The sequence below is a fragment of the Nitrosomonas oligotropha genome (assembly GCF_009833085.1).
In the GTDB taxonomy this organism is placed as follows: domain Bacteria; phylum Pseudomonadota; class Gammaproteobacteria; order Burkholderiales; family Nitrosomonadaceae; genus Nitrosomonas; species Nitrosomonas oligotropha.
This window is the reverse complement of the sequence record NZ_QRBZ01000011.1, coordinates 57,672-99,198: the sequence shown is the minus strand read 5'-3', so window position 1 is coordinate 99,198 and position 41,527 is coordinate 57,672. Positions and strand designations below refer to the sequence as shown.

Genomic DNA, 41,527 nt, shown 5'->3' with positions numbered 1-41,527 from the left:
GAAGCCACATAAGAGTTTGAGTAATGCCACTCCTTATGAAATACTCAACGCTTATTTCTATCAACCTCTCTGTAAACAACCCTGAGATTTCTTACACATAATGATATTTCTTCAATTAACAAAGAGAGGAAAACTATGTTTATTCAAAAAGATAATACTAGTGTAACCGAACCAGTTAATTTTAATCGCAGTAACGTAGAAGCAATATTTCCCGAAGACATTCCACTAATTGATGCTTTCGACGAAGAAAGCTTCACATTCTCAGACGGTATGCTTCATATTGAAGATTGAAGCGAATTCTTGCTTCCGCTTCACATTTTCTTCGGTGAAATCCAGCCGTAATTAATAGCCGCGTTGCAGGTATCCGGAACAATATTCAAACGTTGTGCACTGTGACCGTAGCAGATGAAGTTTGATTTGCTGGAAACGCAAGCCGCGACTTGTGACCAATCAACGGATTCCGATAGCATGGATAGCGATTGTTTGACCGGTGTACCATCGGAGCAGGAGCTGCGCTACCCTTATGATAACGGTTAAGGTGTATTACAAACCTTAGCAGGAAAAAATTTTACAATTCAAGTATTTGACTATAAACAGTTAGATTACCATGATAATTCTATGACACCATGGCCTATTTATCACGTCAATGTTGACGGCCGGGCTGTCTTGTAAGTGTCATGCGGAATAAAATTGCGGCCATTTAATGATCTTTTTTTAGGAAGAGAAGCTGTCGAGAATTGAAGATAATTATTTGAATACTCCACTCTAATTGCGTAATTAATTATAATCAGAGCGGATTTTTAATCAGTTTTCTGCAACAAGAAGTTATCGAACAGTTTGATGGCATCATCCAATAATTCCCTCGCTTTTTTGGTGCCGGCTGAATCTTTTCTGCGAGCGGACCACTCAACTGCTTTGCAAGCTTTGGCTAATTGTTTAGCGCCGACCATCCGGCTGGAACCAACCATACGATGCGCAATTTCACCCACAATAACCAATTCATCTTTTTCTAGTATTTCAAGCAACTCATTGTAGTCATTGCGGATATGAACCTGGAAATCCCTCAAAACTTGAATATGATCAGCTGCATCAGGAACAACTTTGCTTAATTCTGAAAAATCTATTACACGGGTTTTATCACAAAGCTCCGATTCTACTAACGCTCGGGTTTCATTCTTTCCGGTTAAAGCAATTGACAGAGATTTTACCAGTACGGCTTTAAGCTGCGCCAAATTTGCAGGTTTTACCAGCAATTCATTCATACCTGCAGCACGGCAATTTCGAACCTCTTCATCAAGCGCATTTGCCGTCCAAGCGATAATCGGAATAGGTTTTAATTTCTGATCAGACTCAATCTTGCGAATCGACTTTGCCAAACCATAACCATCCATTTCCGGCATGTGGCAATCCGTAATCACTAACGCAAACTGGCCGTTACGCCACATATGCAGCGCTTCTCGGCCATTCTCGGCGGTTCTGACGCGCAAGCCGAGCAACTTGATTTGACGCGCCAGCAAATCGCGATTGATCGGATGGTCGTCCACTGCCAGCACCAGCGGCGAATCCGCGCTTTGCTCGAACAGTGGTAGAACCCTGCGTTGTTCGGTCTCGTGATCGAGATACCGCACAACTTCTCCGGGTGCATCACCTAGCGGCAGCGCCAGAATGATGCTGAATGTTGATCCTTGCTCAGGTTTACTATCGAGTTCAATGGATCCATCCATCAATTCCGCAAGGCGGCGGCAAATCGCCAACCCTAATCCCGTTCCACCGTACATTCGAGCCGTATCAGCATTGCCTTGACGGTAACGTTGGAACAATTTCCGTTGCGTCTTCTCATCGATTCCTATACCGGTGTCACTAACTGAAAAACGTATCCGCTCCCCGTTTTCCGTTCGATCTATCAATTCGGCACGCACTACAACTTCACCACCTTGGGTAAACTTGATAGCATTGCTAACAAAATTGTTCAGAACTTGCGAAAGACGCAGTGGATCAACGATATGGGAAGAACCAATACGGTCATCGGCTTGTTGCCACAATACTAGATTTTTAGTACTGGCAGCGCGCGAATAGGTATTCACCACTTCCTGCAATAGCCGTCTGATCGATGTTGGGCGCATCGACAGTTCCAGTTTGCCTTCTTCGATTTTAGACCAATCCAAAATATCGCTGACAATTCGCAGCAATCCCCTGCCAGAATTCCAGGCGGCATCCAATGTCGACTGTTGCTCATTATCCAAATGCGTCATAGAAAGAAGCTCCAGCATTCCAAGCATTCCAGCCAGAGGCGTGCGGATTTCGTGACTCATTGTCGCCAGAAAAGAATCCTTTGCCTGATTTGCCGTCTCAGCGGATTTTTTCAGTTCTTTGAGTTTCCTTTCTTTGATCTTCATTTCGTTGATATCGTGAATAACCCAGATTTCCCCGCCCGGATAACTACCGAGATGCAACGATTTGGCAATAAGGTGCGCCCAGAAATTTTCTCCATCCTGGCGCAGCAAATTCGATTCGATGTTGAATACTTGATTTTTATCCAGATATGGTCTGGCAATATCAATCAATGAATCATCCTTATTGGGTTTACAGAATAAGCTTCTAAGTGGTATATCCAGTAGAGCGCCTGCAGTAATGAAACGGAATATCTCAGCCACTTTAGGGTTCGTCCTCACTACCCGGCCATCGACGGCAAATATAACTCCAACTTGCACGTTATCAAGGATCGATTGCAATTCCAAAGTCCGCTGTTCTACCCGTTGCTCAAGTTCTTCGTAAACTCGAACATTTTCCAGGGCAACTGCAGTGGTATCGGCAAGCGCTTGCAATACTTTTATCTGTTCGAGCGTTGGATGATACTGCTCGGCCCAGTAGTTCCCTATGGCGCCGATTGGATCGAGCGTGCGTATTGGCACCATGGCAAGGCTACGTACAAAAGTAGGACGATAAGCATCCGCGGGAATACGAGAGTCAGCATAAATATCCTCGATCACGGCCGACTGACGGTTTATCATGGTCCAACCGCTGATGCATGCACTCATCGGGAAACGCTGCCCTTTCCATAGCGGGCTTATGGCGTCTTCCTCGGCATAAAAACACATACCGTTTTCGCGCAATACGAATGTGGCGCCGTCCGCTCCTGTTAATTTGCGCGCCGCATGGCGGACAATTTCCATTACCGTCGGTAAGTCTCTCGCCATGGATAACATTTGCACCACTTCCACCAATTGTTCCATAGCACTGCTATACCACAAACTGGGTGAATGTCCGCTAGGACCATCAATGTTAGTCTGATTACTCATCTAAGGAAAAATTTAAAACAATAGCTGGGAATTTTTATATCTAGGAGAGTTTTCGGCAGAATACTTGATAAATGAAGCTAAACTCATGGGCTTTGAAACAAAGTAGCCTTGCACTACATCACACCCCATATTCTTAAGCATATCCCAATCCTGCTGCGTCTCAACCCCTTCGGCAACGCTCTTCACACTCAATTCACGAGCCATGTCGATACTCGATTTCACCACGATCCGCGCCATTTCATTAGCAATAGAATCCTGGATGAATGACTGATCGATTTTGAGCTCGCTAAATGCAATTCGGGTGAGTTGTTGTAAACTGGAATAACCGGTTCCATAATCATCGATCGACAATTCAAACCCATTCATGCACAAACGTGTCAGGTTCTCCAATGAATACGCAACTCCTGACATTGCGGCAGTTTCAGTTATTTCCAGGGTAATATAGCGAGGATCTATACCTGCTTCTTTCACAACCCCAGTAATTTTATCCGCCAGTGTAATATCATCTAGCGATGCCAATGAAAGATTCACCGACAGGTTGATTTTGTGACCGGCGTCGTGAAGTAAGCGACATGCTGAAGCGGCTTTCTCCAGTATCAGAAAAGTTAACTCATCGATCTGGTTATTCTGCTCAAGCGCCGGAATAAAGGCATACGGCGAGATTAAACCAAGTTCCGGATGATTCCACCGCGCCAATGCTTCAGCACCGATCAGACGATTTGTCTGCATGTCTATTTTCGGTTGGAAGACAGGTTCAAACTGCTTCGCACGTATCCCCTGCATGATTTCATTCAGCGAGAAACTGATTGCGTTTCCCCCGTGTGAGTACCATTTGTTCTCAGAGCGCTCATACTGGATGAACAGTTCCTTGAGTTTAACCGCATAAATCGGTTTCTCAATTGCACCCAGTAACTTGACGCCGTACATCCGCGCCATCTTGCCAGCCGATTGCACAAGTTTACTGCTTAGGGCGCTAATTATAATAATAGAAATGTTATGCTGCTCTTCACCAATATGACGAAAAAATTCTAAGCCATCCATTTGCGGCATATTTAAGTCGCATATCACAATATCGATAGGTTTCTCTTTATGTTCTCGGATTATCTCCAATGCGCATTTTCCATTGCTTGCCTCCTTGATCGACTGCACATTCAAAATGGAATGCAGCATTTTCACTATCATCTGTCGCTGAAAGTTATCATCTTCAACAACCAGAACACTTAAGTAGTTTCCTTCCATTGTTCATTTCTTCCACTGAGTCAATTGATGAAAAATCTATTGTTCTAAAGTTTAAATCATCAAGTATATTTGTATATTAAAAAATAAGAGCAAAAAAGATATTCATTTGATCAATCAATGAATTATTGTAGGAAACACTGATAACTTTCGTCGGAAAAAACATTATCTTTTCGTAAGAATGAACGACAAATTGATCAAATTCCAGCTCTGGAAAAGAAAAAACCCTGCGGAACGAAGAACGCTCCACAGGGCTGTTTCTGATAAGAAATATGCTGTAACTGCACTCAGTTAATATAATTTATTTAGCAAAAGGTATCATTCACCAAACTCACCCAAGCGGGTTTTTTATTGCCCAACAGTAATGAAATAACGTAGATCCGGAAAAATGGATATCGTATCTGGCTAAGCTGACTTCGAAGGCTGCAAGAATGTTTATCTCGACTACTCTGTAGTACTAGGACTCCAGAATGCTTGGCTAATGAAATCTGTTGCTAAAAGCTGTTGCGCCACCCGCTCAAGATCATTTCTTTCTATCGATGCCGCCGCCAATGTTGCTTTAATTTCGATTTCGTTTGTACTAAAAGGCTGAATTACTAAATCGTGTATCGGATAATTTGCTTCTTCAAGAAATTGCTCCAAGGTGAGTAAAGCATCTTTCCGATGCTTTATCGGTGCTATGACATAAATTGTATTGGTCACTTCCACGGCCGGAATATTAAGCGGTTGCCTATTGATTCGGTCAACGACAGGGCGCAGTAACGTATTGGTCGCAAGTACGAATGCTGCGGAAAGTATAGATTCGAGAACTAGATCCGCACCCGCGCAAGCACCGACTGCAGCAGAACACCAAAGCGTTGCGGCAGTGTTGAGTCCACGCACATTACCTTCTTCGCGCATGATAACCCCGGCACCGAGGAAACCAATTCCGGAGACTACATACGCCATAACATGCACTGCCCCATCGTGACCATACAATCGATATGCCGTATCCACAAAGATGGCCGCGCCCACTGCCACCAACACATTAGTACGCAAACCGGCTGTACGCTGGCGGTACTGACGTTCCAGGCCGATTACTCCGCCAAGAACAAAAGCAGTGAAAAGACTGATTATGGTATCACCCAGGGAAATCAGGTCGATATTCTGAATGGCTTCCATTAGCCCTGCCCCTCAATAATAAAAGTAATTCTTCGCATACCTTTTCATAAGAAGCAAGAGGTAATTGTAAGGCAAGGCTATGCCGATGATCACTTACTGACTTTCTCAGTCTTCGCCACCTCTAATAATCTTCAGAGTTTTGGGGTTCCAGTGCAAATCCAATTCGACACCGGCATCAATCAAATCCTGAATGCTGATATAGCCAAGTTCGCCACCCTGCCCGAGATTTGCAAGCCCAAAAGCCTGCAATTGCTCATCCTCCATATCCTTCTCGGTGATATACCAATCACCAGATCCTTTGAAATAGTGCAAATAAGCGATTGCGTCATCGCCCATGCCATCTTGGCCGTAAGTTTTCAGCATGGCCTGTATTGTGTTGGCAATCTCGATTAATTTATCCTTGAAAGACTGCCCATCCTCTCCGTTCATGGCGGAACTTATTACCAATAATTGCGCTTCCCCAATGAACTGCTTTAGCAGCGGCATGACCCTGTTAACATCTTCCGTGGTGGCTGGTTGTGGCTGCACTTCCGGTTCGTTTGGCTTTGGTTTTTCGTCATCGCCCCCGCCAAGGCCCAAGATGCCGCGAATTTCACTTACGCGTTTAACCATTTTCAGTTTCTCCACGCTGGATTGAACAGTTTGCAGATTTAAACGGATGGCCGCAGCTTCCTTGATAAGCTTTATTTTCTCCACTCCAGACACTTGATCTAAAACGATAAGCGAATCGGGATTTGCGGAGTCAAACTCTTCGCGCGGCTGGTTATCGATATCTGGATATTTGGCTTTCATTTCCGGGGTTCTAAGCAGGTTGCGCGATCCGGTGTGACGTATGCGCCTGGTAGCTATGCAGATAAGCATTCCTGGCACTTTCTTCATCAGGGAAAGCCAGCATAATCTTGTGTTCGTCGAAGCGGCCATCAATGTACTGACTGATGGCGTAAGCGGTCTCAGATTGCGGGTATGGGCCGACAAAACAATCAACACCATCACCGTCCGCGCCCTTGGTGCGGCTGATGTAGCCGTAATGTGCGGCCATGCGAGAAGACCATCGCTTGCCAGTCTTTTGATCGATACCGGTGCGATACGTGCCGCGCGGCTGTTCAATGGCTATGGAAAGGCCGTGCAAAGAGACTCTGCCCACTTTGTAGTTTCCGGCCAAGCACTACGCTTGTGTTGGTTCTGGAATGGAATTTTTACCGAAAGCGCCGCCGTGAGCGTCGTTTTCGATATTCAGAAAATTGGTGTCTGTTGAATTCGTCATAAACGGCATGGTAAGACGCTTACGGAACTGTATTTGATGAGTTTTTCGGTTAGATAATCATTTGACAATGCATCTATTTTGATATATCTTTATACCATGAACGGCAAACAAATCATCAAAAAACTGGAAAATGAAGGATGGCAACTCAGCCGCATTCGCGGAAGCCATCACATTATGAGTAAGAACGACCACAGTGTTCCGGTGCCCGTGCATGGCTCTACAGAGATAGGGAAAGGTTTGCTGTCAGCAATCGAAAAACAAACTGGGGTTAAACTAAAATGAATACACTTTATCCAGCAAAATTTGAACCGCAAGAACCTTCCGGGTACTTTGTACAATTTATTGATATTCCAGAAGCAATAACGCAAGGTGAAACCATCGAAGAATGCTTGTTTAATGGCGCTGAAGTGTTGTCTGCAATGCTGGAAGAGTATATTGAATCAGGCAAGGACACCCCGTTTCCATCGGAGAGCATCCAAGATGCTTATTACATCGCGCCAGATGTAAAAATACAGTCAGCGCTTTTGATTAAATGGGCGCGCGGCGACAAATCTCTTGCAGAAATAGCGAGAGCGCTTGAGACATCCTGGCCAGCTGCGCAGCGCTTGGAAGATCCCCATCACTGGGCAACGCTTAGGCAGCTTGACAAGGCCGCCGCCGCATTGGGTAAGAAATTAGTGCTGTCTTTGGAGTAAATAAATAGATTTGCGCTTGGTTGGACTACGCAGAATTATGATCGCAGCGAAGTAAAGACAGGCTGAAAATAGATTTTATTACAACCTAGTAGCGGTCACCAGAATTCCTGATCCTGATTGCTGCTGACCACACCACCCGCCACGCTTGCCGCCGTCATACGCCCTTGCGATGCCTTTGTTTATCATTTCCTGGCCGATATTCACGCCACCGACCCAAACATCGGCATTTATCCTGAAATATTTGTCACGGCCAACATTTCTCAGCTCGATGGTTCCAGGCTTAGCAGATGAAAGTATTCTGGCCAAAAAATCCCTTGCCACCACAGCGCCGGACTTTTCTTGCGGGCATTTGCCCCTGATCTCTGGCGCATCAATCCCATTCATGCGAACCGGGACATGCAGGCACAGAACATCCGGACACCCGGCAATATTAATCAGGAATGTATCACCATCATGCACTTTAACCACAGCATCCGGCTTGATTGTCGAACCCGCGAAAACAGGATCGCCGCATCCATACAACAACAGAACAAGACTGAAATCACTGAATTCAATAATTTCATGCCGCAATACTCCCGGTTTTGTATTTCTCGATTTGCGCGCGAACTTCTGCAATGGCGGACTTTAAGGCATCCCTTTTCTCCGTCAAAACCGCTTTCATTTTGGGCGCTGCCGTGCGAATCCCATCTGGCAGCTTGACCTTGGCTGCGGCAAGCAATTTCTGGTACTTCGATCTTCCGGCATCCATCGCTTTTACGATCTCTGCAATTGCGTCAGCATGGCTATCCTGGTTCTTTATCGGCAGCAATTTGCCGTTCAAAAGCACCTGGTAGATATCGCCGGTCTGTTTTATTCTCATGGTAACTTTCTGAGAATCAGCAAAGGTGAGCGTCATTTCACGATAGCTTACCCCGGATGATCTCTTAACCTGGCTTGATACATCTTGTTGAACAACATGAGAACCGGCCTGCGCAAAGTATCTACTCACTTGTTTCGCGGCCTTTCCATTGGGTGATAAGTCATTAAAATCGAATAATAGATTTTTCACTTTAAAATTCCCTTAAGTACAAAAAACATTCCCGCTACCATTGACCGGGTGCCCGCAGGTGGCTTTATCACCAGCTTTGCATACGCCAATACCGTGAGCGAATACGGTACCGCTTGATTCAGCCATTACAGCGGAAGTGTGCGGCCCGGTATTATGAATTCTCACTTGAGCGCCCAAAACAGCGACGCTTTTGCCATTCACAAACACGCTACCGGCCAGAACTCCAATTATTAAAGCACCGGCAGAATCCTGATCAACTCTCGCAATTCCGGGCATATTAGTTCAGGTCGATTCTTGGTGCATTGATAGTAACCCCATCTTCCGTAATAACGATTTCGGAACCCCCAACAGCAAGCCTGACCACGGTGGCGTATCCTATGGAACCTATCAACTATCTTCGAATATGGGGACGCTCCAAGAATTCCTGAAATCGACCAAATATGGCGAACAGTTCAAAGGATTGAAACCAGGAACACCGGAATTCAATTCGATGTGGAAGGAAGTTGCCCGCTCTGATCCCGAATTCGGAGCCGCGCAGCACGCTTTTATCAAAGAAACCCATTTTGATCCGCAGGTCGAAAAGCTCAGGAAGTCGGGCATCGATATATCTGGCCGCGGCGCTGCCGTTCAAGATGCAGTTTGGAGTTTGGCGGTCAATCCGGGTTGATTGGGAACGCTCTAAAAGGGAAAGATCCCGCCAGCATGAGCGATGCCGATTTCGTATCGGCAATCCAAGATTACAAGATTGCCAATAATGAAACACTATTCAAAAGGTCAAGCCCGGATGATTGAGTAGGGACGGCGAACCGTGCCGTGGAAGAAAAGAAAAAATTAGTGGCGCTGGCCACTCAGCAAACCATATCGCTACCGGCCAAGGCGAAAGAAGTTCAAACCGCTTCCGTGACCGTGCCAAGCGCTCCGCAAGTTCTTCCGCCGATAAAGATACCGGACGCGCCCAATATTGAAAGCATGATCAACAATATTGGCAGCGGCAGAAACACGGTTGTGACATCAGCCGCACAGCAGCAAGATGTCGGTCAGGATGTTAGAGACCGGGGAATTGCGCATATTGTTACGGGAGGATTGAGTAATTGAGGGTTTGTCTAAAAAGACCAAGTTAGCTTAGGAAGTTTTTGCTCTTAATGGCTCACTACAACGGATAAATCTGATATCAGGTTATTAAGATTTATTGACCTCCCACTGATTAATGGTAATAAACATTCGTCTAAGTCGTTCTAAAAGCGGTGCGACGAAAGCTTATCTCTTTTCATTGTTCTCGTTTAAAACGTTGTTAGCGCCTTGCAACTTACCTCCGCCTACGATATTTAATAGAAAATCTAGAAAACTCAAGGCCTGATCCATTATCCCAGCAAATACTGTAACTAGATTTTGGTCATCTACGCCGAAGACGACAGCAATTTTTCGATATGTATCTCCTTTACGATGTGCGGCACCACTAGAACGTAAACTTTGTAGATTACGAAGAAACATAATTTGAGAATCATACTCTTCGACACCTCTTGCTTTCAGTACGTACTCTAGGCGGTTAATGCTTCCTTTAATATTTGGGAGATCCTCTTTAGGGATTATTTTTTTGAGATCCTTTTCATTTATGGAGTCGATAAGCAACTTTGTTAAACCTAAGACCAACTCATCAAAGTCGCGCTGTTCTTCTGTCGCGGGAATTCGCAAACCTTTGATGTAATAATCGTCTCCTTCATCCAAGTGAAGTAGAATTTCCCAACCTAATCGATTGACACTTTCTTCTTGCAAGCGGTGATATTTATTTGCAAATTTGTGTTCGGGGCGTTTTGAGTCAGTAAACTGCGCAAGCATTTCTCGTTTGAAATATGTCTCACTTACGGTGCCCTGGGGGGGAATGTTATATGTACGCCAGTACAGTTGTTCCTGGTAAGAGATATTCCCCAAATCACCTAACCAAACACAAATTTTATCCGAATGATGATTGTCTATCTTTAGACTCCAAAGGTTTCCACAACTTAGCATCGAATCTTCGATTAAATATTTGGAGGGTTGCTGATAATATTTATCGAGAACTTGCTTTCGAAAATGTATTAAAGTTAGAAAATTTGGAGATCCTGGGTTAGCACCGAAATTGTTAGCCAATTTATCAGGATTTGAGGTATGAGTCAGTACATCACCGTTTTCATTCTCATTAATTATGAACTCCACATATTCTTTTTCGGTCTCTTGGGCAAAGCTCCCAAAATCACTCTTAGATTTCGGCAAAGGTTCTACCATCCGCTTTCCAAACAGTCGACTGAAAGAGCGATGCTCGCTGATGCAAATGCCATCACCATAATTGAGGCTCCAACAGCTAAGATCTTTACGCTGATACTCGCCACAAGCTTTCAAACTAAGTTCTTCCAATGAAAATAATGAATGCTCACGACAATCAAATTGAATCGAAAGATGCATGTTTTTAATAGCCAAGAACTGCCGAATCTCCTTTACACGGATTTTTATACAATCTTCCTTAATAATTGCCACTACTGTTTCGTTCCCGTCATTATCGAATTTTATGAACTGATTCGTCTTCCTGTCATGGTATAGATTATGAAATAAACGAAACTCTTCGGATATTTCATTATAGCTATCTCGCAGGTCATGAAAAAAGCGGTCTATAACGAGAGGCTCAATGCCGCTCTCTTTCCCGTAACGGAGATAGCGATATTGTTCCTTATCATGGATATTGTAAATAGCGTCATCTGGCAATCCCTGGCCATGTAAAAGATCCCAATTTGAACTCGATAATGCTTGATCAATTTGATCGTTTGGCACAAGTGCGCAGTAGATACCGCAGTAGTTTGGGGAACCATCTGTATTCGAGGTATGCACCGTCAGTATATCTGTTAATTTCAACTCTCTGGTTAATAACTGCAGATTCTCTGCTTGTGCTAGACGTTTGTGATCCTGATCCTGATCATGACTCATATTCATTTCATCTTCTCCGAAGTTCATACTCTTTGATAATAAAGAAATATTTATATTAGAGAAAAAATGCATAATTTTCTGTAATAAAAGACACTGCATTTAATAGATAGGCTTTGAAATAAGATCAGATTGGACTATTTCTTTATCTAACTTGTACCGCTTAATTACCGACTGTAATAGTTGCAAAATCCACGGCTCCGCAGTTGGTGAAACAAAGATCCGATTAATTAATTCTTCTAAAACAATTGAAACTTCAATTCCAAAGATATCCTTATATTCAATAGAATCTCTGCTAGAGGTTGCCATAACCAGCGCTCTTAATTCTTTTTCGTGCTCAAAACTTTTTCTTTTATGTAAAAACACAGAAAGCGGATAATGTACTGGAATATAATTCCTACGATAATCCATATATTTCACTGTTCCGATATTTACTTGATATTCATTACAGGATTTTAAAGAATTTTTTAACCTATTATATGAAGATTCAATTGCTATTCCGCTTGCGTTACCAGCGTATAATTTCCACATTGCAGCAGATTCATGTTCTTGAATATGCCAGGAATCAATGAACACTTTATCGTGGAATTTTTTCATATCATTTGGAATCCACTTGTTGCTCAAGTAGATATTAGATCTCTGTTTATCAAAATTATCTAATTCTTTTTCTCCCCATTTCTCAGCCTCTTCAGAGCTTTTACTTTCTTCCTGCATCATTTTTATTTTAGTACTTTCAACTTTCTCAATTAGTTCTGCCCTTAAGTTATCTAATTGTTTGTGTATTTCTGAATCTTCATTTCCAAACTGCACGTTGAAGTCAGAAAAAAAACCTTCATAAGCGTCATCTTTCATTAGCCGATCAATACGAACAAAAAATAGCTTCGATTTGTCGATCAAAGACAAAAATTTTGTTATATCCATGTAGCGCCATATTGTGCAATCTGGATCTTCTGGCGCAATTAAGTTTGGATCATCAGTGAAAGGCATGTATCAAGGTTCTGTTATTTATTTTTTTGATAAAAATTTAGTTTAGAAATTTTACGGTCAATGTTTTTATGGAAGAATGATAAATCTTATGAATTAAATAATCTATTACGCACTCCAGAATAATAAATAAAACCTCACTTTTATTAATAACCCTATTTATCCTAGACTCTAAAAAGATAATCAAACCCCAGCAAACAAATCATCAGCCTTGTTTTGCGCCGCAGCAGCCACGGAATCGACGCCCCCCACCATCGCATCAGCAGAAACCATGTAGCTTGTCGCATCCTCAAGAAACGGAAAGCTCATCGCATCAATAATGTCCGGGGATTTTATCCCTTGCTTCCGCATTTCTTCTTTTTTCTCCATGACATACTTAAGCCCACCGGCCTCAGCAAAGTGATACGGCAGCCGGGCACCTTGCAGCAATATCTTTTCCCGCATTTTTCTATCGATATTTTGCGGCATTACCGCGCGCCCTGATCTGACCGCATCACGAAATCTAACCATCGCGCAAGCGCGGCGATTGTAAAAACGATCCTGATATTCCTTCTTGAAACATGGCTTGCCCCAATTGACTCTCACAACCGTAACACCAGACGCCTCAATCAATTTATTAACCGTGGAACCCACCCCACCGTTATCAACCAGCAAAGTGGCGTTTGATATCTATGTTTCCCTGCCACACCGATTGCCTGCCCTTTCTGCATGGCAACCTGCGAAATAAACCACTGCTCTTCAAATCTTTTTACATAAACTCTGGTTTTGGTTATTTCGTAGTAATCGTTAATCCAGCTGTGCGGGCCATAAGCAATACCAAGGTAGGCATCGTTCATTTCCTTCCAAATACCATCGGCAACCTGGCTTATGCGCGGCGCGCCAATGTACGTGTTGGAACCTATTTCGATCTTGCCTTCGTAGGATGCTATCGGGTGACACGACAAGTGCCACAACGCTATCCTGGCAAAAGCTGCGGTTTTCCCGGTCGAAGTTCCCGATACAACGCTAACTTTTGCATTTGCCGGGGCTATTTCATTAAACAGCTCCTCTTGATCTTCCGATGGAACCAGGCCGCAGACCTCAACTGCAAACCGCAGCGGATCAGCGTGATATCTTTCTACAAAATCCGGGTACCTTGGATCATTAAATATGAGACCTGGAGTCGACATGCATCAATCTTGCCCATGCTCTATGGTAATACCACGCTCCAACAACACGGCTTCCTGGCGCGCTCTCGACTGAGCCATTTTTTCCATGAATACTTGCTCAATTTGCGTCAGCTGATCCCTGTCGAGTTTCACGTTAACGCCAACCTCAACCTTGTCGCGCCATTTTTCTGGGTGGCGATTTTTCAATAGAAATATTGCGGCCACGGTGTCGGGCGGGTAATGCTTGGTTAATTTAGTTTTCGTGATTTTGCCTTGATAGTTACTCACATGAGTCTCTGGATGAGAGTAACCCATAGCTCGCTTATCCGGCGATACAGTCACTGCTGATGACGCTGCCGGTGTATTTGTGGATAAGCTCCGTGATCCTGAAAACGAGTTTGATCCTGCAAAAGACGATCTCACCATACGTGACGCCGAAGGCATCGGTATATCAACTCGGATATGTCGATCAGCTACGACGGACGCCCATATGGTCTTGCATCCGCATCAGCAAAATGGCGCGCGAACATGATGATTGCTGAGGCGATCAACCATGTGGCCGGGATCAAGTTTTTAATGGCTGATGAATTCGATCTGCTTGATTTGCCAAGCCGCAGCGCGTGCTTAAAGTGGCTATTGGGCTTATCTCGCGCCGGTGAGATTGAATCTGTGCTGTTGTTCGGTACGCTGAAAGAAAAACCGGCAAATCTTCCATCTGCGGTTGAGGCGCACTGGATTGAGAACGGAGTGATTGCGGGTGATCAAGTTAAGGCGGAGGCTGCTTAGAAATGTTCGGGAGCGCACGGAACTTCATTCAGTTTACGGTGATAATGCTTAGCAAGTCTATCCCTGCATCCCGATTCAGGAATAGCCCGCACCAGCCCGGATGCTCCCCGGCATTTAGTCGGAAGGCTGGAACTGTCCTAAAACCCGGTGCGTATACCTCCTATCTTTTCACTTCACGCACTGGTTTTCTCGAAAACGAGTGGGGCTGTTTGTTTATTAATGGAGGCCGGAAACCTTTAGCCATTCGTGACATTCAGTTCCACCCGTCCTATTTCGCGTTCATTGGGTGGAACACAGCTTTAAGACGTAAGATCTTCGGCCGCATGACTGGAAGCCTTGATGTCACTGTGTTCTGCCCACCCCCCACTACGAATTAATCCCACAGCAGGTGGAATCATGATTACCTGCGCTACAAATGAACGTCCAAAACTTATTTCAGCTTCGATGGTTAGAGATACTCGGATAGTTGGATTAATTCAGTATTTTAATATGACGTATTTTTGCCCATCTTATCTACGGAATTGCTCCTTAAAACTTGAGGTAATATTTGATCATCATTTCTCCTTGGACATGATATTACCGCAGCAACCAGCGCATGTTAGCTCGCGTAGTCGGATGGTAGCACCACTAGATTTTGTGTCAGTTAAACCCAGTACACCCTCCCCCTCCTATGGTGTGCTGGGTTTTTTGTGGACAGCTATCCCATGAATCTGATAGCCGTTATCAATTGGGATAGCTTTCTCAGACATGACCTGAAGCATTTCGATTGCTGCTATTTTCCTCGAAGCTTATCCACAACTACCCGCGTCTCAAGTTCAGATATAAGTTCCTCGGCAAACTGTTTCTTCAGCGCAGCGATGACACAAAGTAAAACTGCTTGCGTTTGTGTGGGTATCTCATCCCAATTTTCTTCCAATTCTGCTAGCAATATTTCGCTTAGTACGATTGGATTGCCGGGTGGAAGGTTGTGGCTTTCTATGAGTCGGATAACAATACTGTTAAGTTCTTGTTTCGTCATATTTCACCTGTTCAATGTATGGATTGCACACATTAAAAAGAACCAAACAGCAGACTACAGTAATTCCAAATCATTGACAAATTCAGCCACTCGGGTTTATTCTTCCAGAGTCACGGCAAAGTCCGTGGCCGGGTTTGACAGCCTGAATGAGGCGGCAGATAGCCGTCAGCGTTGCGTTGAGCGGCTTTTTTATTGCTTCAGTGTGCTCGCTTATGGGCGGACTGGGCGGGGAGCCGCAAGGCTCGCTGGTGCCTCACCGGTCTGTCAACCCGTTCAGTTCCGCCCACCTCATTTGACAGTGAGTGGCGGTTCGTTCAACGAACTTGAGGCACATATCATGGCAACCAAATCTACCCGTGCACCCGCACGTCGCAAGTCAGTATCAACACCCCAAGCAACACTCCTTACACCAGCAATGATTGAAGCTCACGCTCGCAAGCAAGCGCTTCAGGAAATCTTTGACTTCATGGATAACTGGACAGAGGCGGAGAGAGAAATTACCCGACATTTACGTCCCTTTGGCGATCCTGTAAAAGGAATCAAAGAAATCCGCAGATTACGCGGTGTATCCATCGCAAAGTGCAAAGTAATTCCTTTCCCCATTAGAAATTCACAATCAAAATCTGTCATGGAGTCTTAATCATGAACAATCTAATCAATATTGCCAATTCTCCAAACTTGACTATGAGTAGTCGCGAGATTGCCGAGTTAACCAGCAGCACTCATGACAATGTTTTAAAAACAATAAGATCATTAGCTTCAAAGGGTGTCGTTTCTGGAAACGAGACCCCTTATATTCACCCTCAGAATGGACAAACCTACCAAGAAATTAGACTTTCATATCGAGACACAATGGTTGTTGTATCTGGTTACAGTGTTGAGCTCAGGGCAAAAATTATCGACCGCTGGCAAGAATTGGAACACCAAGTCAACAATCCGATTGCAAACCTTTCCAGAAAAGACTTGTTAAAGCTTGCGCTCGAATCGGAAGAGGAAAATGAACGATTGCGTCTTGAAGTCAAAGAATTGGCACCCAAAGCAGAAGCTCTCGACCTAATTTCAGCCGACAAAGACGCACTGACCATTACCGAGGTTGCGAAAATCCTTGGAATGAAACGAAAAGATTTAACGGCCAGATTAAATGCCGAAGGATGGATTTACCGTCTAAATGGCGCATGGGTGGCTTACGACAGGTACATCAAAAATGGATACCTTACCTACAAGGAAGCTAAATACACTGACGAGACTTCTGGGCAGGAATGCAGGAAGCCTTATTGCCACGTAACACCGAAAGGTTTAGCGAGATTAGCGCAAATACTGTCAATAGAACTTGAAGCTGCTTGATTAATAATAATTCATCACCCCGCTTCGGCGGGGTCAAAAGGATAAAAGAATGAATGAATTAACTGCAAATCAATTAGAAAGTCAAAGCAAAGAAGCAATTATCGCTTATCTGAGAGATAGCAATATCAAATTAGAGTATTTAGAAAAAGATTCACCATATACAGAAAAATGGAAGCTGGATCCTAAGCATGGAAAGGTATTCGACATAGAACATTTTTATTACAGAATATCAAATGCTAGGCCTTGGTACAGGGTTGGTTTGACTGTAGATGGAAAAACAGTAACAGCTGACAATGATCACCAAGAAGAGCTTTTAGAAAATGGCGATGGTTTTGTCAAGTGGATAACCGAAAGGATCGAATATGACCAATAAACTCGATGAGAACTAATAGGATAAGGTATTAAATGACAATAACATGGACTAACGGTGATGATGAGATGCCGCCCGATAATCAGTATGTAATTATTTGCTCAAAAGTGACCGGTAAAGTTAGAAAGATAACATCCACACAACTGAGATTTTTACACGCCTTGCGCAGTGATAATAGAACCACTAAATTTACTACGTTCACCACAGTGAAATAGCAGGAGCTAAACAAATGAAAATAGTCAGGATGTCTCGATATAAAACCAGATGGGTATCATTAACGCATTTAGTATCACTAGCACATGTTTATTATATAGCTAATTTACGCAGACCTTTATTTGGCTACAGGAGACGTAAATGAGCCAGTACTGCCTGGATAGACCAAGGACCAATAAAGATTAAAACTCCAGAACTTTACCAAGAATTACTGGATGATCCGAAGGAATGACGATGCAACCACTCGATAAAATAATAACTAGAGACACCAAGCTTTACACTCCAGTTGAGGCAGCTGCCAGAATCGGGATCAAAGAAACAACACTGAGAAATTGGCGCTGCACCGGTAAAGAGGTAATTCCGTTCATAAAAGTGGGCGGGAAGGTTCGCTATGCTGAAGAAGACTTGATTGATTACTTGAATAAAAAGCGTGTGGCGTGACTATTTTGATTTTTTTCGCTTAATGCTGACAACTACATCCGCTGGATTTTTAAGACCGGCAGCCGTGAGCATAGCGCTGGTAGCAGCATTTACGCTATCACGCACTGGATCAAGATCAAGCCGGGCATAAATAGCGGTTGTGTTATGGTTTTTGTGATTGAGTGATTTCCCAATGATTGCCAGTGACGCGCCGGTTTTGGCTTGCCAGCTTCCCAACGTCCGCCTTAGATCATGAATGCGCAGATTTTCGATTCCTGCACGATCAAGGATTCTCTTCCACCCTTTTTTCGGCTCTTCAAGATGCCCGGATTTACCGGTACCGGGAAACACAAATACAGCATCACCGCCCGGTTTTCTGTTACGCAATACCTGAATTGATTCTTCGCTCAAAGTGACTGTTTGCGGTGTTCCGTTTTTGGTTTCATGTATCCGCCATTCTGCCCGGTCAAAGTTGATATCTTTCCAGCGCATGCTAAGAACATTTGCGCGGCGCGCACCGGTCAATAAAGACATCAGCACATAATCCCGGATAGTTTCGTTTTGTTCCTCACCGAGGGACTGAAAAAACCTTGGGAACTCATCGCCCTGGATGAATCTATCGCGGCTTTTTTCGCGGTTACGCTTGATCCCGGATGCCGGATTAATATGCCATATCCCGATAGACATTGCCCACCCAAAAATGCTCGATATGAGCGCAAGAACGCGGTTCGCGGTTGCCGGATTGCCTTTCTTAGTGATTGCAGCGTGAATTATTGAAATGTCATTTTTGTCTATTGCGGACAGTTTTTTGTTACCGATTGCGCCGCTGATGTGATTCCTGAATTTTTCTTCATCTTCCGGCCAGGTTTTTTTGTGCAGCTTGGAATGTCGTTCGATGTAATCAGAAAATAGATCGGCAAAAGTCATTTCCGCCCTACTCTCGCGCTTTCTCTCTGCTGGGTTGCGCCCTTCAGATATGGCCAGATTGATTTCCATCGCCTTTCGCCTGGCTTGATCAATTGTCATGTCCGGGTAACGTCCTAGGGTTACGCGCTCAGGCTCACCACATTTCATGCGCCGGAACACGCTAAAAGTTTTTATGCCGGTATGCGACACCCTTAACTGCAATCCACCTGTTTTTGTGTCATGATAGGTGTCCCGCTTGCCGTGCGGCGGCACGGGCAATGAGTCTATTTCGGCTTTTGTGAAATTGAATTTTTTTGCCATTCTGTCCGGGGTAACGCCGGGGTTACTTTGGGGTTACAACTTATGGGTATTTTTAGATACATCCATAAACAATCGTGAACGGCAGATTACCCGAAGAATGGCTTTATATCAACATAGAATTACTTTCGATGACTTTCGTAAACATACGTAAACAAGTGGAATTACGGACTTTTAATCCGTTGGTCGGCAGTTCGAATCTGCCACGACCTACCAAAATAAATAAAAGGACTACAGGTCATAGACTTATAGTCCTTTTATTTTCTAAAAAATTTAATTATTTGAACTCAATAGTTAATTCAATTAAATCTTTGTAAACATTGTGAGTAGTCGTTGCGCCTGAATATACTGGCGAAAGAATAAGGACAACCATCCGGCTATGCACTGGTTGATGCGGTTATAGAATCAAAGAAGGGAGAGTTGATTCAACGGATTAGGCTAATTTAGCTTTCTTTGATTCCCCTCTTCCTATTATCAATCACGGTTAGCTGTGATGTGAATCTTGCACGTAATGAGGCGGCTTTGATGAGGGGGGCGATACGATTGTCTCATTTCAGAGATTAATGAGGGAAGATGCGGCATCAGGTATCTACCAATGTTTTTCAGCCAAAATGCGACTGACATATCCCTATTTTCTTGCGCGTCCGTCCTGCCCTTATTAGTCGATGATGGCTTGATAGCTGATCAACCGATAGAGCCCCAGATTGTTAATCCGACGGTCATTGGTATTAAATAAGAGCGGGGTATCTTCGATCGATGTATAATTCTTTGTTCTATAGAGATATTGTTGAAATACTTCAGTTAGGGTGTCGGGGTGAGCGCCGGACCTATGTATTTGCTGCCAGTTGATGACCTCTTCGCTCGGCATTGTGTTGGACTGCTGAGGAATCAGATCCCAACTCACTCCAAGGTAACGTGCTATCCCTACAGATAGTCATCCAGCGCCAATCTTTTAAACACACGAGTATAACCTTTACATTCATCAGCTGACCGTATCTTTACGTGGCGCACTGTCTGGTATTTGACGTTCATAGTGAAATATTCCAGAGGTATATATTTGCTCATTCAAATTTACAATAAGATTATGAATAAACCAAAATATATTCAATATTTCGTCTTTGGTTATTTCTTTTCTTACAAGGCCATTGTTAATGTACAGGGAGTTTCTTCCTGCTGTATGCGCAATATTGTTTCTTAACTTTTCATTGGATTTGAATTTTTTCCAGTCACATGAAATTCCATTTTCTACTGTGCTTAAATTTCGAATATTTAAACCACATACATTCTCAAGTAACTGGATCCGCTTCTTTTGCTCTTTAGTCTTGTAATTATCCATCATCCACTCATAATCCTCGATGTTGGCTATCGCGGGGCTTTCTAAAAATTCAGTTTTCTTCTCCTCGCTCCAAATAAATTTAAGATTCTTGTCACATTCTCTTATTTCATCACGATGCTTCCATATGGATTCATTTCTCATCTTGCTTTCACTTTTACTATCACAATAAATCCATATAAATATTACTGTATTAGCAATAAAGAACTCGAATATAGAGAACGCATTCACTAAGAATTGATTTTTGGCGTAGGTCAATATAGTTTTTTTATGGTTGTCAAAATCAGAATGATTACTGGATAAAACTAATCCTGACCGACTACCACCGCCATGCTCTCTCCAGGCAGTAAAATACGAATCTGGAATTGCATAAGGACCTTCAATTTCGAGTTTCTCTCTTATTAGCAAGCCGTACTCAGCATATCGATACAAAGCCAATGAAGAGCTCAAGTCGTTAATTGCTGTGTAAAAAGGAAACAATCTTGGGTATTTCAGTGGTCTTGCCATCGTGTCAGCCTAGTGTGAATTTACAAATCTGTTAATAAAATACAGCCATACCAGGGCATCAGTCTAGCAATGCACTAAGAAGTTGTCTGGTAAAACATTAGACGCATTTTGCAAGTGTTATTTTCATCATGGCGATGATAAATTATGTTTTCGGCAGTAGCAGGCAAAATTTTGAAATCCTCGGATAAACGACGAAAGTTACCAAGCCAGGGAAACGTACGCTCGATCACCCATCGCTTCGGTAAAACAGCCCATTTACCTTCGATCTTCTCTGAAATGTGCAAAGCCAGGCCTAATCCATTAACTACGAAATCAACTGCTGTGTCTCGATAACCGGCATCCCCTGAGAATGCTTTGAGTAAAGGGGGGCAACTCCAAGGTCAGTATATGGCTGCTCGGATTCGGTATTGGTTCGGTTCAGTTCGTAAAAAGCGGCGGTGCGAAAAAAGTGGTTATATTTTCTTCGACTTTGCAGGCATAAATTTCCGGGTGGCTGCTTCTTTTAATCCGTTGTTCGGCAGTTCGAATCTGCCACGACCTACCAAAAACAGGCACTTAGGAATAAAATCCTAAGTGTTTTTTTACTTTATGAGTATCCTGTCAGCGCAACGCTAGGAATTCCGCGCAACACAAATTAACACAATCCATTGTCTTAATATATTTAATAATCATAAAATTATGAAAATTAAGCTAGCTGTGAACGGTACGTTAATGAGAGGCTTAGCGTTAAACCACAATCTGCTGGAGTTAGGTGCTGTGTTTGTGGAAGAAACCTTAACCGCGCCTTTCTATCGTCTTTGGTCGATTAACGATCGGCACCCCGCAATGCAACGCTGCGCCAGCGGCGGGCAAATATTCTTGGAGATATGGTCGATAGACTCATCTAACCTCGGGGAATTATTAAGCCGTGAACCGGCCGGACTCTCGGTTGGAAAAATTCTCTTGGCTGACAACCGGGAAATCTTAGGAATCCTCGGAGAATCCTATCTGTGCGAAGGGATGCAAGAAATAACCCAGTTTGGTGGATGACGGGAATACAAGGGACTGCGTTAATTTTATCCTGCGGAAACCCGGAATGATCCATCCTTTTGGCATTATCCCCTTCATCCTTCACAGTACAACGAACATCAATCGCTAACCGGTGTGCATCGCAGTATAATGCGCTAAGTTTTCTTGATCCATTCCCAAGAGTGGCGGTTTCATCAAAGCAGTCTGCAGACTGATTCCGGACAGCCATTTTTCTGATTTTATGCTTGATATCGATGCCATTTTCGCGCCCGGCGGCGTGCTCTCCCAACATATTGCAGGTTTCCGCACGCGCGCGCAGCAAGTGAAAATGGCCCAGGCGATTGCGGATACGATCGCCAAGCATCAAATTCTGGTGGCCGAAGCAGGAACCGGTACGGGCAAGACCTTCGCTTATCTGGCGCCGGCGTTGCTGGCGGGTGGCAAGGTGATTATCTCGACCGGCACAAAAACATTGCAGGATCAGTTATTCAATCGCGATATTCCGACCGTGCGCGCGGCGCTGGGAATCCCGGTCACGGTGGCTTTGCTGAAAGGGCGGGCGAATTATGTGTGTCATTATTATCTGGAAAGAAGCCTGCAGGACACCCACCTCAGCTTTATCAACCGCGATGAAATTCACTATCTGCAACTGATCGAGCGTTATACCAGCCGCAGTCAGAGCGGCGACAAAAGCGGTCTGAGCGAGGTGCCGGAAAATGCCGCGATCTGGCAAAACGTCACGTCCACGCGCGACAGTTGCCTGGGTTCCGAGTGTTCCAGTTACAAAAAATGTTTCGTCATGGAAGCGCGCAAGCAAGCACTGATGGCGGATATCGTGGTGGTCAATCATCATCTGTTTTTCGCCGATGTGATGCTGCGCGATGAAGGATTATCCGAGTTACTGCCGGCGTGTAATACGGTTATTTTTGACGAAGCGCATCAATTGCCGGAAACCGCCAGTTTGTTTTTTGGCGAATCGATCAGTACCGGCCAATTGCTCGATTTGGCGCGCGATGCCAAAGTGGAAGCGATTCAAGCCGCCGGGGATTTTACCGGACTACCCGAGGCGATTGCAGCAATGGAAAAAGCCGTGCGCGATTTGCGCTTGACGATTGTGGAAGAGAATACGCGCCTGTCGCTGGCAGCCGCCAAGCAAAATAGCGGCTTCAGTCAAGCACTGGGCGATGTACTGGAAAAACTGACCACGCTGGTGAAGTTACTGGAAAGTCAGGCAGAGCGATCCGAAGGACTGGAGAATTGCCGCCAGCGCGCGGCGGCGCATTTGTATCTGTTGCAGCGCTGGCGCGATGAAACGGAAATGCAGGAGCATGTGCGCTGGGTCGAAGTCTATCACCACGCTTTGCAACTGAACGCAACGCCGTTGTCGATTGCGGAAATTTTCCAAAGACAAATGGTTTCATTGCCGCGCGCCTGGATTTTCACTTCCGCGACCTTGTCGGTGAAAAAGGATTTCAGTCATTACAATAACGAAATGGGATTGACCGCAGCGCAAACGGCGTGCTGGGAAAGTCCGTTCGATTTCGCGCAACAAGCGCTATTGTACGTGCCGTCCGGTTTGCCGGAACCGCAGCAGAGGAACTACACCGATCAGGTGGTTCAAGCGGCGCTGCCGGTATTGCGCGCGAGCCGCGGGCGGGCCTTTTTTCTCTGCACCAGTTTACGTGCGATGCAGCGTGTGTACGAGTTGTTGCAATCCGCCGAGGATTTCGATTTTCCGTTACTGCTGCAAGGGCAAGGTTCTCGCTCCAATATGCTGGAACGTTTCCGCGCATTGAACAATGCCGTGCTGATTGGCAGCCAATCATTCTGGGAAGGTGTCGATGTACGCGGCGACGCGTTGTCTCTGGTCATCATCGATAAACTGCCGTTTGCGCCGCCGGATGATCCGGTGCTGGCTGCGCGGATTGATAAAATGAACAACGAAGGACGCAATGCGTTTATGGAATATCAATTGCCGCGCGCGGTCATTAATCTGAAACAAGGGGCCGGCCGGTTGATCCGCGATGAAGCGGACCGCGGCGTGTTGATGATTTGCGATCCACGCTTGACTACAAAAGCCTATGGCAAACAGATATGGCAAAGCCTGCCGCCGATGAAACGCACACGCGATCTGGCGGAAGTCGAGCGTTTCTTTGCTGTCTGAGATGGTTTTCCAAGACGGCCGTGCTGATAATCAAAACCCAATTATTGATTCGATAAAACATGAAAATTGATTTTGCTTTACGTTGGTTTGTGTTCTTTTTACTGGCATTGGTGTTCTCCGGCGCCAGCGCGAGCACATTGGAAATTCCTTTGATTGCTACCGAAAGGGAGCTGCAAAAAGAACTGGCTGTTGAAAAACTCAATGACATTATCAACAGCATCAAACTGCAACAAGATCAAGCGGAAGCGATGTCAAAGTCGTTGGCAAAAGCCAAGACGGAGCAGGAGAAAAACAAAATCCAGGCGGAATTGACCGAATTGAGCAATGCCATCGCGGAACAGAAATCGTCATTTGAAATGATTCTGACGGCGGGCTTGGAGCTGAGCAAAGAGGAAACAACAGAAAAGAAGGAATTCGATTGGCAGAAAGATTTGCTGGAAATCGTGCAGCCGATCATGAGCGAACTGCGCCAATTGACGGAAAATAAGCGTAAAACCGATAGCTTGCAAAAGAAAATCGATTTTTATAAATCGCAAATCCGTGTCATCAATGAAGTGCTTAAACATATCGGGGAAATCAATACAGCCGGTTTTGAAAAAGAGGCTTATGCCGAGTTTGAGCGCATCAGCAAAAAATGGAACGTTCAATTGCTGGATAACCAGCATCTTCTGGAGGTCGCGCAATTACAACTCGAGGAAATGATTAAATCGCAATCCGCCAAGGAAATATCCTTGGGTGAACATGTACAACAATTTGCTGCGGGACGCGGCGCCACATTGTTGATGGCGCTGACTGCTTTTATTTCCGTGTATTTCTCGATGCTATCGTTGCAGAAACTGCTGCACTGGCTGAATCATCGCAAGAAAGAGGAAAGAAGAACCTATTATCAGCGCATCAGTACATTGTTTTATCATTTTCTGATGGCGGCGTTGTCGATCACAGCGGTGTTTTATGTGCTGAGTGTGCGTAACGACCAGGTATTAATCGGTATTACCGTGTTACTGCTGCTGAGCATCATCCTGCTGCTGAAAAACTCTATTCCCAGTTATATCAATGAGCTGCGGATATTATTGAATACCGGATCGGTCAGGGAAGGCGAATGCATCAACTATAACGGTATCCCGCTGCTGGTGGAAAGTTTGAATTATTACAGTAAGTTGACCAATCCTATGCTGCCCGGATTGGAGTTGCGGCTCACTTTGGCGGAACTGGCCAATTACGTTTCCCGTCCGTACTCCGCGGACGAGCCCTGGTTTCCGTGCCAAAGGGGTGACTTCGTGATGCTGACCGATAATACCTATGCCATGGTGAAATGCATTACCCTGGAATGCATCGTGTTATCGCAGCCCAACGGGGTGATGCCGATCACGTATAGCATTGCCGATTTCCTGGCTGCCCAGCCGAAGAATTATTCCTTGGGGTTTACTGTGAGCAGCGATTTCGGTATCGATTATCAGCATCAAGCGCAATGCACCACCGTGATTCCGGAAATCTTATGTGAGGGTATCCGGCGCGGTTTACAGCTGGAATCCTTCGGTAACTCACTGAATGATTTGGTGGTGCACTTCGCTCACGCCAACACCTCATCGCTGGATTACAAGATTGCCGCTACCTTCGATGGCACGGCTGCGGGAGATCTGTTCGCCATTAAACGGGCGCTACAACGTTACGCGGTTGAGGTTTGCAATCAACAGCAGTGGGTCATACCGTTTAACCAGCTGGTTATTCATAACGCCAAGGATTGATCATGAAATTAGCAACCTGGAATGTAAATTCGCTCAAAGTAAGGCTGCCGCAGGTAATCGATTGGCTGCAAACAAACCAGCCGGATATGCTGTGTTTGCAGGAAACCAAGTTAACCGATGAAAATTTTCCTGCCGCTGAAATTGCCGCGGTTGGCTATGAATCTGTTTTTATCGGGCAGAAGACCTATAACGGTGTCGCGATTCTCAGCAAGCAAAAAGGAAGCGACATTATTACCGCGATACCGGGGTTTGAAGACGAGCAAAAACGCGTGGTGGCGGCTACCTATGGCGATGTGCGCGTCATTTCCGTGTATGTGCCGAACGGCGATACGGTCGAATCGGAAAAATATCAATACAAATTACGCTGGCTGCCCGCCTTGACCGGATGGTTGCAGCAGGAACTGAAGGATTATAAGAAGCTGGCCATCCTGGGCGATTTTAATATCGCGCCGGAAGATCGCGATGTGTACGATCCGCTATTGTGGCAAGGTAAAGTCTTGTGCAGTCAACCCGAACGCGCGGCTTTCGGCGATCTGTTGCAGTTGGGATTGGCGGATAGCTTCCGCCTGTTCGAGCAAGCGGAGAAATCGTATACCTGGTGGGACTACCGCATGATGGCTTTCCGCCTGAACCGGGGACTGCGCATCGACCACATTTTACTGAGCGATGCACTCGCAAGTGTCTGTACAAGCTGCGCGGTTGATAAAGCGATACGGAAGCTGGAACGTCCTTCGGATCACGCGCCCGTTGTGGCCGAATTAACAGCCTGATTGAGATTACGGATTGTTGCGGGATACTTCCTGGAGTCCTTTTTTTAATGCCTCCAGATTCTTTTCCCGGGCGTCGATTTCTTCACGCATCCGTTCGACCCTGTTGATATAGCGCTGGTAATTACGCTCGCTGCCCAAGCGATCCGGCGCGCCTTCTTTGTATTCGCTTTTTAATTCGCCAAGGCGTTTCTCTTCTTCCGTTATTTTGCTTTGTATTTTCTCGCGCTGCTCCTCGAGTTTCATCGCTTCGCGGCGTTTCGCGATTCTTTCTTCCACATCGCCAGAATCGACCGAAGGCACGACCACTATCGGAGGTAAATCAATTTTCTTGGCGTTGCTCGACGGTACGTTGGAATAAGTCACGTTGCCACGCTCGTCGACATGTTTATATACACCGGCTTGTATCGAGCAGGAAAAAAAAGCCAGAACAATTAACAAGGAGTTATTTCTTTTCATGCATCACCCTATCGACCGGTTGTGATTTTTAGAGCAGCTACAGTCTGGCGAGTTCTTTCTTCAAGGCAGTGATATTTCTTTGATGCTGAAATAACTTATTTCTAAGCTGTACCACTTTTTCATGCGGATTGCTTGCTTCGGAGGTATCGCCGAATTGATCGAGATGCGTTTGGGTATCGGTAAAGTGCTTTTCTTCGGCCGACAATTCCTTTTGCAGAATCTGGCGGCGTACCGTATCGCGTTCCTTTTGCGTCGTATCTTTTACACGCGGCGCATTTCCATTGGATGGTGATTTAGCCGGAGCGGATTCGGAATTTCTGGAATACGACGCAATGGATATTTTTTCCGAGTTAGGGATGCGGCGGTTGGTAAAGGTGATATTGCCATCTTTATCAACATGCTTGTAGATGTTTGTTTCAGCAATTGCCTGCGATAAAGAACTCAACAAAATAAAGGCGAATAGGATTAGTAATGTTCCGGTTTTCATATTTTGCTAGAAGAATGTTGATCACAATTACCGCTACCCGATCAGTCTACCAATGATTTCTCTAACGAAAAGCAAAAAAAGAGCGAATAAATCCTGCTTATTGCGCTTTACGGATCTATTTTTTCATGCCTCTCGATTTTGTCACGATGGTTAAAATCAATTTGAATTTCCCACATTATTAAATTTATAAGCTGTAATACATATCAAATTCAACAGGATGCGTCGTAGTGCGCAGTAAAATCACTTCATCCATTTTCAGTTGGATATACGCATCGATGATGTCATTGGAAAAAACACCGCCGCGAATCAGAAAATCGCGATCTTTATCCAGACAATCCAGAGCTTCGTCCAATGATGCGCACACATTCGGCACTTTGGCCGCTTCTTCCGGCGGCAGATCGTACAGATTCTTGTCCATCGGATCGCCTGGATGGATTTTGTTCTGAATGCCATCGAGTCCGGCCATCATCAGCGCGGTAAAGGCCAGATACGGATTGGCGGTCGGATCGGGGAAGCGGACTTCGATACGCCGTCCCTTGGGGCTGCTGGTGTGTGGAATGCGAATAGAAGCGGAACGGTTGCTGGCGGAATAAGCCAGGTTGACCGGTGCTTCATATCCCGCGACCAGACGCTTGTACGAATTGGTGCTGGGGTTGCAGATGGCATTCAACGCTTTGGCGTGTTTCAGGATACCGCCGATGTAATACAGCGCGATCTCGGACAAACCGGCATAACCGTTGCCGGAGAACAAGTTCTTACCGTCTTTCCAGATGGATTGGTGCACATGCATGCCGGAACCGGCATCGCCGACGATCGGCTTGGGCATGAAAGTGGCTGTTTTACCGTATGAATGCGCCACATTGTGGATGACGTATTTGAGCACTTGATTCCAGTCCGCGCGTTTGACCAGACTATTGAAACGGGTGCCGATTTCACATTGACCCGCCGTGGCGACTTCATGATGATGCACTTCGACGCCGATACCCATGTCTTCCAATGTCAGGCACATCGCGGAACGGATATCTTGCAGCGAATCGACCGGCGGTACGGGAAAGTAACCGCCTTTGATGGATGGGCGGTGACCGATATTACCGCTCTCGTACTTGATCGCGGAACTCCAAGCGGCCTCCTCGGATTCGATTTTGACCGAGCATCCAGACATGCCGGTATGCCAGCGCACCGAATCGAAAATAAAAAATTCCGGTTCCGGACCAAAATAAGCAACATCGCCGATACCGGTCGATTTTAAGTAAATTTCACCCCGCTTGGCCAACGAACGCGGATCGCGGCTATAGCCCTTGCCGTCCGCCGGCTCGACCACATCGCACGTCATCAGCAATGTCGGTTCATCCATGAAGGGATCCATGTTGGCGGTATCCGGATCCGGGATCAACAACATATCGGATGCTTGGATGCCTTTCCAGCCGCCTATCGATGAGCCGTCAAAGGGATGACCGTCTTCAAATTTATCCGCATCGAAGGTATGTGCAGGTACGGTAACATGATGTTCTTTACCATTGGTATCGGTAAAGCGTAAATCAACAAATTTAACTTCATTGTCTTGAATCAATTTCAAAACATCATTTACCACCATTTTTTCTCTCCAGACTAGCGTGACAAATTGTATAAATAAAGCTGCAATTAGATAGAATTATACCAGCACAATAACGCGAATGATTTGAAACGATGCAAACGATTGCGGACTGACCCAGCAGAAACTTCCAAGTGTCAGGGTGTGCATTCTACTGTACTATCGCCGGTCAAGTCTTTACGATTCGCACAACAGTAAGACGGAGCGATCGCTTGAATGTGCTGTTTATTCCCGTGAAATCAGAAAAATAGCGTTTCTTATCGAAGAAAATCAAGACCATGCAGTAGTCACACCCGGAATGTCCAACGCACTCACTATACTCAAGGAAGTTTTTGGTTATCCCGCCTTTCGCGGGCAACAAGCGGAAGTTATCGAACACCTGGCCAACGGTGGCGATTGCTTGGTTTTGATACCGACCGGCGGCGGTAAATCGCTGTGTTATCAAATTCCGGCTTTGTTGCGCGACGGCGTTGCCATCGTCGTGTCCCCGTTGATCGCTCTGATGCAGAATCAAGTCGCGGCGCTGCATGAATTAGGGGTGCGCGCGGCGGTGCTGAATTCCTCGTTATCGCAGCAAGCCGCAGCGGAAGTTGAACAGAAGCTTCTGGCGGGTGACTATGATTTGCTGTATGTCGCGCCGGAGCGATTGTTAACAGCGCGGTTCCTCAATCTGATCGCACGCACTCCTGTTGCGCTGTTCGCCATTGACGAAGCGCATTGCGTGTCGCAGTGGGGACATGATTTCCGTCCGGAATACATACAGTTATCAGTACTGCATGAACGTTTTCCGGATGTGCCGCGTATCGCGCTGACGGCAACGGCCGATATGGATACCCGCAAGGAGATCATTGAGCGGCTCGGATTGGACGAAGCCAGGATTTTTGTGTCCAGTTTCGATCGCCCGAATATCCGCTATCAAATTATCGATAAAACCAACAGCCGGTCGCAATTGCTGGCTTTCCTGCGCACGGAACACCCCGGCGACGCCGGTATCGTGTATTGCCTGTCGCGCAAAAAAGTCGAGGAAACCGCGGCGTGGTTGGCCGCCCAAGGCTTGCGCGCGGTGGCCTACCACGCCGGCATGAGCATGCAGGAACGCAGCCTGAATCAGGAAAGATTTCTGCGCGAGGAAGGTATTGTCATGGTTGCCACCATCGCTTTTGGCATGGGAATCGATAAACCCGACGTGCGTTTTGTCGCGCATTTGGATTTGCCCAAGAGCATTGAAGGTTACTACCAGGAAACCGGCCGTGCCGGGCGCGACGGACAAGCGGCCAATGCTTGGATGGTGTACGGTCTTGGCGATGTCATTCAGCAGCGGCGCATGATCGAAGAATCGGAAGCACAGCTCAAATTTAAACAAGTTGCCGCCCGCAAACTGGAAGCCATGCTATCGCTGTGCGAAACAACCACTTGCCGGCGTTTCCGCATCCTGCGTTATTTTGGTGAAGCTACGGATGACGCTGCGGCCTGCGGCAATTGCGATGTTTGTTTGAATCCGCCGCAAGTTTGGGATGCGACGGTGGAGGTGCAAAAGGCGCTATCCTGCGTTTACCGCGCCGGGCAAAACTTCGGCACGGGTCATTTGATCGATATTTTGCGCGGCAATCTAACCGAACGGGTCAAAGAATGGCATCACGACCGCTTGACTACGTTCGGCATCGGTAAAGACTTACCGGAAAAAACCTGGCGCGCGGTATTCCGTCAGATCATCGCACTGGGCCTGCTATCGGCCGACAGTGAAAGTCATGGCGCATTGCACCTTACCGAAGCAAGCCGCGCTGTGTTGAAGGGACAGCAAACCGTGCAGTTGCGATTGCAAACCCAGGCGGGACAAACAGTTGAAAAACGGCCAAGCAGCGATTTGATGTTGCTGGATGCAACCGAGCGGTATCTTTGGGAGCGGTTACGCGCATGGCGCGCGAAAATGGCTAAAGAGCATGGCGTACCGGCGTATGTCATTTTTCACGATGCGACCTTGCGCGAACTGGCGCGGCAGTGTCCGAAAACGCAAGATGAATTACGCCAGGTCAGCGGTATCGGCACGCGCAAGCTCGACAAATATGGCTACTATCTGATTGAAATCCTTCGTAGTTGTGAATCAGGAGCAGGACAGTAAACTTACCTGTTTGAATATTTGGAGTTCTGTTATATACTCGAATCCCTGATTAAATTTGGGTATTTTAAAGAGAAAGGAACGATTAGAATGATGAAAAAATCAATTTTTGCTGCAACTTTATTAGTTTTCTTAGCCGCTTGTTCAAACGCCAACATGGGCGATCCCAATGCGAGCGCGGATGATTGTAAGTTTGGCGTAGGTGGTAATGGTGAGTGCCTCAAAGAAGGACAAGATCCACGGCCTTTTGGTGGTAACAGCAAACCTGGACACTAATCCTCAGGTATCAAAGCATCAAATAAAAAAACCGCCCGAAGTGGCGGTTTTTTTATGACTCGGAAATCAATGCATGGCGTGCGCTTGGCGTAGATCAAATTTGCTTGCGGCGCGCGCTATAGCCTACCAGTCCTAACCCAACCAGTAATATCGCATAAGTATCGGGTTCCGGAACTGGGCTGATGGTGCGGGAAAAAGAAGTGCCCGGATGCGAGTGTGGATATGAATGTGGCGTTAGCGAACTCACCGAAAAAACCAATTCACCCCGGTTGAAATTAAGTCCCGCCCAATTCACATACAAATGGTTTGAATCAAAACTCAAGGTGGGTGCGCCGCTCACTGCGGTATTCGAAACCAGGTTGAATGATGCAAATGGGTTGATGCTCGCAGTTACATCGCTAATCGCAAAACCGTTAAATGCAGTAGGCGAAAAATTGCCGCCATGCGCGAAGGAAATCACGAACTCATCGCCGCTGAAGTCTATGGTACCGAAACCATCGACCACATTCGATATTTCCACACTGGAGTTCACCAGGTAATCACCATTACCCGCCGAAGCATACGGCATACTCAAATTCGGGAAATAGTACTGATAATTGATCGTGTGTCCGTCAAAAACACCGGCATTAGCGATACTGGTGACTGAGCCCAAGCAGAGCGCAACCGAAACCGCTACCAATCGTAAATAACTTTGCATCATTTCACTCCTTTAATATTTAACCTGCGCGTCAAACAATTCACTGCTAAATCATGCTGCGTATGATGCAGTAAGCACTCTGAATTAAATAGGGAAAAGTGTCATGAAATTAATAAGATGAATGCACCGAATGTGCCCTAGTCGGTTTGTAGTCGGGATTAACCGGGAGATGAAAGGCTGATGTCCCGGTCGGCGCAGGGTACAGCTGAGATGAGTTTGATAAGTGACTTATTTATTACTGAAATCGGAATTGCTGCGAGTAGGCGATGTACCGGTATACAAGCTGCGCAATGACGGTTTATTCATCCTGGATGACACAGCAATCATGAGTAGAAATGACAGTTAATCCGCAAGCAGCCAAAGAAAAATCATACTTTCTGTAAAACAGTGCATAAAATCACTCTCACAGATCACGGGCAAGTTTCAATGAAACAATCTCACGGTTATAAAACCACTCATCTCATGCACCCGGGTAGCGCATGAGCAAATTATTGCTATTCGGCTATGGAAATCCCGGACGCGGAGACGACGCATTAGGCCCCCTGCTAGTAGAGCATATCGCTCAGTTACAATTGGCGGATATCGCTTGCCTCGTTGACATGCAATTGCTGATTGAGCATGCTGCCGATTTAACGGGCTTTGACTGGATTATATTTGTGGATGCGGATATGTCGTGCCAGGAACCTTTTGAATTTTCAGCCGTGACGGCGGAAAAAGACGCCAGTTATACCAGCCATGCCTTGACACCGGCGGCGTTGCTGTATGTTTACCAGCAAATCCATTCGCACACCGCGCCACCTGCTTTTCTGCTGCGCATCCGCGGTTATCGTTTTGAATTGGGCGATTATTTAAGCATGCAAGCCAATGAAAATCTGGCCGCCGCCATTTTAAAAATTCAGCAATGGCATTCGCAGCAATGATAAAAAAACCGGTTCCACCACTGAAATTCTTCTCGCTTTTATTGTTGATCGCGCCATTGCTGATCGCATCACCACTGGTGTTTGCACATACCGGCGACGGGCCGCATAACGGCTGGTTGCACGGCTTCGCGCACCCCTTGAGCGGATTGGATCATATTCTGGCAATGGTTGCCGTCGGCTTATGGGCCGCGCAAGCACATGGCCGTATTGTTTGGCTTTTTCCGCTGATTTTTGTCGCGGTGATGGGCTTGGGCGGTTTATTCGGCGCGATCGCCCTGCCGCTCGCTTTCGCGGAGCACGGCATCATGCTGTCGCTGGTGATTCTGGGCGCACTACTTGCTTGGCGCAAACATTTACCGCTCAGCGCCAGCGTGCTGTTGATCGGATTATTTGCGCTCAGCCATGGCTTTGCGCATGGCAGCGAAATGCCCTCCAGTGCAGCGCTGCCCTCCTATGCTGCGGGTTTTATGCTGGCGACGATGCTGTTGCATTTGTGCGGCATCGGGTTAGCTCAGTTGTGCAAAAAATTTGCCGGTACCCGGTGGATCCGTTTTAGCGGTATCATCATTGCCGGTTATGGCGGTTATTTATTGATCCAGTAAGCCGCCGGATGATGAGGTAATACATGCATGAGCTATCGCTTGCCGAAAGTATCTTACAACTCATCGAAGAAGCCGCGGTTGAACAGCAATTCACACAAGTCAAAACGGTATGGCTGGAAGTCGGTCAACTGGCGTGCGTCGAACAGGAATCGCTGCGCTTCTTTTTTGCTGTGGTAACGGAAGACAGTATTGCCCGGCAAGCCAAGCTGGAAATTATCGACATTGCCGGACAGGCTAAGTGCGGTCAATGCCATCGGGTTATGATGATCGCCACCTACCATCAGGCATGTCCGCAGTGCGGCAGCTACGCGCTGCATGTCACGCAGGGCGATGGCATGCGCATCAAGGAACTGGAAGTGGAATAAAAGGAATCGATTATGTGTACAACTTGTGGCTGCGGCGTTGGACAGACGCGCATTAACGGTCAATCGATGCCATCGCGGCATCGTTCAAATACCCGGCTTCACTATCGCCCGTCGCAATCCGCGCATGATCCTGCGCATGAGCAGGTATCTGCACCCGTAACAGCGGATCACGCAACAGATACACTGCATTTCGGCACCGGCATCGCGGGTACGCACGCGCCCGGTATGAGCCAATCCAGAATAGTTAAAATCGAGCGCGACATTCTGGCAAAAAATAACCAGTATGCCGCTGAAAATCGCCGGTATTTTGCCCAGCACGGCATTTTTGCGCTGAATCTGGTCTCGAGTCCGGGTTCCGGCAAAACCACAGTGCTCGTCAAAACGATCGAAATGCTGCGCGACCGTTTCCCGATTGCCGTGATTGAGGGCGATCAACAAACCGATCACGACGCCGCGCGAATCCGTGCAACCGGCGTTCCGGCATTGCAAATCAACACCGGCAAGGGCTGTCATCTGGATGCGCATATGATCGGCCAAGCTTTACAGCAAATGTCTATACTGGATAACAGCCTGTTATTCATCGAGAACGTCGGCAATCTGGTGTGCCCATCCGGTTTTGATTTGGGCGAAGCGCACAAAGTGGTGATTTTGTCCGCCACCGAAGGCGAAGACAAACCGCTGAAATATCCCGACATGTTCCATGCCGCCGATTTGATGCTGCTGAATAAATGCGATTTGCTGCCACACTTAACTTTCGATGTCGATTTGGCCATTGACTATGCGCACCGCATACATCCCGGATTACCCGTGCTGCAAATTTCCGCCACACTAGGCAGTGGCATGCAAGCGTGGATCGATTGGATTAGCGCGGGGTGCCATCGCGCTGCAGCAGCGAGCCAACTTCCGCAACACATCGATTCCACGCTTGGTTAATCCACACGGCACCACTATCGCGCTGGCTATTGGCGGCCCTTCCGTTCTAGCTTGCGGCGCCTGGCTGAAAAATACTATTTGTGTGACGCGAGGCAATAGCGCGCATATCTCCCCGCTGATTGGCGACTTGGCAACGGTGGAGGCTCGTGAGCAATTGGATCGAACCGTGCAGCGCCTGTGTCTGGATTATGCCATTCAGCCGGAAATCGTCACGCACGACCTGCACCCGGATTTTTACAGCACGCAATTTGCGCAAACTTACGCCGGACAGCGGCATATTCCCGTATTGGCCGTGCAACACCATCATGCCCACATCGCCGCCATTTGCGCCGAACACCAATTGACTCAACCGGTATTGGGTCTGGCGTTGGATGGCGTCGGTCTGGGAACGGATAACACACCTTGGGGCGGCGAGCTACTGTTGGCCGATGGCGCCCGTTTTGACCGGCTGGGACACCTGACGACCTTGGCTCTGCCAGGCGGCGACCGCGCCGCACAGGAGCCGTGGCGCATAGCTGCGGCGGCGTTATACCTTTTAAACCGCGGCGCTGAAATTACCCGGCGTTTCCCGGATCAACCGGCGGCTGCGACGGTTGCCACGATGCTGGCAAAAAACCTGAATTGCCCGCACACCTCCAGCATGGGGCGTTTATTTGACGCAGCGGCCGGATTACTGGGCGTCAACGCGATTCAATCGCACGAAGCGCAAGCCGCCATTCAATTGCAGCAACTTGCTGAAGAACATGGGAAAACCGCTGCACTGATGGACGGCTACCGCATCGGCACTGACAACAGGCTGGATTTCTCACCGTTACTGTCGGCACTGATCGATTGCCGTGATGCCGGACACGATGTTGCACACACCGCCGCGCTATTTCATGCCACTCTGATTGCCGGATTGGCGGCATGGATTGAACAGGCGGCCGAACAACATGCTATTTCGCATGTGGCGCTGGGGGGCGGGTGTTTTCATAACGCGATACTGCGGCACGGTTTGATCCGCCGTTTGACCGCATCGTCTCTGAAAATATTCAGCGCGCGGCAAATGCTGCCGGACGACAGCGCGATTGCGTTAGGCCAGGCATGGGTGGCATTGCAGCACAACCGGTTATAATGACGGTTTCTCACAACCGAAGGCTTTAGAATGAGCAACTATGTACAACGCTTTCTTCTGGAAAACCTGGATATCCGCGGTGCCATAGTACACCTCGATTCCGTCTGGCAGGCGATGTTAACCGGACGCAACTATCCGCAACCGGTAACCCGGCTGCTAGGCGAGATGAGCGCCGTCACCTTGCTGCTGGGTGAAAACCTCAAGCAAACCGGCCGGTTAACCATCCAATTGAGCGGCAATGGCCCGGTTTCGATGCTGGTTATCGATTGCACCGATACGCTGCAAATTCGCGGTATGGCAAAGCATGCAGAAAACATCGCGGCGCAACCTCTATCCGGACAGCTGGGTCACGGTCAATTGTTGATCACATTGGATATGCCATCGATGCGCGAGTGCTATCAAAGCATCGTACCGATTGATGGCAACAATATCGCCGAAATCTTTGAGCATTACTTCCGCCAGTCCGAGCAATTGCCTTCGCGTTTATTCCTGATTACCACGGATACTGCTATTTTTGGCTTGCTGCTGCAAAAACTGCCCAATGCCGATCAACAAGATCCCGATGGCTGGGCGCGCGCCGAAGCACTCGCGGCGACAGTGCATGACCATGCCCTATTCGATTTGACTACGGAAGAAATACTGACCCGTTTGTTTTATCAAGAAACCATCCGCATTTTCGATGCGCAAACCATCCAATACGGTTGCCGGGAAGATCCCGCCAAGATATACGCCATGCTCCGCTCGCTCGGGCGCGAGGAAGTCGATTCAATTCTGAAAGAATTCGGCGAAGTTGTCGTTAACGATGACATCTGTAACCGTGAGTACCGCTTGGATGCGATTGCCGTTGATGCGGTATTCCGCGAAGCAGGTTCAACGATTCATTGAGTTACAGTTTATATTTTGCTAGAACTCAGATATGCTCAATATATGCCGTCTTGTACTTCACATATTTTTCACATTTGCTAAGATATGATCGGCTCAAGAATATCCCCGGTGAGCAAACGGTTTCTTTCTTGTAAGAAGCGTGCCCGGGTTCACACGATGAAGTTAGGAGAATTATGATGGCACCACGAATAGCACATGTTGACGATGATTCCGATATCCGCGAAGCGGTTGAACGGATTCTTTGCAAAAATGGATATGAAGTTAGCAGTTATCTGTCCATGCAAGATTTTATCGATTCACTGGAAGATGAAAGCAAACGCCCTGATTTGGCAATTCTTGATGTAATGGTCGAATCCATGGATTCCGGTTTGACTACTTATGCAAAGATCCACAAGCGCTTTCCACAAATACAAACTATTTTCCTCACTTCCTTGGGCGATATGATCAGACCTTATTTTGAGGATGGCTCGCACGAATGGGTGTGTATCATGGAAAAACCTGTCGAACCCATTAGTTTACTGGCAACGATCAATGATCGGTTAAAGCATACGGGAGAGGCTGCCTAACTGGATTATGTGAAAATGGCAACAACTGAATTTTCCTGGGATAAATCCAATAGTCAAAATATTCTGCTTGAAATAAAAGGCGACAAACTCAAGCTCAGCGACGATGTATTAATCAGTAATATCCGCTGGTTCATTACTTTCCGCTGGGCATTGGTTGTCACATTGGTTTTCTTCGAAATCCTGATGCTGTCCGCGTCGAATGTCTTGACGCAATTTGGCATCAGCGAGCAGCAAAAATGGCCGGTTGCCATCATCATCATACTGGTAGTCGCTAATATTGCTTACATCTTTGCGTTAGACCGTTGCAAACCGGGTAGATACAACTCCCCCTCGATCAATTTATGGGTACAGATCATTGTTGATTTGATCTGTTTATCTGTCGTCGTACATTACATTGGCAGCACGACTACGCCGATTTCATTTTTCTATGTGCTGCATATTGCGCTTGCCTGCATCTTTTTTTCCACCCGTGAAAGCTTGTATGTCACCATTTTAGTGTGCCTCATGGATACGATAGTTATCATTGTCGATAACTTCCTGATCACGCAAACACCACTGTCCACACTGGTTAACAATCATCTGCTGTCGGAGAATGCGCGTAAAGATGGCGCAATGTTATGGATGTTTTTTCTCGATATCTTATTTTTTATCGTTTGGTATGTGGTTTCGAGACTTTCCTTGATTGTCCGAGCGCATGAACGTCACCTGCTGGATGCTTATAGGCAAATCAATCAGGCGCAAGTCGAAAAAGATCAATACGCCGTGCTCATGACACATCAGCTTAAATCGCCCCTCGACGCTATCCGCAGCAAGATCAATCTGATCAAGGGAGGATATTGCGGTGATGCCTCGGACGGTGTTAATGAAGCACTGGACAAGATCGATAGCCGCGCGCAAAGCATGTCGAGTTTGATTCTGGACTTGCTCAGGCTCGAGCGTTTGAAAGATACCTGTCTTAATACCGCAGTATTCGAAACCATTGACATCCAAACCACACTGCAAAAATGCCTCGAGAAATTAACACCCGTTGCCAATGCCAAGCATATTGCATTCAATCTATCGGTTGAGAATTTTTATTGCAAGGTCATTCCCGATCAACTGGAAATACTTCTGGAAAATATCATTACCAATGCGATTACCTATTCGCATGATAGTACAGCGGTAGAAATTACATCCGCCATCAGTCAGCGGGATCGAAGTGCTAGCATCACCATTACCGATCACGGCATAGGTATAGAGAATAAAGACTTACCCAACATATTCAACGAATATTTTTATTCACCCAGAGCGGCGTTGCATAACAAGGCAACCAGCGGAATCGGCTTGTCCATCGTAAGAATCGCGGCAGAAAATAATAAACTAAAAATCAAAGTGACCAGTGAACCCGGTGCGGGCACTTCGTTCACCATTATGTTTAACGATATCGAATTGCCCGATGACAATCATTAGGTGAAACTTCTGACGGCCTGCGGTTATCGGTACCAACCCTACCCCTATTGCTACTCATCGCAGTTATCCCGTCTCAATCCAATCTATTCGATTGTGCTGTGATGCCAGTAGCGCCGGTTTGATTGTCTCCAACTCTCAACCGACCAGCCATTACCGGCAAACCGCAACAAGATTGCGCCATCCCTATCGCTGCGCAGCAAGCGGCTGTTCAAGTTGAGATAACGTGTCATTACTTCTTCGCGCGGATGGCCATAACGATTCAGGTAGCCCGCCGTAAAAACTGTCACTGCCGGACTCACCTGCTGCACAAAATTCAGTGTTGAAGAGGATAGGCTGCCATGATGCGGCGCGATCAGCACGGTTGCCGGAAGCTTCTCACTGGCACGGTTAAGCAGCGCCAGTTCATCTTTACCTTCAATATCCGCCGGTAATAACACGCTGCCATGCAGCGATGTGATCTTTAGCACACAACTGTTTGAATTGATTTTGCGCTGTGGATTTGCATAATCCTCCGGCAATGGATGCAACAACTCAAAATGCACGCCGTCCCATTGCCATGACTGTCCGGCATGGCAATGATCGTGACGCTTTGCAATGCGCCGGATGGGATGCTGATCGTTCAAAGAAGACAACAACAACTCAACCGGTATTTCATTCATGACTGACAATGCGCCGCCGCTATGGTCTGTATCCGCGTGCGATACGATCATGGCGTCCAGTTTCCGCATACCCTCGCCACGCAAGAACGGCACAACAATGCGGCTGCCGCTATCGGTATCGCCAAAACCAGGTCCGGTATCGAACAACACCGTATGATGCGCAGTCCGCGCCACAACGGACAATCCCTGACCGACATCCAGGATCGTCAGCCATAATTCACCGTTTTTGGGTTGCACAGGCAATACCCAAAACATCGGCAATAACGCCACCATGCCCAGCCAGCGCGCCGGGAAACCTGCCAAGAATCCGCTTGCCAAACTGCCGGGCAACAGCATCCACAAAATCCCGCAAATTGCGGCCAGGATTGTCCACAGCGGTGGCGTATGCTGCTGCCATACAGCCTGTGGAAAATCACTCAGTGCGTGCAATAGCGTCATGACGAAGCTTAAAACTTCGTGCGCCAGCGGCAAAATAAAATCAAACAGCGGTATCACCGCCAGTAAAGTTAGCGGCACGACCACCAGACTTATCAGCGGAATGGCGATGGCATTGGCAAACGGCGATACCATTGGTACTTGCTGAAAGAAAACCAGCAACAACGGAATTAACCCCAGAGTGATCGCCCACTGAACCCGCAGCCAATCGATTAACCAGTGAACTCTGCCAATCCGCCCCACCGTTATCAGCATAATCAGTCCGATCGCGCCGAATGACAGCCAGAACCCGGGTGCCATGACGGCCCATGGATCGAGCAGAACCACCCAAAATAGCGCCCATGCGAGCACCATGGTTGGGGAAGATTGCCGCCCTCGCCACAATGCAATTGCCACAACGGCGAGCATGTAGAGCGTCCGCTGCGCGGGAATTGCAAAACCGGACAGAACCGCATAAACCAATGCCACAACCAGCCCAGCCGCAACAGCAGCGCGGCGCGCCGGTAAACGTAACGTCAAATAAGCCGACCGGCGCCATAACCAAAAAACCAGCGCAAAGACCATGCTGGAGATCATCGTGATATGCAATCCGGAAATCGCCATCAAATGATTGGTGCCGGTGCGGGTAAAAATTTGCCATTGATCGCGCGGGATAGCGTGTTGATCGCCCATAGCCAGGGCTTGCAATATACCTGCATACGGATAGCCGGATAAATGAGCGGCAAAGCGCTGCTGAATCTCCTCGCGAAAATGCTCAATCCAGTATTCCGGCCTTGAAACCATCGGCTGCAAAAGCTCATGATCAGCCGATGGGCGCACGTATCCAGTTGCACGGATATTGCGCTCCAATGCCCATACTTCATAATCAAAGCCATGCGGATTCATACTGCCATGCGGCTGCTTGAGCCGCACGGTAATACACCAGCGTTCCCCCGCATGCAGGACTGGCAGTTCCAATTTGCGCATTCCCGTTTGCCGCTCGTTGAACCAGGATAATAAAAGATGTTGAGGTACAACCGCACCGGGCGTGATCACTTGCTCTACATCGAAACGGAAGCGGATGCCGCGTTCATTGCTGTGCTGCACACTCGCCACTACACCGGTTATCTGTATATCCTTTCGTTCCCAGCTTGGCGGCAGGAAATCGGACAAACGCCACTGCGCCAAAGCCGCAGCCCAGAAAAACCCGATTCCCAGGAAAAGCAGACACAGTAATATTCTACGTGATGTGACCAATGTGCCCGATGCATAACTCGCAAGCCATCCGCTGACGGCCAGGATCGGTAT

General features: G+C 46.8%; 46 protein-coding genes and 1 pseudogene (1 of these 47 running past the window's edge). 26 read left to right on the top strand and 21 right to left on the bottom strand.

The features are described 5' to 3' along the window. Nucleotides 1-135 precede the first annotated feature (135 nt). Both ABD07_RS04615 and ABD07_RS15170 read left to right on the top strand, forming a co-directional pair. Nucleotides 136-291 carry a hypothetical protein gene (locus ABD07_RS04615; RefSeq protein WP_160817319.1) on the top strand — a complete coding sequence of 52 codons (156 nt, stop codon included), beginning with the start codon at nucleotides 136-138 and terminating at the stop codon, nucleotides 289-291. Between the two features lie 114 nt (nucleotides 292-405). Further along, on the top strand, nucleotides 406-537 hold the full coding sequence (locus ABD07_RS15170) for a hypothetical protein (RefSeq protein WP_275689487.1): 132 nt from the start codon (nucleotides 406-408) through the stop codon (nucleotides 535-537). Nucleotides 538-800: 263 nt separating this feature from the next. Here ABD07_RS15170 and ABD07_RS04610 read toward each other — a convergent pair whose 3' ends face one another. The 5 genes from ABD07_RS04610 to ABD07_RS04590 form a co-directional block, all read right to left on the bottom strand. Continuing rightward, a complete protein-coding gene (locus ABD07_RS04610; RefSeq protein ID WP_160817318.1) occupies nucleotides 801-3,233 on the bottom strand; it encodes a GAF domain-containing hybrid sensor histidine kinase/response regulator in 2,433 nt (810 codons plus the stop codon). 78 nt (nucleotides 3,234-3,311) lie between these two features. Continuing rightward, nucleotides 3,312-4,538, bottom strand: coding sequence for an EAL domain-containing response regulator (locus ABD07_RS04605; protein WP_160817317.1), 1,227 nt, complete (start codon nucleotides 4,536-4,538; stop codon nucleotides 3,312-3,314). A gap of 441 nt (nucleotides 4,539-4,979) precedes the next feature. Next, nucleotides 4,980-5,696 carry an MgtC/SapB family protein gene (locus ABD07_RS04600; RefSeq protein WP_160817316.1) on the bottom strand — a complete coding sequence of 239 codons (717 nt, stop codon included), beginning with the start codon at nucleotides 5,694-5,696 and terminating at the stop codon, nucleotides 4,980-4,982. Nucleotides 5,697-5,801: 105 nt separating this feature from the next. Next, a complete protein-coding gene (locus ABD07_RS04595; protein ID WP_205010661.1) occupies nucleotides 5,802-6,488 on the bottom strand; it encodes a DUF2958 domain-containing protein in 687 nt (228 codons plus the stop codon). Between the two features lie 10 nt (nucleotides 6,489-6,498). Then, nucleotides 6,499-6,858, bottom strand: coding sequence for a hypothetical protein (locus ABD07_RS04590; RefSeq protein WP_275689486.1), 360 nt, complete (start codon nucleotides 6,856-6,858; stop codon nucleotides 6,499-6,501). 198 nt (nucleotides 6,859-7,056) lie between these two features. Here ABD07_RS04590 and ABD07_RS04585 point away from each other — a divergent pair, with 198 nt between their 5' ends. Then, a complete protein-coding gene (locus ABD07_RS04585) occupies nucleotides 7,057-7,242 on the top strand; it encodes a type II toxin-antitoxin system HicA family toxin (RefSeq protein ID WP_160817314.1) in 186 nt (61 codons plus the stop codon). Continuing rightward, nucleotides 7,239-7,655 (top strand): type II toxin-antitoxin system HicB family antitoxin, encoded by a 417-nt coding sequence (locus ABD07_RS04580; RefSeq protein ID WP_160817313.1) that lies wholly within the window; start codon nucleotides 7,239-7,241, stop codon nucleotides 7,653-7,655. Before ABD07_RS04585 ends, ABD07_RS04580 begins: the two co-directional genes overlap by 4 nt. Before the next feature lie 78 nt (nucleotides 7,656-7,733). Here the strand turns inward: ABD07_RS04580 and ABD07_RS04575 are convergent, their stop codons facing one another. After that, complete coding sequence (locus tag ABD07_RS04575) at nucleotides 7,734-8,225, bottom strand: thermonuclease family protein (RefSeq protein ID WP_160817312.1); 492 nt, start codon at nucleotides 8,223-8,225, stop codon at nucleotides 7,734-7,736. Next, complete coding sequence (locus ABD07_RS04570) at nucleotides 8,215-8,703, bottom strand: defense against restriction DarA-related protein (protein WP_160817311.1); 489 nt, start codon at nucleotides 8,701-8,703, stop codon at nucleotides 8,215-8,217. The genes ABD07_RS04575 and ABD07_RS04570 overlap by 11 nt, the downstream gene beginning before the upstream one ends. Nucleotides 8,704-9,106: 403 nt before the next feature. On the opposite strand from ABD07_RS04570, the pseudogene ABD07_RS04565 reads away from it, so the two are divergent. Then, nucleotides 9,107-9,495: pseudogene (locus ABD07_RS04565) on the top strand (VgrG-related protein). 21 nt (nucleotides 9,496-9,516) lie between these two features. Further along, a complete protein-coding gene (locus tag ABD07_RS04560) occupies nucleotides 9,517-9,798 on the top strand; it encodes a hypothetical protein (RefSeq protein WP_160817309.1) in 282 nt (93 codons plus the stop codon). Nucleotides 9,799-9,960: 162 nt separating this feature from the next. Here ABD07_RS04560 and ABD07_RS04555 read toward each other — a convergent pair whose 3' ends face one another. From ABD07_RS04555 to ABD07_RS14770, 5 genes are all read right to left on the bottom strand, one after another. After that, a complete protein-coding gene (locus tag ABD07_RS04555) occupies nucleotides 9,961-11,664 on the bottom strand; it encodes a hypothetical protein (RefSeq protein ID WP_160817308.1) in 1,704 nt (567 codons plus the stop codon). Nucleotides 11,665-11,757: 93 nt separating this feature from the next. Continuing rightward, complete coding sequence (locus tag ABD07_RS04550) at nucleotides 11,758-12,642, bottom strand: DUF2971 domain-containing protein (protein ID WP_160817307.1); 885 nt, start codon at nucleotides 12,640-12,642, stop codon at nucleotides 11,758-11,760. A gap of 180 nt (nucleotides 12,643-12,822) precedes the next feature. After that, nucleotides 12,823-13,107 (bottom strand): hypothetical protein, encoded by a 285-nt coding sequence (locus tag ABD07_RS04545; protein WP_160817306.1) that lies wholly within the window; start codon nucleotides 13,105-13,107, stop codon nucleotides 12,823-12,825. Between the two features lie 140 nt (nucleotides 13,108-13,247). Then, nucleotides 13,248-13,808, bottom strand: a complete 561-nt coding sequence (locus tag ABD07_RS04540) for a DEAD/DEAH box helicase family protein (protein ID WP_160817305.1) — start codon at nucleotides 13,806-13,808, stop codon at nucleotides 13,248-13,250. 3 nt (nucleotides 13,809-13,811) lie between these two features. Further along, nucleotides 13,812-14,075 (bottom strand): hypothetical protein, encoded by a 264-nt coding sequence (locus ABD07_RS14770; RefSeq protein WP_205010660.1) that lies wholly within the window; start codon nucleotides 14,073-14,075, stop codon nucleotides 13,812-13,814. A gap of 174 nt (nucleotides 14,076-14,249) precedes the next feature. Here ABD07_RS14770 and ABD07_RS04530 point away from each other — a divergent pair, with 174 nt between their 5' ends. Next, nucleotides 14,250-14,573 carry a hypothetical protein gene (locus tag ABD07_RS04530; RefSeq protein ID WP_160817304.1) on the top strand — a complete coding sequence of 108 codons (324 nt, stop codon included), beginning with the start codon at nucleotides 14,250-14,252 and terminating at the stop codon, nucleotides 14,571-14,573. Nucleotides 14,574-15,345: 772 nt separating this feature from the next. On the opposite strand, the gene ABD07_RS04525 is transcribed toward ABD07_RS04530, so the two are convergent. Next, nucleotides 15,346-15,591: a hypothetical protein gene (locus ABD07_RS04525; RefSeq protein ID WP_160817303.1), complete on the bottom strand. Its 246-nt coding sequence runs from the start codon at nucleotides 15,589-15,591 to the stop codon at nucleotides 15,346-15,348. Between the two features lie 337 nt (nucleotides 15,592-15,928). Between ABD07_RS04525 and ABD07_RS04520 the strand changes: the two genes are divergently transcribed. From ABD07_RS04520 to ABD07_RS04505, 4 genes are all read left to right on the top strand, one after another. Then, nucleotides 15,929-16,231, top strand: coding sequence for a hypothetical protein (locus ABD07_RS04520; protein WP_160817302.1), 303 nt, complete (start codon nucleotides 15,929-15,931; stop codon nucleotides 16,229-16,231). A gap of 2 nt (nucleotides 16,232-16,233) precedes the next feature. Further along, nucleotides 16,234-16,935, top strand: a complete 702-nt coding sequence (locus tag ABD07_RS04515) for a phage antirepressor KilAC domain-containing protein (protein ID WP_205010659.1) — start codon at nucleotides 16,234-16,236, stop codon at nucleotides 16,933-16,935. 49 nt (nucleotides 16,936-16,984) lie between these two features. Then, nucleotides 16,985-17,308 carry a hypothetical protein gene (locus tag ABD07_RS04510; RefSeq protein WP_160817301.1) on the top strand — a complete coding sequence of 108 codons (324 nt, stop codon included), beginning with the start codon at nucleotides 16,985-16,987 and terminating at the stop codon, nucleotides 17,306-17,308. Between the two features lie 444 nt (nucleotides 17,309-17,752). Then, on the top strand, nucleotides 17,753-17,959 hold the full coding sequence (locus tag ABD07_RS04505; RefSeq protein WP_160817300.1) for a helix-turn-helix domain-containing protein: 207 nt from the start codon (nucleotides 17,753-17,755) through the stop codon (nucleotides 17,957-17,959). On the opposite strand, the gene ABD07_RS04500 is transcribed toward ABD07_RS04505, so the two are convergent. The 3 genes from ABD07_RS04500 to ABD07_RS04490 form a co-directional block, all read right to left on the bottom strand. Beyond that, nucleotides 17,960-19,165 carry a tyrosine-type recombinase/integrase gene (locus ABD07_RS04500; protein ID WP_160817299.1) on the bottom strand — a complete coding sequence of 402 codons (1,206 nt, stop codon included), beginning with the start codon at nucleotides 19,163-19,165 and terminating at the stop codon, nucleotides 17,960-17,962. 655 nt (nucleotides 19,166-19,820) lie between these two features. Beyond that, a complete protein-coding gene (locus ABD07_RS04495; RefSeq protein ID WP_160817298.1) occupies nucleotides 19,821-20,030 on the bottom strand; it encodes a hypothetical protein in 210 nt (69 codons plus the stop codon). Nucleotides 20,031-20,144: 114 nt separating this feature from the next. Then, complete coding sequence (locus ABD07_RS04490) at nucleotides 20,145-21,002, bottom strand: hypothetical protein (RefSeq protein ID WP_160817297.1); 858 nt, start codon at nucleotides 21,000-21,002, stop codon at nucleotides 20,145-20,147. A gap of 678 nt (nucleotides 21,003-21,680) precedes the next feature. Here ABD07_RS04490 and ABD07_RS04485 point away from each other — a divergent pair. The 4 genes from ABD07_RS04485 to xth all read left to right on the top strand — a co-directional run bounded on the left by ABD07_RS04485 (nucleotide 21,681) and on the right by xth (nucleotide 26,689). Then, nucleotides 21,681-22,031, top strand: coding sequence for an allophanate hydrolase-related protein (locus tag ABD07_RS04485; protein ID WP_160817296.1), 351 nt, complete (start codon nucleotides 21,681-21,683; stop codon nucleotides 22,029-22,031). 220 nt (nucleotides 22,032-22,251) lie between these two features. Further along, entirely contained in the window at nucleotides 22,252-24,174 is a 1,923-nt protein-coding gene (locus ABD07_RS04480) for a DNA repair helicase YoaA (protein WP_160817295.1), read from the top strand. Nucleotides 24,175-24,233: 59 nt separating this feature from the next. After that, on the top strand, nucleotides 24,234-25,919 hold the full coding sequence (locus ABD07_RS04475) for a coiled-coil domain-containing protein (protein ID WP_160817294.1): 1,686 nt from the start codon (nucleotides 24,234-24,236) through the stop codon (nucleotides 25,917-25,919). Nucleotides 25,920-25,921: 2 nt separating this feature from the next. After that, nucleotides 25,922-26,689 (top strand): exodeoxyribonuclease III, encoded by a 768-nt coding sequence (gene xth, locus ABD07_RS04470; protein ID WP_160817293.1) that lies wholly within the window; start codon nucleotides 25,922-25,924, stop codon nucleotides 26,687-26,689. Nucleotides 26,690-26,695: 6 nt separating this feature from the next. Here xth and ABD07_RS04465 read toward each other — a convergent pair whose 3' ends face one another. The 3 genes from ABD07_RS04465 to glnA form a co-directional block, all read right to left on the bottom strand. Beyond that, on the bottom strand, nucleotides 26,696-27,145 hold the full coding sequence (locus ABD07_RS04465; protein ID WP_160817292.1) for a DUF4124 domain-containing protein: 450 nt from the start codon (nucleotides 27,143-27,145) through the stop codon (nucleotides 26,696-26,698). Nucleotides 27,146-27,182: 37 nt separating this feature from the next. Next, complete coding sequence (locus tag ABD07_RS04460) at nucleotides 27,183-27,632, bottom strand: DUF4124 domain-containing protein (RefSeq protein ID WP_160817291.1); 450 nt, start codon at nucleotides 27,630-27,632, stop codon at nucleotides 27,183-27,185. A gap of 184 nt (nucleotides 27,633-27,816) precedes the next feature. Further along, on the bottom strand, nucleotides 27,817-29,226 hold the full coding sequence (glnA, locus tag ABD07_RS04455) for a type I glutamate--ammonia ligase (protein WP_090316785.1): 1,410 nt from the start codon (nucleotides 29,224-29,226) through the stop codon (nucleotides 27,817-27,819). 295 nt (nucleotides 29,227-29,521) lie between these two features. On the opposite strand from glnA, the gene recQ reads away from it, so the two are divergent. Together recQ and ABD07_RS04445 are read left to right on the top strand one after the other, a co-directional pair. Next, entirely contained in the window at nucleotides 29,522-31,342 is a 1,821-nt protein-coding gene (gene recQ, locus ABD07_RS04450) for a DNA helicase RecQ (RefSeq protein WP_160817290.1), read from the top strand. An 87-nt stretch (nucleotides 31,343-31,429) separates the two neighbouring features. Beyond that, entirely contained in the window at nucleotides 31,430-31,615 is a 186-nt protein-coding gene (locus tag ABD07_RS04445) for a membrane lipoprotein lipid attachment site-containing protein (RefSeq protein ID WP_240142406.1), read from the top strand. A 94-nt stretch (nucleotides 31,616-31,709) separates the two neighbouring features. Here the strand turns inward: ABD07_RS04445 and ABD07_RS04440 are convergent, their stop codons facing one another. Next, nucleotides 31,710-32,315 (bottom strand): FxDxF family PEP-CTERM protein, encoded by a 606-nt coding sequence (locus ABD07_RS04440; protein WP_205010658.1) that lies wholly within the window; start codon nucleotides 32,313-32,315, stop codon nucleotides 31,710-31,712. Nucleotides 32,316-32,535: 220 nt separating this feature from the next. Between ABD07_RS04440 and ABD07_RS15165 the strand changes: the two genes are divergently transcribed. The 9 genes from ABD07_RS15165 to ABD07_RS04400 all read left to right on the top strand — a co-directional run bounded on the left by ABD07_RS15165 (nucleotide 32,536) and on the right by ABD07_RS04400 (nucleotide 39,146). Beyond that, nucleotides 32,536-32,658, top strand: coding sequence for a hypothetical protein (locus tag ABD07_RS15165; RefSeq protein ID WP_275689485.1), 123 nt, complete (start codon nucleotides 32,536-32,538; stop codon nucleotides 32,656-32,658). Between the two features lie 133 nt (nucleotides 32,659-32,791). After that, nucleotides 32,792-33,232, top strand: coding sequence for a hydrogenase maturation protease (locus ABD07_RS04435; RefSeq protein WP_160817289.1), 441 nt, complete (start codon nucleotides 32,792-32,794; stop codon nucleotides 33,230-33,232). After that, complete coding sequence (locus tag ABD07_RS04430) at nucleotides 33,229-33,834, top strand: HupE/UreJ family protein (RefSeq protein ID WP_164502753.1); 606 nt, start codon at nucleotides 33,229-33,231, stop codon at nucleotides 33,832-33,834. Before ABD07_RS04435 ends, ABD07_RS04430 begins: the two co-directional genes overlap by 4 nt. A gap of 23 nt (nucleotides 33,835-33,857) precedes the next feature. Next, complete coding sequence (hypA, locus tag ABD07_RS04425) at nucleotides 33,858-34,199, top strand: hydrogenase maturation nickel metallochaperone HypA (RefSeq protein WP_160817288.1); 342 nt, start codon at nucleotides 33,858-33,860, stop codon at nucleotides 34,197-34,199. Nucleotides 34,200-34,211: 12 nt separating this feature from the next. Next, on the top strand, nucleotides 34,212-35,132 hold the full coding sequence (hypB, locus tag ABD07_RS04420) for a hydrogenase nickel incorporation protein HypB (RefSeq protein ID WP_160817287.1): 921 nt from the start codon (nucleotides 34,212-34,214) through the stop codon (nucleotides 35,130-35,132). After that, entirely contained in the window at nucleotides 35,035-36,246 is a 1,212-nt protein-coding gene (locus ABD07_RS04415; RefSeq protein WP_160817286.1) for a Kae1-like domain-containing protein, read from the top strand. Before hypB ends, ABD07_RS04415 begins: the two co-directional genes overlap by 98 nt. A gap of 30 nt (nucleotides 36,247-36,276) precedes the next feature. Next, the gene (hslO, locus tag ABD07_RS04410; protein WP_108697745.1) at nucleotides 36,277-37,131 is read left to right on the top strand and encodes an Hsp33 family molecular chaperone HslO; all 855 of its coding nucleotides are present in this window, start codon (nucleotides 36,277-36,279) and stop codon (nucleotides 37,129-37,131) included. A 176-nt stretch (nucleotides 37,132-37,307) separates the two neighbouring features. Continuing rightward, the gene (locus tag ABD07_RS04405) at nucleotides 37,308-37,697 is read left to right on the top strand and encodes a response regulator (RefSeq protein ID WP_108697746.1); all 390 of its coding nucleotides are present in this window, start codon (nucleotides 37,308-37,310) and stop codon (nucleotides 37,695-37,697) included. Between the two features lie 15 nt (nucleotides 37,698-37,712). After that, nucleotides 37,713-39,146 (top strand): sensor histidine kinase, encoded by a 1,434-nt coding sequence (locus tag ABD07_RS04400; RefSeq protein ID WP_160817285.1) that lies wholly within the window; start codon nucleotides 37,713-37,715, stop codon nucleotides 39,144-39,146. An 83-nt stretch (nucleotides 39,147-39,229) separates the two neighbouring features. Here the strand turns inward: ABD07_RS04400 and ABD07_RS04395 are convergent, their stop codons facing one another. Continuing rightward, nucleotides 39,230-41,527, bottom strand: partial view of a DNA internalization-related competence protein ComEC/Rec2 gene (locus tag ABD07_RS04395; RefSeq protein ID WP_160817284.1) — the 3' portion only. The gene runs 96 nt beyond the window's last position; 2,298 of the gene's 2,394 nt are visible here — the last part of the coding sequence; its start codon lies off the right edge, out of view; the stop codon is at nucleotides 39,230-39,232.

What these genes read in the sequence shown, in the direction of transcription:
- ABD07_RS04615 (WP_160817319.1), top strand. Translation starts at nt 136, where the DNA reads ATGTTTATTCAAAAAGATAATACTAGTGTAACCGAACCAGTTAATTTT.
- ABD07_RS15170 (WP_275689487.1), top strand. Translation starts at nt 406, where the DNA reads ATGAAGTTTGATTTGCTGGAAACGCAAGCCGCGACTTGTGACCAATCA.
- ABD07_RS04610 (WP_160817318.1), bottom strand. Translation starts at nt 3,233, where the DNA reads ATGGAACAATTGGTGGAAGTGGTGCAAATGTTATCCATGGCGAGAGAC.
- ABD07_RS04605 (WP_160817317.1), bottom strand. Translation starts at nt 4,538, where the DNA reads ATGGAAGGAAACTACTTAAGTGTTCTGGTTGTTGAAGATGATAACTTT.
- ABD07_RS04600 (WP_160817316.1), bottom strand. Translation starts at nt 5,696, where the DNA reads ATGGAAGCCATTCAGAATATCGACCTGATTTCCCTGGGTGATACCATA.
- ABD07_RS04595 (WP_205010661.1), bottom strand. Translation starts at nt 6,488, where the DNA reads ATGAAAGCCAAATATCCAGATATCGATAACCAGCCGCGCGAAGAGTTT.
- ABD07_RS04585 (WP_160817314.1), top strand. Translation starts at nt 7,057, where the DNA reads ATGAACGGCAAACAAATCATCAAAAAACTGGAAAATGAAGGATGGCAA.
- ABD07_RS04580 (WP_160817313.1), top strand. Translation starts at nt 7,239, where the DNA reads ATGAATACACTTTATCCAGCAAAATTTGAACCGCAAGAACCTTCCGGG.
- ABD07_RS04555 (WP_160817308.1), bottom strand. Translation starts at nt 11,664, where the DNA reads ATGAATATGAGTCATGATCAGGATCAGGATCACAAACGTCTAGCACAA.
- ABD07_RS04550 (WP_160817307.1), bottom strand. Translation starts at nt 12,642, where the DNA reads ATGCCTTTCACTGATGATCCAAACTTAATTGCGCCAGAAGATCCAGAT.
- ABD07_RS04545 (WP_160817306.1), bottom strand. Translation starts at nt 13,107, where the DNA reads ATGCCGCAAAATATCGATAGAAAAATGCGGGAAAAGATATTGCTGCAA.
- ABD07_RS04540 (WP_160817305.1), bottom strand. Translation starts at nt 13,808, where the DNA reads ATGTCGACTCCAGGTCTCATATTTAATGATCCAAGGTACCCGGATTTT.
- ABD07_RS04530 (WP_160817304.1), top strand. Translation starts at nt 14,250, where the DNA reads ATGTCGATCAGCTACGACGGACGCCCATATGGTCTTGCATCCGCATCA.
- ABD07_RS04525 (WP_160817303.1), bottom strand. Translation starts at nt 15,591, where the DNA reads ATGACGAAACAAGAACTTAACAGTATTGTTATCCGACTCATAGAAAGC.
- ABD07_RS04520 (WP_160817302.1), top strand. Translation starts at nt 15,929, where the DNA reads ATGGCAACCAAATCTACCCGTGCACCCGCACGTCGCAAGTCAGTATCA.
- ABD07_RS04515 (WP_205010659.1), top strand. Translation starts at nt 16,234, where the DNA reads ATGAACAATCTAATCAATATTGCCAATTCTCCAAACTTGACTATGAGT.
- ABD07_RS04510 (WP_160817301.1), top strand. Translation starts at nt 16,985, where the DNA reads ATGAATGAATTAACTGCAAATCAATTAGAAAGTCAAAGCAAAGAAGCA.
- ABD07_RS04505 (WP_160817300.1), top strand. Translation starts at nt 17,753, where the DNA reads ATGCAACCACTCGATAAAATAATAACTAGAGACACCAAGCTTTACACT.
- ABD07_RS04500 (WP_160817299.1), bottom strand. Translation starts at nt 19,165, where the DNA reads ATGGCAAAAAAATTCAATTTCACAAAAGCCGAAATAGACTCATTGCCC.
- ABD07_RS04495 (WP_160817298.1), bottom strand. Translation starts at nt 20,030, where the DNA reads ATGCCGAGCGAAGAGGTCATCAACTGGCAGCAAATACATAGGTCCGGC.
- ABD07_RS04490 (WP_160817297.1), bottom strand. Translation starts at nt 21,002, where the DNA reads ATGGCAAGACCACTGAAATACCCAAGATTGTTTCCTTTTTACACAGCA.
- ABD07_RS04485 (WP_160817296.1), top strand. Translation starts at nt 21,681, where the DNA reads ATGAAAATTAAGCTAGCTGTGAACGGTACGTTAATGAGAGGCTTAGCG.
- ABD07_RS04480 (WP_160817295.1), top strand. Translation starts at nt 22,252, where the DNA reads ATGCTTGATATCGATGCCATTTTCGCGCCCGGCGGCGTGCTCTCCCAA.
- ABD07_RS04475 (WP_160817294.1), top strand. Translation starts at nt 24,234, where the DNA reads ATGAAAATTGATTTTGCTTTACGTTGGTTTGTGTTCTTTTTACTGGCA.
- xth (WP_160817293.1), top strand. Translation starts at nt 25,922, where the DNA reads ATGAAATTAGCAACCTGGAATGTAAATTCGCTCAAAGTAAGGCTGCCG.
- ABD07_RS04465 (WP_160817292.1), bottom strand. Translation starts at nt 27,145, where the DNA reads ATGAAAAGAAATAACTCCTTGTTAATTGTTCTGGCTTTTTTTTCCTGC.
- ABD07_RS04460 (WP_160817291.1), bottom strand. Translation starts at nt 27,632, where the DNA reads ATGAAAACCGGAACATTACTAATCCTATTCGCCTTTATTTTGTTGAGT.
- glnA (WP_090316785.1), bottom strand. Translation starts at nt 29,226, where the DNA reads ATGGTGGTAAATGATGTTTTGAAATTGATTCAAGACAATGAAGTTAAA.
- recQ (WP_160817290.1), top strand. Translation starts at nt 29,522, where the DNA reads ATGTCCAACGCACTCACTATACTCAAGGAAGTTTTTGGTTATCCCGCC.
- ABD07_RS04445 (WP_240142406.1), top strand. Translation starts at nt 31,430, where the DNA reads ATGATGAAAAAATCAATTTTTGCTGCAACTTTATTAGTTTTCTTAGCC.
- ABD07_RS04440 (WP_205010658.1), bottom strand. Translation starts at nt 32,315, where the DNA reads ATGATGCAAAGTTATTTACGATTGGTAGCGGTTTCGGTTGCGCTCTGC.
- ABD07_RS04435 (WP_160817289.1), top strand. Translation starts at nt 32,792, where the DNA reads ATGAGCAAATTATTGCTATTCGGCTATGGAAATCCCGGACGCGGAGAC.
- ABD07_RS04430 (WP_164502753.1), top strand. Translation starts at nt 33,229, where the DNA reads ATGATAAAAAAACCGGTTCCACCACTGAAATTCTTCTCGCTTTTATTG.
- hypA (WP_160817288.1), top strand. Translation starts at nt 33,858, where the DNA reads ATGCATGAGCTATCGCTTGCCGAAAGTATCTTACAACTCATCGAAGAA.
- hypB (WP_160817287.1), top strand. Translation starts at nt 34,212, where the DNA reads ATGTGTACAACTTGTGGCTGCGGCGTTGGACAGACGCGCATTAACGGT.
- hslO (WP_108697745.1), top strand. Translation starts at nt 36,277, where the DNA reads ATGAGCAACTATGTACAACGCTTTCTTCTGGAAAACCTGGATATCCGC.
- ABD07_RS04405 (WP_108697746.1), top strand. Translation starts at nt 37,308, where the DNA reads ATGGCACCACGAATAGCACATGTTGACGATGATTCCGATATCCGCGAA.
- ABD07_RS04400 (WP_160817285.1), top strand. Translation starts at nt 37,713, where the DNA reads ATGGCAACAACTGAATTTTCCTGGGATAAATCCAATAGTCAAAATATT.